This is a genomic window from Alteromonas sp. 38, from assembly GCF_902506055.1.
Taxonomy (GTDB): Bacteria; Pseudomonadota; Gammaproteobacteria; order Enterobacterales; family Alteromonadaceae; genus Alteromonas; species Alteromonas lipotrueae.
In genome coordinates this window covers 1,903,156-1,960,278 of the sequence record NZ_LR733300.1, presented here as the reverse complement: position 1 = coordinate 1,960,278, position 57,123 = coordinate 1,903,156, and the positions used below count along the sequence as shown (strand labels likewise).

57 protein-coding genes and 6 tRNA genes (2 of these 63 cut by a window edge) are annotated in these 57,123 nt (G+C 42.5%); 34 read left to right on the top strand and 29 right to left on the bottom strand.

All coding sequences use genetic code 11. The features are described 5' to 3' along the window. The 5 genes in view from FLAVO9R_RS08415 to serS are tightly spaced (at most 10 nt apart) and all read left to right on the top strand, a layout consistent with a single transcriptional unit that may run on beyond the window. A protein-coding gene (locus FLAVO9R_RS08415; protein ID WP_159530438.1) for a DNA translocase FtsK crosses the window boundary here: on the top strand, positions 1-2,549 show its 3' portion. The gene continues 139 nt to the left of window position 1, outside the view; 2,549 of the gene's 2,688 nt are visible here — the last part of the coding sequence; the start codon falls outside the window, past its left edge; its stop codon occupies positions 2,547-2,549. Between the two features lie 5 nt (positions 2,550-2,554). Continuing rightward, positions 2,555-3,310 (top strand): outer membrane lipoprotein chaperone LolA, encoded by a 756-nt coding sequence (lolA, locus tag FLAVO9R_RS08410; protein ID WP_159530428.1) that lies wholly within the window; start codon positions 2,555-2,557, stop codon positions 3,308-3,310. 10 nt (positions 3,311-3,320) lie between these two features. Continuing rightward, the gene (locus FLAVO9R_RS08405; protein WP_159530426.1) at positions 3,321-4,655 is read left to right on the top strand and encodes a replication-associated recombination protein A; all 1,335 of its coding nucleotides are present in this window, start codon (positions 3,321-3,323) and stop codon (positions 4,653-4,655) included. 5 nt (positions 4,656-4,660) lie between these two features. Continuing rightward, the gene (gene crcB / locus FLAVO9R_RS08400; RefSeq protein WP_159530424.1) at positions 4,661-5,044 is read left to right on the top strand and encodes a fluoride efflux transporter CrcB; all 384 of its coding nucleotides are present in this window, start codon (positions 4,661-4,663) and stop codon (positions 5,042-5,044) included. A gap of 10 nt (positions 5,045-5,054) precedes the next feature. Then, complete coding sequence (gene serS, locus FLAVO9R_RS08395) at positions 5,055-6,347, top strand: serine--tRNA ligase (protein ID WP_159530422.1); 1,293 nt, start codon at positions 5,055-5,057, stop codon at positions 6,345-6,347. 220 nt (positions 6,348-6,567) lie between these two features. Here the strand turns inward: serS and FLAVO9R_RS08390 are convergent, their stop codons facing one another. The 6 genes from FLAVO9R_RS08390 to FLAVO9R_RS08365 all read right to left on the bottom strand — a co-directional run bounded on the left by FLAVO9R_RS08390 (position 6,568) and on the right by FLAVO9R_RS08365 (position 9,873). Further along, positions 6,568-7,386, bottom strand: coding sequence for an HAD family hydrolase (locus FLAVO9R_RS08390; protein WP_159530420.1), 819 nt, complete (start codon positions 7,384-7,386; stop codon positions 6,568-6,570). Positions 7,387-7,445: 59 nt separating this feature from the next. Then, entirely contained in the window at positions 7,446-7,793 is a 348-nt protein-coding gene (locus tag FLAVO9R_RS08385; protein ID WP_159530418.1) for a TusE/DsrC/DsvC family sulfur relay protein, read from the bottom strand. A 159-nt stretch (positions 7,794-7,952) separates the two neighbouring features. After that, positions 7,953-8,330: a hypothetical protein gene (locus FLAVO9R_RS08380; protein WP_159530416.1), complete on the bottom strand. Its 378-nt coding sequence runs from the start codon at positions 8,328-8,330 to the stop codon at positions 7,953-7,955. Beyond that, entirely contained in the window at positions 8,330-8,692 is a 363-nt protein-coding gene (locus tag FLAVO9R_RS08375) for a DsrE family protein (RefSeq protein WP_159530414.1), read from the bottom strand. Before FLAVO9R_RS08375 ends, FLAVO9R_RS08380 begins: the two co-directional genes overlap by 1 nt. Beyond that, positions 8,692-9,081: a sulfurtransferase complex subunit TusD gene (gene tusD, locus FLAVO9R_RS08370; protein WP_159530412.1), complete on the bottom strand. Its 390-nt coding sequence runs from the start codon at positions 9,079-9,081 to the stop codon at positions 8,692-8,694. Before tusD ends, FLAVO9R_RS08375 begins: the two co-directional genes overlap by 1 nt. 126 nt (positions 9,082-9,207) lie before the next feature. Continuing rightward, on the bottom strand, positions 9,208-9,873 hold the full coding sequence (locus tag FLAVO9R_RS08365; RefSeq protein ID WP_159530410.1) for a Bax inhibitor-1/YccA family protein: 666 nt from the start codon (positions 9,871-9,873) through the stop codon (positions 9,208-9,210). A 237-nt stretch (positions 9,874-10,110) separates the two neighbouring features. Between FLAVO9R_RS08365 and FLAVO9R_RS08360 the strand changes: the two genes are divergently transcribed. Then, positions 10,111-10,202, top strand: a tRNA-Ser gene (locus FLAVO9R_RS08360). A 110-nt stretch (positions 10,203-10,312) separates the two neighbouring features. On the opposite strand, the gene FLAVO9R_RS08355 is transcribed toward FLAVO9R_RS08360, so the two are convergent. Continuing rightward, positions 10,313-11,482: a serine hydrolase domain-containing protein gene (locus FLAVO9R_RS08355; RefSeq protein WP_232370611.1), complete on the bottom strand. Its 1,170-nt coding sequence runs from the start codon at positions 11,480-11,482 to the stop codon at positions 10,313-10,315. A gap of 190 nt (positions 11,483-11,672) precedes the next feature. On the opposite strand from FLAVO9R_RS08355, the gene FLAVO9R_RS08350 reads away from it, so the two are divergent. Then, the gene (locus tag FLAVO9R_RS08350; RefSeq protein WP_159530408.1) at positions 11,673-12,254 is read left to right on the top strand and encodes a hypothetical protein; all 582 of its coding nucleotides are present in this window, start codon (positions 11,673-11,675) and stop codon (positions 12,252-12,254) included. Between the two features lie 485 nt (positions 12,255-12,739). Here FLAVO9R_RS08350 and FLAVO9R_RS08345 read toward each other — a convergent pair whose 3' ends face one another. Both FLAVO9R_RS08345 and FLAVO9R_RS08340 read right to left on the bottom strand, forming a co-directional pair. Beyond that, complete coding sequence (locus FLAVO9R_RS08345; RefSeq protein WP_159530406.1) at positions 12,740-13,804, bottom strand: type 1 glutamine amidotransferase domain-containing protein; 1,065 nt, start codon at positions 13,802-13,804, stop codon at positions 12,740-12,742. Positions 13,805-13,868: 64 nt separating this feature from the next. Then, the gene (locus FLAVO9R_RS08340) at positions 13,869-14,906 is read right to left on the bottom strand and encodes a S41 family peptidase (RefSeq protein WP_159530404.1); all 1,038 of its coding nucleotides are present in this window, start codon (positions 14,904-14,906) and stop codon (positions 13,869-13,871) included. 210 nt (positions 14,907-15,116) lie between these two features. Here FLAVO9R_RS08340 and FLAVO9R_RS08335 point away from each other — a divergent pair, with 210 nt between their 5' ends. The 3 genes from FLAVO9R_RS08335 to FLAVO9R_RS08325 all read left to right on the top strand — a co-directional run bounded on the left by FLAVO9R_RS08335 (position 15,117) and on the right by FLAVO9R_RS08325 (position 18,170). Continuing rightward, positions 15,117-15,806: a response regulator transcription factor gene (locus FLAVO9R_RS08335; protein ID WP_159530402.1), complete on the top strand. Its 690-nt coding sequence runs from the start codon at positions 15,117-15,119 to the stop codon at positions 15,804-15,806. A gap of 148 nt (positions 15,807-15,954) precedes the next feature. Continuing rightward, entirely contained in the window at positions 15,955-17,025 is a 1,071-nt protein-coding gene (locus tag FLAVO9R_RS08330) for a sensor histidine kinase (protein ID WP_159530400.1), read from the top strand. Between the two features lie 113 nt (positions 17,026-17,138). Continuing rightward, positions 17,139-18,170: an alpha/beta hydrolase gene (locus FLAVO9R_RS08325; RefSeq protein ID WP_159530398.1), complete on the top strand. Its 1,032-nt coding sequence runs from the start codon at positions 17,139-17,141 to the stop codon at positions 18,168-18,170. 5 nt (positions 18,171-18,175) lie between these two features. Here FLAVO9R_RS08325 and FLAVO9R_RS08320 read toward each other — a convergent pair whose 3' ends face one another. Next, the gene (locus tag FLAVO9R_RS08320) at positions 18,176-18,847 is read right to left on the bottom strand and encodes a hypothetical protein (RefSeq protein ID WP_159530396.1); all 672 of its coding nucleotides are present in this window, start codon (positions 18,845-18,847) and stop codon (positions 18,176-18,178) included. Between the two features lie 453 nt (positions 18,848-19,300). Here FLAVO9R_RS08320 and FLAVO9R_RS08315 point away from each other — a divergent pair, with 453 nt between their 5' ends. The 3 genes from FLAVO9R_RS08315 to FLAVO9R_RS08305 all read left to right on the top strand — a co-directional run bounded on the left by FLAVO9R_RS08315 (position 19,301) and on the right by FLAVO9R_RS08305 (position 21,774). After that, entirely contained in the window at positions 19,301-19,681 is a 381-nt protein-coding gene (locus FLAVO9R_RS08315; protein WP_159530394.1) for a hypothetical protein, read from the top strand. Between the two features lie 203 nt (positions 19,682-19,884). Continuing rightward, a tRNA-Ser gene (locus FLAVO9R_RS08310) sits at positions 19,885-19,976 on the top strand. Between the two features lie 331 nt (positions 19,977-20,307). Continuing rightward, positions 20,308-21,774: a DUF3360 family protein gene (locus FLAVO9R_RS08305; protein ID WP_159530392.1), complete on the top strand. Its 1,467-nt coding sequence runs from the start codon at positions 20,308-20,310 to the stop codon at positions 21,772-21,774. Positions 21,775-21,830: 56 nt separating this feature from the next. On the opposite strand, the gene FLAVO9R_RS08300 is transcribed toward FLAVO9R_RS08305, so the two are convergent. Further along, positions 21,831-22,763 carry a LysR family transcriptional regulator gene (locus FLAVO9R_RS08300; protein WP_159534502.1) on the bottom strand — a complete coding sequence of 311 codons (933 nt, stop codon included), beginning with the start codon at positions 22,761-22,763 and terminating at the stop codon, positions 21,831-21,833. Positions 22,764-22,955: 192 nt separating this feature from the next. Between FLAVO9R_RS08300 and FLAVO9R_RS08295 the strand changes: the two genes are divergently transcribed. From FLAVO9R_RS08295 to FLAVO9R_RS08240, 12 genes are all read left to right on the top strand, one after another. Then, complete coding sequence (locus FLAVO9R_RS08295) at positions 22,956-23,405, top strand: DoxX family protein (protein WP_159530390.1); 450 nt, start codon at positions 22,956-22,958, stop codon at positions 23,403-23,405. Positions 23,406-23,518: 113 nt separating this feature from the next. Then, complete coding sequence (locus FLAVO9R_RS08290; protein ID WP_159530388.1) at positions 23,519-24,355, top strand: DODA-type extradiol aromatic ring-opening family dioxygenase; 837 nt, start codon at positions 23,519-23,521, stop codon at positions 24,353-24,355. A 141-nt stretch (positions 24,356-24,496) separates the two neighbouring features. Next, positions 24,497-24,588 (top strand) — tRNA-Ser (locus FLAVO9R_RS08285). 646 nt (positions 24,589-25,234) lie between these two features. After that, entirely contained in the window at positions 25,235-27,334 is a 2,100-nt protein-coding gene (ovoA, locus tag FLAVO9R_RS08280) for a 5-histidylcysteine sulfoxide synthase (RefSeq protein ID WP_159530386.1), read from the top strand. 51 nt (positions 27,335-27,385) lie between these two features. Next, positions 27,386-28,768: an aminotransferase class I/II-fold pyridoxal phosphate-dependent enzyme gene (locus FLAVO9R_RS08275; protein ID WP_159530384.1), complete on the top strand. Its 1,383-nt coding sequence runs from the start codon at positions 27,386-27,388 to the stop codon at positions 28,766-28,768. A 348-nt stretch (positions 28,769-29,116) separates the two neighbouring features. Beyond that, a complete protein-coding gene (locus tag FLAVO9R_RS08270; protein ID WP_159530382.1) occupies positions 29,117-29,842 on the top strand; it encodes a pirin family protein in 726 nt (241 codons plus the stop codon). Positions 29,843-30,047: 205 nt separating this feature from the next. Further along, entirely contained in the window at positions 30,048-30,692 is a 645-nt protein-coding gene (gene uvrY, locus FLAVO9R_RS08265; protein ID WP_159530380.1) for a UvrY/SirA/GacA family response regulator transcription factor, read from the top strand. A 6-nt stretch (positions 30,693-30,698) separates the two neighbouring features. Beyond that, positions 30,699-32,516, top strand: a complete 1,818-nt coding sequence (gene uvrC / locus FLAVO9R_RS08260; protein ID WP_159530378.1) for an excinuclease ABC subunit UvrC — start codon at positions 30,699-30,701, stop codon at positions 32,514-32,516. Positions 32,517-32,630: 114 nt separating this feature from the next. Next, positions 32,631-33,209, top strand: coding sequence for a CDP-diacylglycerol--glycerol-3-phosphate 3-phosphatidyltransferase (gene pgsA / locus FLAVO9R_RS08255; RefSeq protein WP_159530376.1), 579 nt, complete (start codon positions 32,631-32,633; stop codon positions 33,207-33,209). Positions 33,210-33,360: 151 nt separating this feature from the next. Continuing rightward, positions 33,361-33,436 (top strand) — tRNA-Gly (locus tag FLAVO9R_RS08250). A 14-nt stretch (positions 33,437-33,450) separates the two neighbouring features. Continuing rightward, positions 33,451-33,524, top strand: a tRNA-Cys gene (locus FLAVO9R_RS08245). A 62-nt stretch (positions 33,525-33,586) separates the two neighbouring features. Then, positions 33,587-33,673, top strand: a tRNA-Leu gene (locus tag FLAVO9R_RS08240). 398 nt (positions 33,674-34,071) lie between these two features. On the opposite strand, the gene FLAVO9R_RS08235 is transcribed toward FLAVO9R_RS08240, so the two are convergent. From FLAVO9R_RS08235 to FLAVO9R_RS08225, 3 genes are all read right to left on the bottom strand, one after another. Continuing rightward, on the bottom strand, positions 34,072-35,022 hold the full coding sequence (locus FLAVO9R_RS08235; RefSeq protein WP_159530374.1) for a DUF2589 domain-containing protein: 951 nt from the start codon (positions 35,020-35,022) through the stop codon (positions 34,072-34,074). A 1-nt stretch (position 35,023) separates the two neighbouring features. Next, positions 35,024-35,701, bottom strand: coding sequence for a hypothetical protein (locus tag FLAVO9R_RS08230; RefSeq protein ID WP_159530372.1), 678 nt, complete (start codon positions 35,699-35,701; stop codon positions 35,024-35,026). A gap of 67 nt (positions 35,702-35,768) precedes the next feature. Next, on the bottom strand, positions 35,769-36,908 hold the full coding sequence (locus tag FLAVO9R_RS08225) for a DUF2589 domain-containing protein (RefSeq protein ID WP_159530370.1): 1,140 nt from the start codon (positions 36,906-36,908) through the stop codon (positions 35,769-35,771). Between the two features lie 309 nt (positions 36,909-37,217). Between FLAVO9R_RS08225 and FLAVO9R_RS08220 the strand changes: the two genes are divergently transcribed. From FLAVO9R_RS08220 to FLAVO9R_RS08185, 8 genes are all read left to right on the top strand, one after another. Then, the gene (locus tag FLAVO9R_RS08220) at positions 37,218-37,925 is read left to right on the top strand and encodes a tRNA-uridine aminocarboxypropyltransferase (protein WP_201299250.1); all 708 of its coding nucleotides are present in this window, start codon (positions 37,218-37,220) and stop codon (positions 37,923-37,925) included. Positions 37,926-37,990: 65 nt separating this feature from the next. Continuing rightward, positions 37,991-38,485: a thiol peroxidase gene (gene tpx, locus FLAVO9R_RS08215; protein WP_159530368.1), complete on the top strand. Its 495-nt coding sequence runs from the start codon at positions 37,991-37,993 to the stop codon at positions 38,483-38,485. Positions 38,486-38,563: 78 nt separating this feature from the next. After that, a complete protein-coding gene (locus tag FLAVO9R_RS08210; protein WP_159530366.1) occupies positions 38,564-39,388 on the top strand; it encodes a sulfurtransferase in 825 nt (274 codons plus the stop codon). A 58-nt stretch (positions 39,389-39,446) separates the two neighbouring features. Then, positions 39,447-40,163 carry a Sir2 family NAD+-dependent deacetylase gene (gene cobB / locus FLAVO9R_RS08205; RefSeq protein ID WP_159530364.1) on the top strand — a complete coding sequence of 239 codons (717 nt, stop codon included), beginning with the start codon at positions 39,447-39,449 and terminating at the stop codon, positions 40,161-40,163. Between the two features lie 100 nt (positions 40,164-40,263). Further along, a complete protein-coding gene (locus FLAVO9R_RS08200; protein ID WP_159530362.1) occupies positions 40,264-40,956 on the top strand; it encodes a LysE family translocator in 693 nt (230 codons plus the stop codon). Positions 40,957-41,094: 138 nt separating this feature from the next. After that, positions 41,095-41,856: a stress protein gene (locus tag FLAVO9R_RS08195; RefSeq protein ID WP_232370609.1), complete on the top strand. Its 762-nt coding sequence runs from the start codon at positions 41,095-41,097 to the stop codon at positions 41,854-41,856. Further along, on the top strand, positions 41,849-42,640 hold the full coding sequence (locus tag FLAVO9R_RS08190) for a glucosaminidase domain-containing protein (RefSeq protein ID WP_159534496.1): 792 nt from the start codon (positions 41,849-41,851) through the stop codon (positions 42,638-42,640). Before FLAVO9R_RS08195 ends, FLAVO9R_RS08190 begins: the two co-directional genes overlap by 8 nt. Continuing rightward, positions 42,637-43,272 (top strand): DUF2987 domain-containing protein, encoded by a 636-nt coding sequence (locus FLAVO9R_RS08185; protein ID WP_159530360.1) that lies wholly within the window; start codon positions 42,637-42,639, stop codon positions 43,270-43,272. Before FLAVO9R_RS08190 ends, FLAVO9R_RS08185 begins: the two co-directional genes overlap by 4 nt. Here FLAVO9R_RS08185 and FLAVO9R_RS08180 read toward each other — a convergent pair. The 12 genes from FLAVO9R_RS08180 to ccoN all read right to left on the bottom strand — a co-directional run bounded on the left by FLAVO9R_RS08180 (position 43,264) and on the right by ccoN (position 54,267). Continuing rightward, the gene (locus FLAVO9R_RS08180) at positions 43,264-44,265 is read right to left on the bottom strand and encodes a patatin-like phospholipase family protein (RefSeq protein WP_159530358.1); all 1,002 of its coding nucleotides are present in this window, start codon (positions 44,263-44,265) and stop codon (positions 43,264-43,266) included. The genes FLAVO9R_RS08185 and FLAVO9R_RS08180 overlap by 9 nt on opposite strands. Beyond that, entirely contained in the window at positions 44,266-45,207 is a 942-nt protein-coding gene (gene ttcA, locus FLAVO9R_RS08175) for a tRNA 2-thiocytidine(32) synthetase TtcA (RefSeq protein ID WP_159530356.1), read from the bottom strand. Between the two features lie 180 nt (positions 45,208-45,387). After that, the gene (gene uspE, locus FLAVO9R_RS08170; protein WP_159530354.1) at positions 45,388-46,311 is read right to left on the bottom strand and encodes a universal stress protein UspE; all 924 of its coding nucleotides are present in this window, start codon (positions 46,309-46,311) and stop codon (positions 45,388-45,390) included. A 97-nt stretch (positions 46,312-46,408) separates the two neighbouring features. Further along, the gene (fnr, locus tag FLAVO9R_RS08165; RefSeq protein ID WP_057791847.1) at positions 46,409-47,149 is read right to left on the bottom strand and encodes a fumarate/nitrate reduction transcriptional regulator Fnr; all 741 of its coding nucleotides are present in this window, start codon (positions 47,147-47,149) and stop codon (positions 46,409-46,411) included. 49 nt (positions 47,150-47,198) lie between these two features. Next, positions 47,199-47,858: a sulfite exporter TauE/SafE family protein gene (locus tag FLAVO9R_RS08160; protein WP_159530352.1), complete on the bottom strand. Its 660-nt coding sequence runs from the start codon at positions 47,856-47,858 to the stop codon at positions 47,199-47,201. Beyond that, positions 47,845-48,060 (bottom strand): cbb3-type cytochrome oxidase assembly protein CcoS, encoded by a 216-nt coding sequence (ccoS, locus tag FLAVO9R_RS08155; RefSeq protein ID WP_159530350.1) that lies wholly within the window; start codon positions 48,058-48,060, stop codon positions 47,845-47,847. Before ccoS ends, FLAVO9R_RS08160 begins: the two co-directional genes overlap by 14 nt. Before the next feature lies 1 nt (position 48,061). Continuing rightward, positions 48,062-50,464 carry a heavy metal translocating P-type ATPase gene (locus tag FLAVO9R_RS08150; protein WP_159530348.1) on the bottom strand — a complete coding sequence of 801 codons (2,403 nt, stop codon included), beginning with the start codon at positions 50,462-50,464 and terminating at the stop codon, positions 48,062-48,064. After that, the gene (locus FLAVO9R_RS08145; protein ID WP_159534494.1) at positions 50,464-50,943 is read right to left on the bottom strand and encodes a FixH family protein; all 480 of its coding nucleotides are present in this window, start codon (positions 50,941-50,943) and stop codon (positions 50,464-50,466) included. Before FLAVO9R_RS08145 ends, FLAVO9R_RS08150 begins: the two co-directional genes overlap by 1 nt. A 136-nt stretch (positions 50,944-51,079) precedes the next feature. Beyond that, positions 51,080-52,033, bottom strand: a complete 954-nt coding sequence (gene ccoP, locus FLAVO9R_RS08140) for a cytochrome-c oxidase, cbb3-type subunit III (RefSeq protein ID WP_159530346.1) — start codon at positions 52,031-52,033, stop codon at positions 51,080-51,082. A 16-nt stretch (positions 52,034-52,049) separates the two neighbouring features. Then, on the bottom strand, positions 52,050-52,211 hold the full coding sequence (locus FLAVO9R_RS08135) for a cbb3-type cytochrome oxidase subunit 3 (RefSeq protein ID WP_013784114.1): 162 nt from the start codon (positions 52,209-52,211) through the stop codon (positions 52,050-52,052). 1 nt (position 52,212) lies between these two features. Then, positions 52,213-52,818, bottom strand: a complete 606-nt coding sequence (ccoO, locus tag FLAVO9R_RS08130) for a cytochrome-c oxidase, cbb3-type subunit II (protein ID WP_013784113.1) — start codon at positions 52,816-52,818, stop codon at positions 52,213-52,215. 15 nt (positions 52,819-52,833) lie between these two features. After that, positions 52,834-54,267, bottom strand: coding sequence for a cytochrome-c oxidase, cbb3-type subunit I (gene ccoN, locus FLAVO9R_RS08125; protein WP_159530344.1), 1,434 nt, complete (start codon positions 54,265-54,267; stop codon positions 52,834-52,836). Positions 54,268-54,589: 322 nt separating this feature from the next. Here ccoN and FLAVO9R_RS08120 point away from each other — a divergent pair, with 322 nt between their 5' ends. Then, on the top strand, positions 54,590-54,976 hold the full coding sequence (locus FLAVO9R_RS08120) for a hypothetical protein (protein WP_232370608.1): 387 nt from the start codon (positions 54,590-54,592) through the stop codon (positions 54,974-54,976). 6 nt (positions 54,977-54,982) lie between these two features. On the opposite strand, the gene bfr (FLAVO9R_RS08115) is transcribed toward FLAVO9R_RS08120, so the two are convergent. The 3 genes from bfr (FLAVO9R_RS08115) to FLAVO9R_RS08105 all read right to left on the bottom strand — a co-directional run. Further along, positions 54,983-55,450 carry a bacterioferritin gene (gene bfr, locus FLAVO9R_RS08115; RefSeq protein WP_159530340.1) on the bottom strand — a complete coding sequence of 156 codons (468 nt, stop codon included), beginning with the start codon at positions 55,448-55,450 and terminating at the stop codon, positions 54,983-54,985. Beyond that, the gene (gene bfr, locus FLAVO9R_RS08110) at positions 55,447-55,926 is read right to left on the bottom strand and encodes a bacterioferritin (protein ID WP_159530338.1); all 480 of its coding nucleotides are present in this window, start codon (positions 55,924-55,926) and stop codon (positions 55,447-55,449) included. Before bfr (FLAVO9R_RS08110) ends, bfr (FLAVO9R_RS08115) begins: the two co-directional genes overlap by 4 nt. A gap of 136 nt (positions 55,927-56,062) precedes the next feature. Then, on the bottom strand, positions 56,063-57,123 hold the 3' portion of the coding sequence (locus FLAVO9R_RS08105) for a cation:proton antiporter family protein (RefSeq protein ID WP_062086274.1). Its footprint extends 514 nt past the window's final position; the window shows 1,061 of its 1,575 coding nt (coding positions 515-1,575); the start codon falls outside the window, past its right edge; the stop codon is at positions 56,063-56,065.

Sequence of the window (57,123 nt, the reverse complement as noted above, 5' to 3'; positions counted from 1 at the left end):
ACGTACATAACTGGGTAGGGTCTACCGGCGCGTGGAGTGCCGATTTATTACTTTTCTCTTTTGGCTTTTTAGCTTACCTACTGCCTTTTGGTGCCGCCTTTTTAGGTTGGTTCTTATTCCAGCACATAAAAGCCTTGGAAGAGTTCGATTACCTCACAATTGGTTTACGTATTATTGGTGGTTTATTGATGGCACTGGGTGCCACGGGAATTGCCAGTATAAATTTTGACGACATATACAACTTTTCTGCCGGCGGCTTTGTTGGCGATGTTATTAGTTCAGCCCTTGTGCCGTACTTTAATACCGCAGGCACTATTTTATTGCTTTTGTGTTTTTTCTGTACTGGCTTTACTTTACTCACGGGTATTAGCTGGTTAAGTATTGTAGACAGACTTGGTGAAATGACGCTTTGGTTTGGGCGCAAATGTGTCTCTTTACCCCAACAGGCACTTGCGCTCGATATGCCAAGGCTTGCGCTTCCTTCTCGTAGTGCAAAGTCTGAAAATGATGAATTAGACATAACCAGCATGCGTGCAGAGCCCGCAGAAACACCTGAACCTGTCTATACGCCGCCACCTCAGGCAGAGCGTAGTGAACCTTCATTTGGTGTTCCTGATGATGTGTTTGACGAAGATGATGTTCCGCCTTTTGAAAATCAGCGTCATGCTCCTTCAGATACCGAAAGCAAACCTAAGTCGAGTTTTTCTTTATCAGGAATGCGTGAAGCAGTGCGCAACAAAGTGAAAGAAACCAAGCCTTCTAGTAATGACGAAGCTGCAGTTAATCGCCAAGATACTCAGTCGCAGTCTGATGAAATGATTGAGCCAACCTTCGATATATCGCAAACCGATACGTTAGATGAAGCGCAAGCGACTGAGGCACAACACACTGCTGAGCCTGTTAATGCAGAGCCATTAGACGCGCAGCCTGCGCCTGCTCCCGAATCAGCACCAGCACCACAGCCAGCGCCTAAGCCAGTACATCAACCCTTTACACCAGTGGCGATGGGAGCAAAATCCATTACTCGTCATGAAGGGGAGGGGAGCGAACCTATTACGGCTATGCCTTCGTTCGACTTGCTTGAGCGTGCAGATAAACACGAAAACCCTCTCACTCAGGAAGAGATAGACGGTATTTCAAGGCTAGTTGAAGAGAAACTTGCTGACTTTAATATTGAAGCCACGGTAGTGGGTGTTTATCCCGGCCCTGTAATTACGCGTTTCGAGCTAGATTTAGCGCCTGGGGTGAAGGTAAGCAAAATTACGGGGCTATCTAAAGATTTGGCTCGCGCTATGTCTGCCATATCGGTGCGTGTAGTGGAAGTTATTCCGGGTAAATCTGTTATAGGCCTTGAGCTTCCAAACAAAAAGCGTGAAATGGTGCGTTTAAGTGAAGTGATTGGCGGCGATGCATTCCAGCGCAATAGTTCACCGCTTACCATGGTGTTAGGTGCAGATATTTCCGGTAAGCCTGTGATAGTAGATTTGGCTAAAATGCCTCATTTGTTGGTGGCAGGTACAACGGGGTCAGGTAAATCGGTTGGGGTTAACGTTATGATCTTAAGCTTGCTTTATAAGAGCACGCCAGAAGATGTACGTATGATCATGATAGACCCGAAAATGCTTGAGCTATCGGTATATGAAGGCATTCCGCATCTGCTTGCCGAAGTGGTAACCGACATGAAAGAAGCGGCCAACGCCCTTCGTTGGTGTGTAGGCGAGATGGAGCGTCGTTATCGCTTGATGAGTGCCTTAGGGGTAAGAAACCTAAAAGGCTACAACGCAAAAGTGGAAGAAGCGATTGCTGCTGGTACGCCTATTCAAGATCCGTTGTGGAAGAGTGAAGAAAGCATGGAGCCCCATGCGCCTGATTTAGAAAAGCTGCCTGCTATTGTGGTTGTGGTAGATGAATTCGCCGACATGATGATGATTGTAGGTAAAAAGGTGGAAGAGCTTATTGCTCGTATTGCGCAAAAAGCCCGAGCAGCTGGTATTCATTTAGTTTTGGCTACGCAGCGACCTTCGGTAGATGTTATTACCGGCCTGATTAAAGCGAATATTCCAACGCGTATTGCATTCCAAGTTTCCAGTAAAATTGATTCACGAACTATTTTAGACCAGCAAGGTGCTGAAGCACTGCTAGGTATGGGTGATATGTTGTACTTGCCACCAGGTAGCCCAGTACCTACACGTGTGCACGGCGCGTTTGTAGACGACCATGAAGTTCATGCTGTTGTGGCAGATTGGAAGCGTCGAGGTGCGCCTAAATATATTGATGAAATATTAAATGGTGAAGCGTCCGCCGAGGTACTTTTACCCGGTGAACAAGCCGAAGGTGAAGATCAAGAATTTGATGCATTTTATGATGAAGCCGTCGCCTTTGTTACCGAAACAAGAAGGGCAAGTGTCTCTAGTGTGCAACGCAAATTCAGAATTGGTTACAATCGCGCCGCACGATTAGTGGAACAAATGGAATCTAGTGGCGTCGTAAGTGCACAGGGTCACAACGGTAACCGCGAAGTATTAGCTCCGCCAGCGCCTAAGGATTAAAAAGAATGAACAAAGTAGTACCTATTATGATGGCAATGGCGCTAACGGCGCCGTTAAGCTTATCTGCAATGCCGGTAGAGGCAATTAATGATATCAGTGGTGAGGCCGCAGTGGTGGTTGAATCTGCAACAAAGCCTGAATTTACCTCTCACAGTGCTGAACAAATTTCAAAAGCCGATGATGCAAATGTACTCTTAAAAAAACGCTTACATGGATTACAGCAATACCAAGCTGCTTTTAACCAAACGGTAACGGATGCCCAAGGTAATATTGTGCATGAAGCCCAAGGTACCCTAACCATGATGCGCCCCAATAAACTTCGCTGGGAAACCACCTTTCCTGATGAAACCTTGCTGATTGCCGATGGTGAAGCGGTATGGAATATCGATACCTTTGTTGAACAGGTGACTATTATTTCGCAAGACCGAGCGATTAAAGACAATCCTATTGTTTTATTAACGGCTAACGACGATGAAACCTGGAATAGCTTTGTGATCAGTAAGCTTGATGACGCGAAGGCCAGTTCAACGTTAGAGCAATACCAAATTGTGCCTAAATCGACAGATGGCCAAATAAAGTCACTGACATTAGGGTTCAACAGCGACGGTATTCTGTCGACGCTAGATATGCTTGATGCACAAGACCAAACCAGTGCGTTAGTGTTTAGCAACCAAGACTTAGATTTTGCTATTGATACTGCTAAAGATAACCTATTCTCTGTAGACGTGCCGCAAAGCTATATTATTGATGATCAGCGATAGCAAAGAATAGATGATTAACGATAACAAAGAACCGCTTGAACCTTTTGCGCCACTAGCAGCTAAAATGCGGCCAGTTACCATAGATGAGTATGCCGGCCAGTCGCACCTATTAGGCACCAACAAACCGCTACGTAAAATGTTAGAAGCAGGCCATTGCCATTCTATGATTTTATGGGGCCCGCCAGGTACGGGTAAAACGACGTTAGCCGAGCTTATTGCCACCTATACCAATGCTTCGGTTATTCGCATTTCAGCGGTAACTTCTGGTGTTAAAGATATTCGTGCTGCAATGGATGCCGCAAAAGAAAACTCTCGCTATAACCAACGTACCTTGCTGTTTGTGGACGAGGTACATAGATTCAACAAAAGCCAGCAAGATGCGTTTTTACCCTTTGTAGAATCTGGCACCGTCACTTTTATTGGTGCCACCACTGAAAATCCCTCATTTGAATTAAACAATGCATTGCTTTCTCGTGTGCGGGTTTACGTACTTAAAGCGTTAGAACAAGAGGCGCTTGCTGAATTAATGCAACGCGCGTTAACTGATGAAGAGAAAGGGCTAGGTTCACGCCAATTAAGCATTGAGGAAGATGCCAGTAACGCCTTATTAGGGTTGTGCGGCGGCGATGGTCGAAGGTTACTTACGTATTTAGAGCTAGCAGCCGACTTTACCGAGAACAGTGTTATTTCTATTGCCGATATTGAACAAGCCGTAGGCGAAAAAATTGCCAGCTACGACAATAAAGGTGATACATTTTATGACTTAATATCGGCGTTTCATAAGTCGGTACGGGGTTCAGACCCTGATGCTGCATTATATTGGTACGCTCGTATATTAGACGGTGGTGGTGACGCGCTGTATGTCGCTAGGAGATTATTGGCCATTGCTTCGGAAGATATAGGCAATGCCGACCCTAGAGCCATGCAGTTAAGCATAAACGCCTGGGATACCTTTCATCGCGTAGGGCCTGCTGAAGGTGAACGTGCAATAGCGCAAGCTGCTGTTTATTGTGCCTTAGCGGCAAAGAGTAATGCTGTTTATATGGCCTTCAGTCAAGCCAAAGCATTAGCTCGAAAAACTTCAGATGCGCCGGTTCCCATGCATTTACGTAATGCGCCAACTGACTTAATGAAAGACTTAGGCTATGGCGACGGCTATCGGTATGCCCATAACGAACCTAATGCTTTTGCCGCAGGAGAGGTTTACTTGCCCGATAGCATTGCAGGCACTCGTTTATACGAACCTAACGAGCGCGGTTTAGAAAAAGCCCTTAAAGCAAAACGTGACTATTTAGACAAGCTTAACAAACACGCGCAACATGCGCGTAATAATCAAAAACGGTGAATATTGTGCCTCAAGGCGTTATTTTATACTGCTATATTGCAGCGGGCGGGGCATTTGGGGCTTGCTTGCGTTATTTTTGCACCACAACCATAGATTCTTGGTTTGGAAAAAGTATGCCCTTTGGTACACTAGCGGTGAACGTTGTAGGCTCATTTGCTTTAGTTACGCTATACGGCTTTATTGAGCGCAACGAATTAACCGACTCTCCCTTTCGTGCATTAATTGGGGTAGGGTTGTTGGGCGCGTTTACTACATTTTCAACATTCTCTGTGGAAACGCTCACATTATTAGAAAACGAGCTGTGGTTAAAAGCCATTGCTAACATATTTCTTAACGTTGGCGCTTGCTTATTAGCAGGTTGGCTAGCTATTGAACTCATGAAAGGATAAGTAGGAACACATGTTAGATCCAAAGTGTTTACGAGGCGATATAGAAGAAACTGCCAAGCGTTTGGCTGCCCGTGGTTATAACCTCGATGTAGCAACATTTAACTCGCTAGAAGAAAAAAGAAAAACACTTCAGTCCAAAACACAGGATCTGCAGAACGAACGTAATGTTCGAAGTAAGTCCATTGGTAAAGCGAAGTCACAAGGTGAAGATATTGCGCCTTTGTTGGCAGAAGTGGGCAAATTAGGCGATGACTTAGATGCGGCTAAAGCTGAACTAACGGTATTGCTTGATGAAATCACGGCGTTTACCCAAGGCATTCCTAACTTACCGCATGAGTCGGTACCTGAAGGTAAAGACGAAGACGACAACGTGGAGATTTCACGTTGGGGCGAGCCACGCGCTTTCGATTTTGACGTGAAAGATCACGTTGATATTGGTGAAGGGCTAAATAACAGCTTAGATTTTGCTACGGCAACTAAATTAACAGGCAGTCGCTTTGTAGTGATGCGCCGTGATATGGCTCGCTTAAACCGTGCTATTGCCCAGTTCATGTTGGATGTTCACACCACCGAACATGGTTACGATGAAATGTACGTGCCGTTTTTGGTAAACGCTGACAGCCTGTATGGAACAGGGCAATTACCTAAATTTGGTGAAGACTTATTTCATACGCAGCCAGCAACAGAAGAAGGCCAAGGGCTTTCACTTATTCCAACGGCAGAAGTGCCGTTGACGAATATTGCCCGTGATGAAATTCTAGACGAGAAATCGCTACCGATTAAAATGACTGCGCATACCCCTTGTTTTCGTTCAGAAGCAGGCTCGTATGGCCGTGATACCCGTGGTTTGATTCGTCAGCATCAGTTCGACAAAGTTGAGCTTGTACAGCTAGTGAAGCCTGAAGATAGTTTCGATGCATTAGAGGAACTTACTCAGCACGCAGAAACTATTTTACAGAAGCTTGAATTGCCATACCGTAAAGTGTTGCTTTGTACTGGTGACATGGGCTTCGGCGCATGTAAAACCTACGATTTAGAAGTATGGTTGCCAGCGCAAAATACGTATCGTGAAATTTCATCATGTTCAAACATGGTAGATTTTCAGGCCAGACGTATGCAAGCTCGCTTCAGAAATCCAGAAACGAACAAGCCTGAGTTGCTTCATACATTGAATGGTTCTGGTTTAGCGGTTGGCCGCACGTTGGTAGCTATTTTAGAAAACTACCAACAAGCTGACGGAAGTGTAACGGTACCTAAAGCCCTTGTTCCTTATATGAATGGTGTAGAAGTGATAAAAGCGTAAGCCTTTAAGGCATGCGCTTTGAGACATGCGCTTTGAGGCATGCACTTTGAGGCATAGCCTTTAAGGTCTAGAGCCGACACCTACATTTCATATTTAATGACTATTTTAAGCTCGTAGATGTTCTATCTGCGAGCTTATTTGTATGTGTGATATATGTGGGATATAAATAGCTAAAGGCAAATGGCTTCGTACATTGGAATTACCGTGTAGCACTTGTTAATTAAAGTGAAAATCGCTGCCTGAGAAAGCGCGCTACACCGTCTTCATTATGATGTCCAATTACTTCACTGGCTGCGTTTTTGATAACAGTCTTAGCGTTGTCGGGGGCGTAACATTCATTAGCCAATTCAAACATGCTTAAATCGTTGTCGCTGTCGCCAAAACAAATAACATTGGTAGCACCCAGTTGTTGTTTCAAATTCATGACCGCACTACCTTTACTTGCTGCACGGTGGTGAATATCCATCCAACTAAAAGAATTTCCCTCTATTGCGGGCCCTGAATACGCAATAAGGTTTTCAACGTCGTTAATGGTTTTCCACATATTCCTAACTGTTGTATTGTCGCCAATCATACTGATGTTGGTTATTTTAGCGGAAAGGGAAAGTTGGCTTATCGGGCGAAGTATTGCGTTTGTCTTTTTAAAATATTTGTCTAGTAAATTTTGTTCTATTGGGTGTTTTGCCGTGGGGTGATAAACAACATGAGATGTGCCATCAATAACGTTAACAAAAGGGGTGATATCATTTTGATGCGCAAGATGAATAATGAATTCAAGCTCATTAGTATTGACTAGGTTTTCGAGGGTTAATGCATTGGCTGTTGGGTCCCATATAGCCACACCGTTATTATAAATATGGGGCAGCAGAAAGTTATCTTCTGCAATAATGCTGTTAGCGGATAGCATGGTTCTGCCCGTCGCTACTGTATATGCAATACCGTTCTGTTTCAGCAGAGCTAAGGTCTCACGGGTATAGCTTGAAATTTGTGATTCGCTATTTAACAGCGTCCCGTCTAAATCGAAGAAAATAAGATCCATGTGTTGCTCCTCTTTAACCTTAATGAGTGCCTAATCGTTTGCGCTAGCTTAAACTGGTTTTACAAGCACTTTGCAGGCTTAGGTAACCCAGCAAGTTTGGTAGCTTGCTTGGCTGGCCCTTTAGGGAACAAACGTTGTAAATAACGGCTATTACCTTTTTCTGGCCCATATTTAGCTGCCATCGCTTTCACTAGCGCACGGATAGCAGGGCTAGTTTCAAACTCTTCATAAAAGTGACGTACAAAGCGAATAACTTCCCAATGAGGCTCACTGAGTGTAATGTTTTCGTTTTCTGCTAGGGTTGGCACCATATCTTCACTCCACAAGGTATGATCAAGCAGATAACCTGCTTTGTCAGTAGGGATGGCTGTGCCGTTAAATTCAAAATGAAACTGTTCTTGGGTCATTAATAACGCTCTGTAATTGACGCATTGGGCATTGTACGTGTCAGTGTTAGGTTTTACTGCTGCGCAAAGACGTGGATGCTTAAAGGTACAAATATGAATGATAAAGGTTTAAACGCCTTATTTAAGTTAAGTGCTTGAACAACGACCTTAAGAAGTAACTTATAAGTACACCACAGGATAAAAAGTATCTGTAAGGGATACTAACTCATCGGACGATATCGGCGTGACAGATACTTTATTATCACCTTCATTTACCCAACGACTTACCCCACGTAGCGCCATATCTTCTTGTAAGGCGAACATACTTGTTGTCTCCCTGCGCAAATCTTCACGGGCATTTATTGTGTTCGCTAAGCCTAAGCTCGCTGAAACTAAATTCGCAAATCCGCAAAACAAACCGTCATCAGAATATTGGGCGTAATACACACCGTCGTCTATTAGCACAAGGGCGTTGGCAGAATCAGCACTTTTAAGCGCCTGCTGAAGTGTTTTAATCGCTACAGCATTTAGCGGGTAAGATTTTACAATAAAGAGCATTAGAAGGTCACCACATGGTCTACACGCGCGCACAGTGCTAGCTTTTCATCAATTGATAACAGTGAAGCATCTAGTTGCGCTATTAACTCATGTTTTTGGTTAGCTAGAGGCGACTGCCTTAAACTTTCTTCGCAAACGTAACATTCTTCAATATCGAAAAAGGGCAGGGAGCCTAACCGTTTACTGTGGTTTTTTGTTCCGCGAACAGATTCAGTTTTAGTTAGCTGCAATACACCTTGTTGTTCGAACAGCACAATGATCTCATGGCCATAGTTGGTGGCAGCGAGTGCAAAGTCTAGCCCATCTTGGCTGGTGCTAGATTGATAAGGGGGTTGCGTAAATCGAATTAATAAAGTAGCCATTAAAATTGTACCACCTTATCGCAGTCGTGAAGCGCGGTAAAAAATTCACCTAAACCAGCCTGTTCAAAACCCTCTGCCACATTAGCACCTGATACCCCGGCGCTAGCAGCTTCCTGCTCGCCTAATACGCCGCGTTTAACAGCGGCAGTAATACAAAAGAGCAGCGTAATGTCATGATCGTTTTTAAGCGCTTTCCACGCGGCCAGTGGATAAAACTCATCACCTACTTCTACCATGAAGCCATTAGCATGATGCACACCTTGGCCATAGAAGAAGACGTTATTAACAGTATGCCCCTGTGCAATAGCACTATTGATAAAGGAAACCGCACGCTGTGCATGTTGACCTTCATAAGGAGAACTTGTTATTAAAATTGAATAGTGTGCCATGACTCTACAATATGGTTGGTGATTAATTTAGTGATAAATCTAAGGTTTATTCTAGTAATAAAAACTGCGCCGTAGAAACAAAAACACCCCAGTAACGGGGTGTTTATTTAAACGCTTACGTTGAACTTAGTCGTCGCCGCCAAATGCACCTAGAAGGTGAAGCATAGACGTGAACAAGTTATAAATGTTCAAGTATAAAGAAACCGTTGCGCGGATGTAGTTTGTCTCGCCACCGTTGATGATACGGCTTGTATCAAACAAGATGAAACCAGACATAATAAATACGATAGCTGCGCTAATGGCCAAGCTTACCGCAGGTACTGCGAAAAACATATTCGCAATCGCCGCTACAATCACAACAACTAAACCTACAACCAAGAAACCGCCCATAAACGAGAAATCTTTTTTGGTAGTAAGTGCATAACCAGAAAGAGCGAAGAATACTAACGCTGTAGCACCTAACGCTTCCATGATTAAGCCTGGGCCTGCTACACCTAAATAAAAGTTAAGCGTGTAACCTAATGAAGCACCCATTAAACCGGTGAACAAAAATACCCAATAAATACCTGAAGCTGATTCAGCTTTCTTTTGTACAACAAATAAAGTGACGAATGCACCAATGGTCATGCCTAGTGACATCATAGGAGAAATACCTACAGCCATGGCAACACCGGCACAAACCGCACTAAACGCTAGTGTCATCGCAAGCAGCATATAGGTGTTGCGCAAAACCTTGTTCGTTTGCAACACTGATGGTTGAGATGCACTTGAATACATCGAACGTTGATCCATTGTTTCCTCCAAAAGGACTTTGTCTTTAACCAAAATGGTAAACTAACTATTAGTGTATGTTGTATGGGTTTTAGTTCCCATTTTCAAGTAGTTTCAAATGAAAATAGTGTTAGTAAGTATGAATTACGTGTCAACCGCGCAATTAGCGCACTAATTGTTTGAAATGCCATCACTTAACTTATTTTTTTTAATTTTTACTTTACAGTCATAAAAATATCATTAAGATACGCAGCACTTGGAGAGGTGGCAGAGCTCGGTTTAATGCACCTGACTTGAAATCAGGCGAAGGGTCAAACCTTCCGGGGGTTCGAATCCCTCCCTCTCCGCCAAGTTCTAGAAACCCGCACACTGTTGCGGGTTTTTTTATGGTTAAAAGAAAGACTGATGTGATAACGCGGGGAGGAGCCCCCGCTTTCGACGAAAAGGCTAGCTAGCCTTTCTAGTTAACCTCGAAAATAGTTACAAGTACACTATTCATAAAGTTTGCCGCCGGAGCTTGGCAATCTTCATAGCCACTGCAGTTAAAAAATACGGTTAACGTGAGATCGCTGTCTGCCACATAATAGTTTTCAGTAATATAACCGGGGTCGCCGCCACCATGGTGATATACGTCTTTACCATTTATGTTTTGATAAAATATCCCCAAGCCGTATTGCGTTTCACTGTTAACCTGAACAAGACGGTTACTGGCAAATAAGTGTTCAGTTATTGCGGAATCTAGGGTTGAGTTTTCACTCACGATGGCACGCAATAAAAGTGACATATCTTCTACTGTAGACACTAATGGCGCATCGGCAACACCGATGTTTTCGTAAATGAACTTCGTGTTTTCAATTTCATCATCAAATTCTGCGTACCCAGAAATAATGCTGCCCATGTCCTTTTCAAGGCCATTATAATAAGTATTGTTCATTCCCAAACCTATAAATAAACGCTCGCGCATGGCGGTATGGTGATGCTCGCCTAGTACCTCATCAAGAATTAGACCTGCTAATAAATAGCCAGTATTGGAATAGTTAAAGGCCTCGCCAGGCGCAAAGTATGCGGGCTGATCAAGTGCAAACTGCAAAGCAAAAATATCAGTTTTCACTGATGTCGGATCATCAATAATAGCTTCAAACCATTCGTCAGAACTACCGTCACCTAAGTAATCCCAAACACCAGCAGTGTGGTTTAACAACTGACGGAGGGTCATGCTCTCGCTATTTTCAATACGAGACAAAATAGTCGTGGGCAACCATGTTGATATTGGATCGTCCATATCCAGCATGCCTTCTTCGTGCAGCATAGCAACTAATAAGGCCGTGGCTTTTTTGCCTGAACTGCCTGTTGGCATTTGATGATACGTTTGCATAGGTGCTTGAGTGTCAATATCGGCAACCCCAGCTGCCCCAATAAAGTCTATTTCGGGGCTTTCAATTGCCATTACTACCCCGGGCACACCAGAATTTACTGCCGCTTGTAGCATTTCCTGATAATCAACGTTTGGCGCAGGTTGTGGGCTTGGGATAATTGGCGCAGTTGAATTGCTACTTGATCCGCAAGCAGCTAAACCTAAACACACAACACTTGCGATCAACGTTTTTTGTAACATTTTTCTGCCTGTCATATTTTATATCCTCATAAGTAATGTACCGTTTCGTAGTAAGCGAATACTAAGATATGCAAAGTGAAATAAGGGTGAACGAATATGGATAATAAAGTTTGACTTGGTTTTTTTGTCGATAGTGCCTTCACCTTCAATTCACCATCGAGTTGCTAGCCTTTAGGTCGTTTAGATAAACTTATAAAGGACAAACATGTATAAACTTATTCTCCCTACCTTGTGCTTATCGTTTTGCGGTTTCGCACATGCGGCTCAACCTTCTTATAGTTTCCTGCAGGCTGGCTTTGTAAAAACAGAAATAGCCGATCTTGAATCATTTAATCTAAATGGATATGAACTCAGAGTAAGTGGTGAGCTGGGGTATGGCTTTTTTGTTGAATACAAGCATACCGATTCTTCAGATTCTCATGATGGGTTCAAGCTTGATGTAGTGCAACGGCAGTTCTCGGGGGGATACATCCATAATTTTTCACCCAAACTGACACTTGATTACAGACTGGGCTTGGGTAATTTTGATATGACGGGCACCCGTAATAATGATTCTGCAAGCGCTGAAACAGACTTTTTTAGTGCCGCTACAAACGTTCGCTACCAATTAACCGAAAACTTAGAGATCTTTGGTGGTTTCGAAGTACAAAATTGGGATGGTGACGCCGACCAAAAAGCATATAGGTTTGGTGCTCTATACGACCTTTTGGGGGGGGTAGGGGGCATTGAATATACGAAGTACTCTGACCAAGAAATCGTAAACATGAGTATAAGATACGAATTCTAATCAAGTAATTACGCCCAAATTAATATACTGAAGCCCGACTTCGCAATAAAAGCGAAGTTGGGCTTTTTTTGATCTAAAAAATAGTTGTAGATTCTCGGTATGGTCGCGGTTGTGAGCAATTAATTACGGCAACGAGTATCCTTTTATCTCTTCCTTTGGAAAATTTTTACACATGCCGTTTGTAAAACATAATACAAAGTCACTAGGCGCGCTTGCCATTAAAAGCCAATCCTCCTCTGAAATTGAGTCTGTACGCTTGTTATTATTTGAACTCACAACATCACCAGCTTATAAAGCAGCAATTTGCCCTCGACGCTTTGGATACACGCAACGAACTATAAGGTTGCCTCCTCGCAACTTTCTAAGGTCAAGACCCGCTGAGTTATAGTGCGTTTAAAATCTTATACCGGAGTAGGGGCGTATAGTGAATTGTCTATTTGGATAATCGATTAACGTAATAAATAGGTTTGATTTCATTATTCGCGTTACTCAACTGCGTTTAAAAGCGTCAGCAATTGAGACGACTTATAAAGCTCCCCTTTAATACCAGCGACAAGAGCGTGGGTAGCAATGGTAAGCCTACTTATGTTTGCGCTCGGGTTTTGGTTAATCTCGCTTATGCGTCTAAGAGCGTCCTCTTGGCCTTGATTAACAAAAATTGTCAAAATCTGAATACTATTTTCTTCCGCCGTTTTTACTCTAGGCAATGGCTTGTAACCCAATGCCTTAACCGTCTCTTCAGCGACTTCCCAAACAGACCAAGGGTTTTGTCCAGTAATTAAGTTGTCGTGAACACTGACTTGATTAAGATAATTTTCACCGGCGATAAAAGTGGCACCTTGTTCACTCAATTTTGTTTCTAATAAAAAGGGGAAAATATTTTTAGCATTGGGTATTAAAAACAGCTCTTCGGAATTTGTAAAAGCGGAAACTCTTTTGTTTTCAAGAAAATATTGACCCGTGTCGGAAACAACATCAACGAACGCTGCTGGTCCATGACATACGGCAACAATAACTTTTTTCGTTTGCCAAAAATGAGACACGGCAGCCTTGATACCTGCGTTATTTGAGAAGTCGAACATTGCACCCTTACCGCCAACGAAGTATATACCGTCGTAGTTTGCTAAGTTTGCGCTTTCAATAGCAAAAGAATTTTTTACTTTATGCATTGCTTCATCATCATTCAAAAAAGCATAGTCAAACTTGCCCATATCATCGGTGTCTATCACCATTGGGGGTTCGCCACCCTGAACACTGGCTATATCAACGCTGAACCCATTAGCTTGGAAAACGTAGAACGCCCGCGCAAGTTCAGTAAGTTCATAACCTGTAGTTTTCCCCGTCGCACCTAATGTCTCTTCACTAGTCAGCACTGCTAGAATACGTCCGCGACTATCGTTAACGCCCTCGGATATATAGCGAATATCTTGCGGTTGTTGTTGGCTAAAGTCAGCTTTTAGCTCGTTTCCAAGAAGACTAAAAAACCACACAATAAAGCCAGATATGCCAATAACCAGAGTAAGGATTATAAGACCAATCTTTTTAAACATACTGATTCCTTTAAAAAGTGTTATTTTGTTGAAAGAGAAGTCAATTTGAGGTCAATTATTGTGATTAGTAACCTTTCTTTTTACCGTGCAACTTCGTGACTAATAGCGCAGTGGCTTTCTGTTCTGCATCTTCAGGCTCTGTATATAGATGTGGCTCTACACCAATACCTTCCCAATTTGTTTGGGTAATAGGGTTGATGGCTTTTGCCGTTGGTATGGCAATTCGCAGTCCATACTTGAGCTCAAAGTAATGCCAAGGATTGGCGCCTCCTTTACTGGGTTTTCCAATGACCAACGCACGAGACATATGTTTGAAGTTATAAGCAAACTCTTCGGCAGCTGAAAACGTATTTGGCCCAATAATTATGACTATTGGGATTTGACTTAAATGAGGGAAATCAATGGCAGGATCTGTATAAAATTCTTCGAAGCTATCAGAAGCTCTCGAGTAAAAGGTATTTAGGTGCTGTCGAGCCTCCAAAAAAAAGCTTGATATGTACTGAACAGTTTGCGCGCTGCCACCACCATTCTCTCGTAAATCAATGATAAGGCCATCTACATTTTCAATTGCTTGCATGTGATTTGAAATCACTTCTTTGGAAGTCTCGTTGAGGTCAGCAAACCCCCAAAAACTTAGGAAACCTATATTTTCTTCAGAGACTTCAACACGTTCAAAACCGAAATCGAGCCTCGCTAGCTTTTCAAACCATGTTTCTTTTTTTTGTAACCCACTAATTTCAGGGTTGCTTGAGACAGAAAAATGCTGGTCATTTTTTTGAAGGACTTTATTTATAAACGTTGTAAAATCCTGCCGGTATTTTACGTTCGCGAACGCTTTATCATGTTTAACACTTTCTAACTCATTGATAATAATTTCAATTTTATCAATTTCTACGTAGTTATGACTAATTTTATCTATCAATTCATCAACTAATTCAAGTTTTATCTGGTTGTTAAACTGAACCTGTTCAACAGGTTCATATTGTGCAAAGGATTGAGTTGTACTCAGAAGAAACAGTGAAAAAAGCAAAATAATGTCGTGCTTTCTACTTTTAAGGCAGATGCTAATATCTCTCAGCCAGAATAAATTTTTTCGATTCATGTTTCTTTCCATTTGATGCACGTTATTACCTCGTTTATTGAATGAACTAACAATCATCAGTACTCTTAAGTAAATTTGGAGTGAAATGTTGTATAAGAATAAATTTCACCTTCACATCACTTTCAATAAGTAAGCTATTCAGTACGATTTCAGGTGAATAAAGTTGATTTAATCAGCTTTGCCACAGTTTTTATGCAAAGGGAGAGTTGTATGAAGCGCAAATTACGCGTGCTTCTTGTTGAAGACAACCAAGCAATAGCAAATCAAATTATCACTTTTCTTCAAGGACACGAGTGGGACGTAGATTATGCGTCAACCGGTAAGTTAGGAGTAAAACTAGCATTAGAGCATACGTTTGACGTTGTTATTTTAGACTTAAATTTACCTGATATTGACGGCTTACGAGTATGTGAAGAAGTTAAGCGTCACGCTAACGCCAACATACCAATATTGATGCTTACTGCTAGGGATGCTTTTGAGGATAAGGTCAAAGGCTTTGGTAAAGGCGCTGATGATTATCTTACTAAGCCTTTTGATTTAAGAGAGCTGGTTTTGCGATGCGAGGCGATGTCAAGAAGGTCTGAGTTGCATCAAAATACCGTTGTCTCCCATGGGGCGTTATCTCTGGACACTAGGTCGTTTGAGGTGGTATGGAGTAGTGAAAATATAAAAGTAACAAAGGTGGGTTTTAAGCTATTACATAAGCTATTGAGTGAAATGCCTTACCCTGTCAGCCGCTCAGAATTGATTGAGCACGTTTGGGGTGATGAACCCCCTGAAAGCAATGCGCTGAAATCACACATTTATGCACTAAGAAAAGCAACTGAACAAGTAACGGGAAAACCTATCCTCCACACAATCAGCAATATTGGCTATCAGTTAAAGGGTATAGATGATTAGGTTTACAAGCTTACAAAATAGACTAATGGTTGCTTTTACTTGTTTATCATTAGTCATCTGTATTTTTTTTATACGCTTCTCAACTATATTAATAGAAATCGCCGAAGCTAACGCCTATCAATCTGTGCTCGCACAAGAGGAGCATCGCTTGACAGCAATCACCAACCCGTTATTAATACCGACAATACTAAACTCCGTTTTATATACCAATATGGAGTCGGTTCCCAATGAGATAATTACAGCAGTTGGCAATGCGCGTAGCGGGAGTTTTGAAACAAAAGACAATCAACAGTTTGTTTTCAGAATATTTGTGATTGAGCAAAGCCCCCAACTGCTACTGATGAACATAAATTCTTTTTCTGCGAATCAACATCTAAGCCAATATAAATCTTTGTTTCTTTATAGTATTTCTGGAAGTGCATTTATTCTATGTTTATTGAGCGCCTGGTACCTGTCTAAATGGCTGTCGCGCCCTATAGAGCAATTGACCAAAAGTGTTGAAAAAAGAGGCAGTAATGCTGACTTTAAATCTGAAAGAAATGTCGCTGTAGCATCTATGTTTGGTTTAGATAGATCAGATGAAATTGGAAAACTTGCCAAAGCGCTTGCAGAGTCTTATGACGAAATTCAAATATTATTGGAACGGGAACGAAATTTTACTCGCGACGTTAGTCATGAGTTACGTACTCCCATTACTTTAATTAAAAATACATTAACACTTAATAATGCAAAGGTGGGTAGCCACGCTGAGCACAATCTATTAAAACAATCTGCCAATGAACTTGAACAGACCGTTGAAATACTTTTGGCACTAGCCAGGCAAGAAAATTTGGAGTTTACAGAATTTAGCGTTTTACCGATTATCGAGAAAACTGTACTGAAGGTTTATCATCTATACCCCGACTTTCCTTTTGATGCTCTCATTACAGTTTGTCCTACAATGCGGGCCATTGGTAATGAGCTATTGTTGGGTTTGCTCTGCCAAAATCTTGTAAACAACGGGGTTTACCATGGAAATGGTAAAGCTATGACAATCCGTTCTTCTGGGCACGAACTCATTTTTGAAAATTCACTGGAAGCCACACAAGAACGCCCCTATTATCAAGGTTTAGGGCACGGACAATACCTTGTGAAACGTATCGTTGAAGAAATGGGGTGGAGCGTCATGATTGAGCAAGAAAACCGTATCTACAGAGTCACTATATCAACCATTACTTAGCCCTTTCGGTTTAAAGTTTTACCTTTGCTTCACCTATTTCTACTTAAACTCCTAATGAATATTTTGATCTAGGCCTCTTTGCGTAATCAACATTCATTCAAATAGGAGCAGTCATGACGGTAAACAACACATCAACACTGTCGAAAAAAATTGTAAAAAGTAGCATTATTTTTAGCTGTATCTTACTTAGTTATTTGACCATCAGTTTTAGCTTGATATTTTGGCCAACTAAGTTTCCGTTCAGCCTGATTCACCATGATGTAAATAATTCAAATCATAATGGACCATTGAATATTAATGGGCAACATATGACAGTAACCGCAAGAGATGGTAAGTCACTCTATGTACGTAAGATTGGGCCTGATTCTCAGCGCGTTATCGTGTTTATACATGGAATAGCAACCACACATCAAACATTAATTAATACTGCAACGCAATTGCATGAGGCAACAGGGGCTCAAATATTATTACCCGACCTGAGGGGACACGGATTTTCTCAAGGAGACAATTTCGATGTTGCTTACATTGGTCAATATGAGGATGATTTAGAAGATATTCTTCTGCACTTAACGTCAAAAACTAACGTGTCCTCAAAAGGTCTATATCGTCATATTATTATTGGTGGTCACTCAATGGGGGGCGGTATTACTATGCGTTACGCGTTGAAAGATAATAAACCAGACGTTGACGGATACTTATTGTTTGCTCCCAATTTTGGCGAAGGTCCTACACAGCGTAAAGCGAGTGGAGATATGGCGGGCAATTCGCCAATTTTATTCAATACGACGAGAATGATAGGGCTATTGATGTTAAACACTATAGGAATTAATCATTTAGACTCATTAGCTATTATGTATTTTAATTTTCCACCACAGATGATGGCCTATAGTTATTCTTCAATCATGTCTGCTCAACCTATTAGGCCGGACACTACCGATAAAGCATTGCTCAATATACCTCAGCCATTAATAGCGATTATAGGACAAGAAGATGAAGTGTTTTTGGCCAGCGCGTACCCGAGTTTTATTCGTGAAAATAGTGCTTTAGGCTCTGTTGAATTAATAAACCATGCTGATCACATGAGCATATTATCTAATCCTCAAGCCATTGAGAAAGCGACTGCCTGGCTTAGAGCTAATTTCTAAACATGTTAAATGTCGATGGTTACATGTTGTTGTAACTCGCGCCTCTCATGCAGCAACATCGAACCTACAAGTATGAACCAAATTATCTGCAATAACCCAAATACTGCGCCAATTTCCTTAAGACTTGGTATAAGCGTCGAAAAACCGAAAAAACTTATAATATAACCAAAGAGAACAAGATTTTTACTTAATCTTTCCTCTTTCAGTAAACAAGTATTAATCAACATGACCCAGGTTGCTCCTACCCATTCAGAGCCTTCTCCTAAGCCCATTTGTATCGCATATATCTCTCGCCACAAATCAACTACAGCCGTTCCCAGCTTATAATTTTCACTAAATAGAAACTCGATCGATAGAATAGCGATAAGTCCGCTGGCGAATATGTAACATGACCAAAGATAGCTCATTAGCATCGTAATTTGCTGAAGTACACTGTGCTCTCGCGTTTGATTTTCTAATAATGAAACGCTAAGCACTAAAACGCTTATCCCAAATACGACATAAACTAAGAAATACCAAACCTGCATTAATTCACTAAAGTTATTAAGGGTACGCAAGCGTTGATCGGGGCCATCATTAAAGTCGGGCGCAATGATAAATATGAGGCACAAGCCAAGAATAAAGCTTGTAGCGCAAATAAAAGAAGCGATAGCGCCATGAAATTGTTTTTTTCTCATTTTTCTTTTGCCATCAATAAAACCTCACCAGTTGATGAGGTTGTTTTCAACGATGCAATATTAGCAAAACATCCTTTAATATAAGGAGTTTTTTTAATCAGAACTTTTTATAGTAGTGCTTGTATGGTCAATGTAAGGTGAAAAAATTGCTATTTCTGGTGCCAGTGAATATTTAGGAGAAAGCTTAATTCGCGCGAGGGGTCAAACCACCGTTGTTCGACAAAATGGCAGGATAGCCATTTTGCACAGCCGCAGGGTGAGCGCCATGGACGGCGCGAATGAATCCCTCCCTCTGTGCCAAGTTCTAGAAACCCGCACACTGTTGCGGTTTTTTTTATGCTTGAAATAAATCACATGATTTTATCATTTATTCGATGTATGTTTTGTATTCAGTCTTTGATTTACATACAGAAAATACTTTCGAAAGCCTAATACTTGTTTAAGGATGAATTTATGAAGCGCTTTTTAGCTATGTTACCCATTATCTTGTTGGCAGGGTGTAATTCAGATAACGACGATGGCGTTGTTTGTACCACTGAAGTTATTCCAGGCATCGCTATAACCGTTATTGATGATGTAACCGAAGCACCTATTTCTTGTGGCGCCACTGCCATACTACAAGAGTCAAGCTACGAGGAAGAGCTAACCAATCCAGAATCCTCTGATTGCGATTCTACTGCGATGTTGTTAGGCGCACTTGAGCGACAAGGCTATTATAACATTACCGTGCAAAAAGAGGGCTATGAGTACTGGTATGCTTATGATGTTGAAGTTGCCGAGGGGCTTTGCCATGTTGAACAAGTTGAAGTGGAAGCAAGGTTAATCCCTTTATAAGGTGCTGAAAATAACTGCCTACAAAAATGTGAAGCTTTGCAGATTCACTTAGCGTGGTTATTAGCTAAATGGCGCAAAACAAGTGCATTTTGTACGAAATAAGGCCTTTGCTTTTCATTTTGTTTATCTATTCGCCACTTGGCACACTTTATTTAGATTTGCACTTTACACGCAGAAAAATATCATTAAGATACGCAGCACTTGGAGAGGTGGCAGAGCTCGGTTTAATGCACCTGACTTGAAATCAGGCGAAGGGTCAAACCTTCCGGGGGTTCGAATCCCTCCCTCTCCGCCAAGTTTTGAAATCCCGCACACTGTTGCGGGTTTTTTTATGGTTAAAAGAAAAGTTAAAGCTTACATGAGAGGGAGGGTGAGACCCCCCGTTTTTCGACAAAATGGCAGGATAGCCATTTTGCACAGCCGAAGGCTGCCCGTAGGGTGAGCGCCATGGACGGCGCGAATGAATCCCTCCCTCTACGCCAAGTTCTGAGAACCCGCACATTGTTGCGGGTTTTTTATACATAAAATAAATGCGAAATCAGTTTACGTGTAAGACCACAGTCGCATTGTTACAGGCTATTAACAGGTATAGCCTTGCGATTCTTCCAGCAATCGTAAGGTGTAAAGTGTCTCAAGAAAGCGATTCTTATCAAAAACTTCACAAGCCAAGTAATACATTTAAATCAAGAGAAGATTACCTCAACCACGAATTACAAATCATTGCGCCAAAGCGCTGGCGATTCAACCTACCAGGTAGAGACTATCGTATAGAGTGGGAAGACTGTGTGCCTGGCATGGCGGCAACGATAGGTAAAATTGTAATGGTTGCCGCCGTTGTAGGAGCGTTTGCTGCGCCATTAGGGTTATCACCTGAATTCGTTGTAGAAAACGTCCGGTTTGAACTTCTCATTGCTGCAGTGCTTTTTGTTGTGTTGATATCCGGTTTTTTCAACCCTTCAGCGAACTTAGCGGGTACTCATGGCCCTTTACTGCCTTTGGTACCACTGATTGTTGCGTCGGGCGGTCATCCTATGGCGTTAGGGCTGTTAATTGGCTTTTTTGGCTTTTTGTTGGGGATAACCAAAGGCGGCAGTGTACTAGCAAAGCTAACCAGTAATGGGGTTTGTGGCGGCCTTTTACTGTATTTAGGATTTATTGGTATTACTGGGCAAGTTAAAAAGCTGTTTGCGTGGGCAGAGAGTTTCGACATGGCCTATTTAGCCTTTGTGGTTATTGTTGCCACCATTTTAATGTATGCATGGTTGGAGCATATTCAAAAGCGTTGGTTGGCTATTCCTTTAGGTGCAGTCATGGCAGCGGTTATTGCTTTTGCTCTAGGCGCGCCATTTGAATTTACTACCTCACCGGGTATGCCAAACTTAATCCCAGCCTATTGGTGGGGTGAAAGTACAGGTTGGCAACTGGGGTTACCTGATTGGTCTCATTTTATTGCGGTACTGCCATTTGCTGTATTAGCGGTGTCTATGTGGTCTCCAGATTTTCTTGGGCATCAGGTTTTCCAGAAGCTGAGCTATCCGAAGCACAGTGAGAAAGCGCACATGAATATCGACGATACCATGATTGCAGCATCTAGCCGTCAAGCTGTAGGTAGTTTACTTGGTGGGGGGAATATTGCTTCATCGTGGGGAACCTACATAATACCAGCTTCAATTGCTCGTAGACCTATTCCAGGCGGAGCGATAGTAACTGGCATATTGTGTGTAGTTGCTGCCATTTGGGGTTATCCAATGGACCTTGCTATTTGGCCTCCGGTGTTATGTGTTGCACTCATAGTCGGTGTGTTTTTACCGCTGATGGAAGCCGGTATGCAAATGACACGAGAAGGTAAAACAACACAATCTGCGGCCCTAGTGGTAATTTCATCAGTACTGGTTAACCCTGTGTTTGGTTGGTCGTTCACTATGCTTCTCGATAACTTAGGGTTAGTTGGTTGTAAAGAACGGGCTGGTGAACTTGGCAAAGCGGGTAGGTGGTTAATACCGGGCATTACCTTTATTGTGCTATGTACGGTTATGGCTCTGATTGGTATGTTCCCAGGGGTGCCTGCCATCATTGAGACCTTCAGGGTGTAAGTACAAAACGTTTTTATAATATTAAGGAAGGGGCTGTGTTTATAGCGGCCCCTGTATTAATTTTTTGGTATGGGCTCATTTAAGAGCTTGTCCCAGTAAGGAGTATCTTCAAAGTACGCACACAAAAAGTCGATAAAAACGCGGAGCTTATTGGAAACCAGTTTACGGTGTGGGTATACCGCATATAACGAAATAGCTTGTGGGACATAGTCTTCTAATATTGATAACAATTCACCCCGTCTGAGCGCGTCACCGGTAATAAAAGTAGGTTGTAGTACATAACCATCACCGTGTATTGCCACATTAGTCAGTACCTCTCCATTGTTCGCAATAAGTTTTGGTGTTACTTTTTGCGCATTAGTTTTAAGCGCCTTCATTAACTCAGACCCGTCACTATCATAATTTACATACGAATATTCTAGGTAATGCTCTGGATTCAACTCTGATGGATGTGCAGGCGTTCCATATTTTTCTAAATAGGCCGGTGCTGCACAAAGGGCTAAGTTAAGTGTGGTGATCTTTTTTGCAACGAGGGCAGAGTTAGCTAAATAGCCAGCCCGAATCGCAACATCCAGACCTTCATCTACCACATCTACTTTGCGATCATTCAGTTGTAAGTTTACAGAAACGCTGGGATGAGCATGTTGGAACGCCGCGAGTGCTGAAGAAAGATGTAAGGTAGAAAAGGATACAGGGGCACTTACGCGTAGTACACCTTTGGCTTGCGTGTTAAGTAGGCCCAGCTGTCCCTCCATATCGTTAACACTTTCCAATATGTTATTGGCATGCAGTAAACACTGTTGTCCTGCTTCTGTCAGGTGAATCTTTCGGGTAGTGCGGTTGAATAAACGTACGTCTAAGTGCTTTTCAAGTTGAGCCACATATTTACTTATAAGCTGGTTTGAAGTGTTTAGCCTATCCGCAGCGCGAGTAAAACTGCCTTCATTAGCAACCACCACAAACGTTTTAAGCAGTGCGATCCTATCCATTTCTCTATTATCAACCATATTGTCAACAAAACGTTGTTAATTATTCAATACTATGCCGCTTTATTCAATTTATGTTGACAACTATTCTAGACCCATGCAGTTAGTTCTTCGTCACAGACAAAGGACTAACAACTAACTAAAGGCTTTCTGCACGGCAGTGTGGTTGCCGTGACTAAATATTAAGGTGTAACTATGAATAAGCATTTTTTAACAACCGTATTTTCTAGCAACAATAGTGTAGCGAATTTAGTGCTACGTGTGCCCCTCGGAATTATTTTAGCTGCACATGGTGGGCAAAAGCTATTTGCATGGTTTGGCGGATACGGTCTTGAGGGGACTGGACAATGGATGGAGAGTATAGGGTTAGCTCCTGGGCTTATCATGGCATTACTCGCTGGTAGTGCAGAGTTTTTTGGGGGAATAGCGCTAATACTTGGGTTTCTTACACGTCCCGCTGCCGCACTAAGTGCGTTCACCATGTTAGTCGCTATTTTTAGTGTGCATGCGGGTAACGGATTATTCATGAGCAACAACGGTTACGAATTTGCCTTAGCCCTACTTGCTGCCACGGTTGCACTGTCTATTCAGGGCGCCGGAAAGTTTTCATTTGATGCTGTTATCAGCAATAAATTACTTGGTTAATACGGTGGCTTTATAAAAGGCTGATTTTGTGAAAGACAGGCACGAATGAAGGCTGCCTATAGCTTTAATGAGTCTGCGTCATCGATTTAACAGTTATATCGGGAAAAACACTGATGAGTATTACAACGGCTTACATTTCACATGGTGGTGGACCGCTGCCACTTCTAGAACGCGGTACATATGAAGACGGCAAAGGGGGCGCAAACCATAAAGAAATGATTGAGGTACTTAAAACCTTATCGCGAGATATGCGAAGGCCTGATGTCATTGTGGTGGTTAGTGCGCATTGGGAGGAAAATAACACCCAAGTGACTGCCGGTAACAAACCAAGCTTGATTTATGATTACTACGGCTTTCCTGAGCGGGCTTATACATTGCAATATCCAGCCCTTGGTATCCCCGATTTATCTGCATCTATTGTGGCGGGTTTGCAAGCACAGGGAGTTGATGCAACGGCTAACCAAAATCGCGGGTTTGATCATGGGATGTTTGTTCCTCTCACTATCATGTACCCAGAAGCAGACATTCCATGTATTCAAGTATCCTTAACATCAGACTTGGATGCGGCAAAGCATATAGCGTTAGGAAGGGCATTGAGACACATTTTACAGGCTAATTGTAACGACAAGCATGTTTTACTGTTGGGCTCGGGTTCGTCTTTTCATAACATGCGTGGCTTTTTTGATAGTTCAGCGTCGGCAAATAAAAAAGCACAAGAATTCAATCAATGGCTACAAGAAACAATGAAGTTTGAAGCAATGAATGAATTAGAACGGAGTCAAAAACTCATTGAGTGGAAAAGTTCACCCCACGGAATATTTGCTCACCCTAGAGAAGAACATTTACTCCCTCTTCATGTTTGTTACGGTGCAAATGAAAGGACGGTAGACAAAGCAATATCATTAACGTTACTGACGAAGCCAGCAAGTATGTTTGTTTGGAAAAACTAAGCGAAACATCCACGGACATGCACTTAACTTAAACAAATTAACCAAAATACAAGCACTTTGTTTATCAATTAATCGGTTGAACATAAAAGTTTAAGTTAGTGCTTTACACTTTCAGCTAAATCATTAAGATACACAGCACTTGGAGAGGTGGCAGAGCTCGGTTTAATGCACCTGACTTGAAATCAGGCGAAGGGTCAAACCTTCCGGGGGTTCGAATCCCTCCCTCTCCGCCAAGTTTTGAAAACCCGCCATTGTTGCGGGTTTTTTTATGCCTGAAATAAAGTGTATTAGCACCACAGCAAACGGGAATAAGCAGCGTATATTTTCGGGCAGGTTTAATTAAATAAAATTCACAATTCTAAAACTTTTATTAAGGCTAGAAGTTGTTCTAGCCACTAAGTAGCAATGCCGCAATGATAAACGGACAAACAAACGAAAGATAGCGGTGAAAAAGTACTGCAACTCATTGAAAGTTTTTCTGATCTTCCTCTGTCTATAATTTGTAATAAGCTCTTATAAAATGATTACATTCATAATAACTAATATGTTCGACTAAGCGGCGTTAGTAAAAATGAGTGAGAGATAGAAGAAAGGCACTCGCGACAGTCGCATGTTGGTCATAAATTTTTGCTAAAAACGATTAACCATTAGTTTTCTATATTATCGCTATTGTACATAGGTACACTTGTTTAAAGACACTAGTTCACAGATGTGTGATTAGGGCTTCACTCTAATGTCCAATTGCAATTAAGGTGTATAGTAAGTGATATAGAGGTTATTACTCATTACAGTGCTAATGCTTAAAACGAAAGTGTAAGTGAAACGCAACGACAGCTCGTTACACCCACTGACGAAAAAGAATAAATATAGAGGATTGATATGCAGGCTATGAGTACGCTCAATTTGAGTCAGGGCAGTGTTGAGCAAAAACGTCAGGAAATAAAAGCGTATTTTACGGATTCGTTTGATACCTATGAAAGCCTATTTACTTGCCTAGCAAGCGATGAAGCCTATTTCCAGCGTGCTGAAAAGCTTCGCCATCCACTTATCTTTTATTTTGGCCATACCGCGACTTTTTTTATCAATAAGCTTATTTTGGCTAAAATCATTTCTGAGCGTATCAACCCGAGATTCGAGTCGTTATTTGCTATCGGTGTAGACGAAATGAGTTGGGATGATCTTAACGACGAGAACTACGTATGGCCGTCTGTTGATGAAGTGCGTCAGTATCGCCGCCAAGTGCGCGATCTCGTGTTATCGGTAATTGAAACCCTCGATTTTAGTATGCCTATCAATTGGGAAAGCCCAATGTGGCCGCTGGTGATGGGAATTGAACATGAACGCATTCATTTAGAAACGTCCTCAGTCCTTATTCGTCAACTGCCCATTAGCCAGGTTAAGACCGATAACAAAAATTGGCCCAGATGTAACGTTTCATCTAGTGCTCCTATCAATACATTAATTGACGTGCCAAGTGGCGATGTTATATGTAACAAACAATGGAACGATGCCTTGTATGGGTGGGATAACGAATATGGCCACCATCAAGCTAGTGTAGCCGAATTCAAAGCCAGTCAATTCGCTGTGAGTAATGGTGAGTTTTTAACGTTTATAGAAGCAGGCGGATATGAGAGCTCAGATTACTGGGAAGAGGAAGGCAATAAGTGGCGCGAGTACACAAAAGCAGCTCACCCGACTTTTTGGGTAAAGGCTGATAGCGGTTATTTGTATCGCAGTATGTTGGAAGCATTTCCATTACCACTGAGTTGGCCTGTAGATGTGAATTACCACGAAGCGAAAGCCTTCTGTAATTATAAAAGTGAGCAATCCGGCACGCTAATTCGACTACCTACTGAAGATGAGTGGCTACGTTTACGTGAGTTCGCGGGCGTTACCGATAATATTTATTCAAGCGGCTACAATGTTGCGTTGAACAAGTACGCGTCTAGTGAACCGGTAGATGTTAACCAAGCCGGTGATTTTTACGATGTAGTAGGTAACGTATGGCAATGGACGGAAACGCCAATTTACCCCTTTGATGGGTTTAAAGTGCACCCGCTGTACGATGATTTCACCACGCCTACCTTTGACAACAAGCATAATCTTATTAAAGGTGGAAGCTGGATATCTACGGGGAACGAGGCTATGGCACAAAGCCGTTATGCGTTTCGCCGTCACTTTTTTCAACACGCAGGCTTTCGCTATGTAGAAGCTGCACTACCTATACAGGTAAATGATTTGGATTACGAAAGCGATACACAGGTATCACAATACAGTGAGTTCCATTACGGTGACACTTACTTTAATGTTGAAAACTTCGCTAAAGCAAGTGCTCATTTTTGTTTAAGCCACATGCCTCAAAACAAAGGCGGAAAAGCGTTAGACTTAGGCTGTGCAGTAGGGCGCTCATCGTTTGAATTAGCCACCTATTTTGACCAGGTTGATGGCATCGATTTCTCTGCACGGTTTATTAAAACCGCTGTTGCTATGCAGGAACGAGGTGAAATTCGTTATAACCTTATTGAAGAGGGCGAATTAACGTCGTTTAAAGCCCGTAAGCTAAGCAACATGGGCTTAGCGGAATGTGCAGATAAAGTCCATTTTGCCCAAGGTGACGCCTGTAACTTGAAGCCGCAATTTACAGGCTACGATTTGATCTTTATGGGTAACTTGCTTGATAGAGTGTACAGCCCTAAGAAAGTGTTGAACGATGTTACTGCAAGGCTTAATGCAGGCGGCATACTGGTAATAGCCTCACCGTTTACGTGGTTGGAAGAATATACAGAGCGTAGCGAATGGTTAGGGGGTTTCAAAGACGAGAACGGTGAAACGTTAACGTCGACAGAAGCGCTGGAAGCCACGCTTAAAGAAAATTTCGAGCGAGTAGGGGCGCCAACTGAAATTCCTTTTGTTATTCGTGAAACAAAGCGTAAATTCCAGCATACGCTGTCTGAATTTAACGTGTTTAAGAAGCGATAGTATTGTGTATACAGTGTTTACGCGTTGTGTTCTTTGCCAAAAAGGAAATGAATGAAAGCGGCTAAGCAAAGCGCTTTAGCAGGCGCCGATCAAATAGCGGGCTGCAGCGTAGATATAAACGCTGCTTTGAGAAAACAGGTTGCCGATATCGACAATTTATTTTCTGAGCAATGTAGTGAATTTTCATCGCTTTGGTATACACCCTTGTCTTTAGGTGACACTGATGACAATGACAACGCCGACTATGGCGAGGCTCACGCAAGAAACCGCCTGAAGTTTTCGTCGCTTTCTACTCGCTTCCCGCATGCACCAGAACACGCAGTAAGTATGTGGATAGCCGACATGGACACTGCGCCATCTAAGCACATTGCCCATGCTATATCGGCATTTGTGTCTTCGCATTATGGGTATCAGTCATGTGATATTGGTGATGTTGTGGCAGCCCGTTACGCTAAACAAGGTGCGGTCATTGCTTCCAATTCGGTAGTGAGTACGGCAAGTGTGATGGCTGCAGTAGATACTGCGTTGAAGGTGTGCACCACAAAAGGCGATAAGGTCATGGTGCTTTCACCTACCTATGGCCCTCTTCGAGAAAGAATGGCGGCGCAAGGCCTAAACCTCGTTGATGTGAGTATTGACGATATTAGTTATAAGGGAACCGGTGTTGAAACAGGTTTAGAAAAAAATACAACCGCGTTATTAGATGCAGATTGTACTGCCTTTGTGCTTTGCCACCCGAATAACCCCACAGGCACAGTGTTAAGCGAGTCATACCAACTTGATATTGCCCGTTTTTGTGAAACCCACAATATCACCCTTATCCTTGATGAAGTGCACAGTGAATTTGGTTTTATTGATGCCGATGCTACTGTGAATGCTTCGAGCAACACCAAAACTAACACCAAGCATAATGCTCCAAGCGCTATAAAACCTTTTGCGATAGATATCCCATTTGTGCAAGACACAATTATACGAATAAACAGTGCCGCAAAAGCATTTAATTTATCGGCTATACCCGCTGCATCGTATGCCATTATTGTAAATGATGAACTACGCACTAAGTTTGCAATGGAAATAGACAGCTGCCATCTTGAGGCATCCCCCGTAGCTAAAGTTGCACTGATTGCGGCCTACGAAAAAGCAGATGACTGGTTGGCGTTAGTGTTGAAGGCTATTGCGTTTAACAGGCAATACGCCAAAGCGCTTATGAACGTACTGAGCCCAACCACATCTTTTACTTTGGGTGAGGCTGGTTACTTTTTATGGTTGAATTTGAATCAACGCTTTCCACAAAACATGTTCGTTGAAACCTGCAAGCGTGGGGTTATTGGTGTTGATGGGTCAAGTTTTAACGCCCCAGGTTATTTGCGCCTTAATTTGGCATGTCACCCTAGTGCGATAAAAACGGCGTTACTGAGATTATTTTCCGATTAAGTTATAGCCTTTAGCTTAGTGCTAGTCTTCCGCTAATTGTCACTCATGCTGTGTTTACTAAATCCAGTTCGTTCACCCTTTGTTGGGTGCTTCCTATTTCTACCGTTAGATCTGACTAATTTTCACCTCGGGCTCCTGTATCGTGCTCTGCATCGGGAAAGCCAATTTAGTACCTAGCCTAGACCTAGCCCAACATCCATTCATTCTCAAAAAACGAATGAATGGTGCTAAATTCGCTAATTTTATCCCGCTGTTTAGGTACTACAATATTGAGTATTGAAAATTGATTATCGATAACAAGCGCTCTAGTGGTGCTTGGCGCAAAAGAGTCGATGTAAGGAATTAAAGATGCAATACATCCGAAAAGGTAGCGAACGAGGCAACGTAAATCTTGGTTGGCTAAACAGCAAACATAGTTTTTCATTTGGCCAGTATTATGACGCCAATCATATGGGGTTTTCTGCCCTAAGGGTCATTAACGATGATATCGTACAGGCGGGTAGAGGCTTTGAAACCCATGGACACCGAGACATGGAAATCATTTCTTTTGTCGTAAGCGGTGCGCTAAAACACAAAGACAGCACAGGTAACGACTACGTTATTCCTGCTGGTGATATTCAAGTGATGAGTGCAGGAAAGGGCATTAGGCATTCTGAAATGAATGCGTCTGATCACGAGGAAGTTAATTTTATTCAAATTTGGATTGAGCCTAACGTAACGGGTGTTCAGCCTGCTTATTTACAGAAGTCGGTTAGTGATAAAAACGGATTAGAGTTGCTTGTCAGTGAGTCGGGGCAAAACGGCGCATTAAAAATTAATCAAGAAGCACGTATTAGTAAACTGGCTCTTAGCCAAGGCGAAACTTTCGACTTAGCGGTTGAATCTACAACAACCTTGGGAGCTGGCTATTTGCATATTGTGAAAGGTGAATTAATAGTTAACGACGTGAAGTCAGATAAGATGACTACCTTAACTAAAGGCGATGCGATAGGGTTAGGTACGAAGCAGAAGATAGTGGTTTTAGCCAATGATGATGTGCTTGCGCTTTGGTTTGATTTGCCTCCTATTGGTTAATGAGTCGGTGCAGTATCTTTATTGACCAGCTTGTCCTGTTAACGATTGTTTTTACACATTTACTTACTACAAATTGACACTGAAAAGTTTACCTAGTCGGTAGTCGTGGTATGATATAGACGCATGATTGGTAAGTAACTGGTGGAAACCACCACGGTTACGGATCTTTTTTGTTCGAAAGTAAACCGTAGTCAGTGAGATACTTGTGATAAAAATTATCCTAGCAGATGACCATGATTTGGTCAGAAGAGGGATCCGCCGAATTCTGGAAGATGTCGTAGATTTTTCAATCATAGCTGAAGCTAAAAATGGCGAAGATGCCGTACAGTTATGTCGAAAAAATGCCCCAGATGTGGTACTCATGGACGTAAATATGCCCGGTATTGGCGGGCTAGAAGCAACTAAACGCATTGTGCGAATGTCTGAGAACACTCGCGTGATTTGTTTGTCTATGCACAAAGAAAGCCCCATTCCGATGCAGGTTATGAATGCTGGCGCGTTTGGTTTCTTAACGAAAGATGCTGAACCTGAAGAAGTTATTCGAGCCATTCATAAAGTCGTTGCTGGGCAAAAGTATATCGATAGTGAAGTAGCGAACAGTATCGCCATCGATAAGCTTTCCCCGAATTCAGACAACCCGTTTAATGATTTATCAGATAGAGAGTTAAGTATTGCGCTTCGCCTCACCAAGGGCAAACGCGTACCTGACATTGCCAATGAGTTAAGCATTAACGCGAAAACTGTCAATACATACCGTTATCGTATGTTTGAAAAGTTAGGCGTAACCACTGATGTGGAATTAACCCACTTAGCGCTTCGCCACAAACTCATCGATTCGAATTTGCTTTAGCCCAGCATGTCTGCATTTGATTCCGCAGCGTTTCTCAAAAATTTAACTTCTCAACCGGGCGTATACAGAATGTATAACGCCCAGGAAGACGTCATTTATGTAGGTAAAGCAAAAAACCTTAAAAAGCGTGTTTCTAGCTATTTTCGGATGAATGTCGATAACGCAAAAACACGCTCATTGGTAATGCAAATTGCCAATATGGATGTCACCGTTGTAAATAGTGAAACAGAAGCGTTTTTGCTAGAAAATAACTTCATCAAGAAGTACAAGCCACGTTACAACGTGGTCATGCGTGACGATAAATCCTACCCTTTTATATTCCTATCTGACCACCAGCACCCACGTTTATCGTTTCACCGTGGCCCGCAAAAGAAAAAGGGCGAATATTTTGGCCCTTATCCTAGTGCGGGTGCCGTTCGTGAAAGTTTGCGTTCTATGCAGCGTATTTTTCCTGTACGCCAGTGTGAAGACAGTTACTATCGCGCAAGAAGTCGCCCTTGTTTGCAGTACCAAATGCAGCGTTGCAGTGCGCCTTGTGTTGAAGGTTATGTAAGCGACGAAGAATATAACGAGCAAATAGACCTTGCTAGGCTATTCCTAAAAGGTAAAAACCAACAAGTCATTGGTACCTTGGTCGATAAAATGGAAAAAGCCAGCGAAGCGCTAAACTTTGAAGCTGCCGCGCGTTATCGCGACCAAATTAATACACTTCGCAAAGTACAAGAGCGCCAATGGGTAGCCGGTACCCAAGATGAAATGGACATATTTGGCTTTGCGGTGAAAGGCAATATGGCGTGTATTCAGGTGATGTTTATTCGTGACAGCCAACTTTTAGGCAGCAAAGCGTTTTTTCCAAAGGTGCCGAACACGGCTGATGAACAAGAAATATTTGAATCCTTTTTTTTGCAGTTTTATTTAGCGGGTAACAAACTTATTCCTAAGCAAATGGTATTTGCTAGTGCGCTGTCTGATGAGCAAGCGATTGCCGATTTGCTTAGCAGTGAAGCCGGATACCGTGTGAATTTCTTTAAAGGTGCACGTGAAGAGAAACGTCGCTACCTAGAATTGGCACAAGCCAATGCTGAAACCGCACTAGAGGCCCAGTACGGCGAACAAAAGTCTGTATTTGCCCGTTATCTCGATTTAGAAACAGCGCTTGAATTAGAGGCGCCATTGCAGCGTATGGAATGTTTCGACATAAGCCACACCTCAGGCGAACAAACCGTAGCATCTTGCGTGGTGTTTAATCGTGAAGGCCCACTTAAAAGCGATTACCGCCGCTATAACATTGAAGGCATTACGCCTGGTGATGATTACGCCGCCATGGCTCAAGCCCTCAAGCGACGGTATAAATCAGTTAAAGAAGTACAAAAGATCCCTGATTTGCTGCTTATCGATGGCGGTAAAGGGCAGTTGTCTCAGGCTGAATCTTTCTTTAAAGATTGGCCTCATGATAAAAAGCCAATGTTATTGGGTGTAGCGAAAGGCACAACCCGCAAACCGGGTTTAGAAACTATTATATTGGCCGATAGCCACGACACCGTGCCTATGGACAGCCACTCACCCGCATTGCATCTTATTCAGCATATTAGAGATGAATCTCACCGCTTTGCAATTACTGGGCACAGAAACCGCCGTCAAAAGGTTAAAACCACATCAAGTTTAGAAACCATACCTGGAGTAGGGGCTAAACGTCGCCAAACACTGTTGAAATATATGGGTGGGCTGCAAGGGCTTAAAAAGGCCAGTAAGGATGAAATTGCTAGCGTACCAGGTATTAGCAAAGAGTTAGCTGACACCATATACGATCATCTTCATCTTTAATCTCATCCAATACGCGCATTAATACGTAAATTGCGGTAATCTGTTAAAAATTGAAGGCTTAAAAAAAGCTGCGCTAAACCTGCCTATAATAGGCGAAAATTTTGAGATGTATTTATGTGGACGGTTCCAAATTTAATTACTCTATTCAGAGTGATCCTTATTCCTGTGTTTGTTGGTGTTTATTTTCTTGATTGGCGTTGGGCCCACGAAGCCGGTGCATTTATTTTTTGGCTTGCAGCTATTACCGATTGGTTCGATGGTTACCTAGCCCGAAAACTTGAACAATCTACACCTTTTGGTGCTTTCCTAGATCCTGTTGCCGATAAGCTCATTGTTGGGGCGGCACTGCTAATGATTACTCACAGCTATGCTAGTTTATGGATAACCATTCCAGCCATTGCACTACTAGTGCGAGAAATTTACGTTTCAGCGCTTAGAGAGTGGATGGGACAAAATGGTGTGAGGGAAGCGGTAAAAGTATCATTTATTGGCAAAGCAAAAACGACTGCGCAAATGTTAGCCATTATTGGATTATTATCTGGCCTTGAATCGTTTATGGGCATTCCACTTTATTGGGTAACCCTAGGACATATTTTACTTTATATCGCCGCAGTGCTGTCAATTTGGTCAATGATTATTTACTCACGTGCTGCATGGCCACACCTAAGTGCGGGCTTAAAAGATAAGATTTGATCGTCTATTGAGCAATGTGAATAAAAATGTAGCAAACGATCACAAAAATGCATATTTCCTTGTTTTTCGTATTGACACTTTCAGCGTTACAGGTAGAATTCACCGCACATTTCGAGACGGCAACAACGAAACGAAATGTAAGACTTTAAATGCGGGAATAGCTCAGTTGGTAGAGCACGACCTTGCCAAGGTCGGGGTCGCGAGTTCGAATCTCGTTTCCCGCTCCAAAGTCTAGTATTACGGCGGAATGGCAGAATGGCTATGCAGCGGATTGCAAATCCGTGGATCTCGGTTCGACTCCGGGTTCCGCCTCCATAATGCTTTAATGCGATAACAGGTTTCTACGCCTGACACCCCAACCGAAAGGTTACCCCGATGCCCGGGTGGTGAAATTGGTAGACACAAGGGATTTAAAATCCCTCGTCAGTAATGACGTGCCGGTTCAAGTCCGGCCCCGGGCACCATTTCTTTAAGAGTTTAATCCCAAAGAATTTTCAGCTTTGTCTCTAAATCATTTTTCGGTATTACCTAACTCGACAAATTATTACACACTGACATTAATGCACGGTTCTTGCGTCTAAAATAGTGTTTTCAGAAAAACCCGAAAATGACTCATTTAATCTAAGGGTAGCGTACTGAATTACCCGTAAATGTTTTGGCCGATTCAGCATTTTCCAACGCATTGTGTAGCTCTGCCATGGCAGATATCGTTTCTTTAGACGCTTCCCTATTCATCGTTAGCTCCACTAGGCAGTGGGGGCATTTTACTACTTTCTGAAAAAGTAGGTCTTGCAATGAAACCTTTATTTTATGGTCACAGGATTCTGTGGGACAGGGTATGCCGGGTGCTGTATTTTGAGTATTAATCATGATTTATTATCCTAAAGTAAATTTTAATAGTAGATGTTAAAGGGCTCGATACATTTATAAATCCGTTCGCTGCTTCGTTTAGGGTAGGGTGAAACGTAACTTTTATTTCTCCACTCGTGTTTGTGAGAACTTGCACTTGTTCTATAGAACTACTTCCAACGATGTCTCCGCTGTCAACGGTGATATACTTGCCGAAAGCTTTTTCTAATTCCACTTTATCATTTGGAATTAACGTTACCGTTAGTGGCACTAAATCAATGTCATCACTTTCAGCTAAGCTGTCATTAAACTCATCGTTATTTTTCATTAATGTTAACGTCAGTTGTACTGCCTCCTTATCCATTAGTAGCCTGGAAGTGTTCGGGCTGATTTTTAAGTCATAAGCAACATGTCCTTCGACGCCTTGGCTAGAAACATTCAGTAGTTGTAATATTCCTGACGGCAAATCTGACGAAACGACGTCCATTTTCACCTTCATGTTTGTATTAACTTTACTGTACTGCGCTGTTTCAGCAGACCGAGGGGGTCCTTTAGGTGACGAAGATTCATATGGACCTAACATAGCTAACAATTTTTTATCGCTTGTACCTTCATCCGTTTGCTCCCAAGTCTCGCTCGATACATCGACCCAACTTAGAATGTTAATACCCATTTCGAATTGGGCTGAGTTAATGGTGTAATACGGCATCGTGATCAAGGATATGATGGGTATTTCAACCCTCATAGTTTGAGCTGCTCCACCTTTTACATAATCGTAGTAAAAGATAAATTTAACCGCTTCGCGTTTTCCATTTTTGTTTGTGAAACAATATTCATTCAAGAAATTTAGCGTTGTATTGTTTCCGTTTGCACTCGACTCAATAATCGATGTTAATGGAAATTCAACTAATTTCTCAAAAGTGAAAAGATTCGACATAACCGTCTTTTCGGTAGAATTATTCATACTAGGTTCCTGCTAAGAATATTTTTCGTTTTAAATTTTCGTCAGCGCCCTCAGCTCCTTTTTTATCTGCATATCCTGCTTTCATACCGACGACTTCTGCTTTCACGTTAATAGAGCAGAGAATGTCATTGTTATACGAATTAAGGTCATTGATAGTAAGCAACGCTTTAAGACCTGAATTAGATTCATTTTCTTCTATTAGCGGTTTCGACTCGCCAAAATCATGAACTAATTGTTTTAGCGACTTAATAAACTGTTGAATATCGTCAATTAACTTTTTGTTACTTTGAAATTTTAAAGAAGTAGGGGGGACTGTCTTATCACGCTTCCAAATTGATGAAATGAATGCTTTTAATGCATCGGCGTCTTCATTTGGAAGTTGGTGATGTTGTAATGACGATTGAATAAACGCCTGTAACTCAGAATGAATTAAGTCACTCAGTGCTTTGCTCATACCTTCACCAATGACTGCGTCTGTTTGTTCAAGCGCAAATTTGAGCTCGAAGTCAAAAGATTTTATATTCGCTGTGGGTACATCAAAGTACTGTAGTAGTTCATGTTTACGATTCAATCCAACATAGCTTTCGGCAATATCTGCCGAACGAATATTAGCTTGGTTTTGGGCGTTGATCATATCTATCAATATAGACGATAGAACTGACTCCAAAATGTCCGACATAATTGCTCCCCCCTAGTAAGTAGGAAATTGAACTTAATTAACTTTTTAATATTTCACCGTAGCTCAATCATTTAGCTTTTCCCTTCGGACTATTTTTTACCGCTTGAGGTGAGTCATCTTTTACCTCAACGTCAGGATCAACGACAGGATCAGTGTTTGTGACCACAGTGTATGTGTAATCAATTATCTCTTGCTCTGTCTTGTCAGAATTTGCGATAGGTACCATGGCTTCTATTTTCATTTTTCCCTGGGAATCAACCGCGTTTTCGGCCAAGGTAACAAGGAACTGAACCACGCCTTTCCTGTTGGTGTAACCTGTGACCGCAGCAGCATCATTAATCTCAGGCCCTGTATCTCTGCGTCTGTATGCTTTTATCAAATCCTTGGTTACATTCAGTCTTTTACCACTTACCAAATTATTTACTTCGGTTTGTAAATCCTCTTCTTCATTACCTTTGATTAATGTAATGGACGCGAAAGGATTTTCACCCACAGGAGTAATGGTAACTTTACCTGATTTGACATTACGACCTTGGGTATCGGTCATAGTGACTTGGATAGTGCCACTTTGCGTTCTGTCGATATTTAAATTTGCAGGGGATATTAATACCTGCTCATCTACTCCAACCGTTGTTGCACTGCCTTGTAGGATATTAAGCACTGTTTGTAGACCCGTAGGCATACCAGATTGGCCACCTTTTACATTTACATTCATCGTATACTCAACGGAGTATTTTGATTCTTGTGCGGCTTTAGAATGCTGTTTAGATGAGTAGTTGGCTTCTGCTTTGACTTTAATACTAAACGGACCTATACCCAGTGATGCTTCTGCTGATGCATCAACACCCAGTTCAGTGTCTGAGCTAGTTTCTTCAGTAGATGACGAACCAGCAGATATGTTTGCGATGAAATCAATCGTAAACTCTGAAACTTCAATGCTAGGAATTGTTAAAATAACAAGTAAAGGAACCGTTAATGTGGCTTCCTGGCCGTTATTGTTATAGGTAAATACAACGTTCACTGGCTTTTTTTCGTTCGTATCGGGGTCAATAGTTAAACAGACTTCATTTATAAACTCATAGGTAGTTTTTGCTGCCAGAGCTTGAGCTTTGATTATTGCGTCCATTGGTCCACCTATCAACGAACTAAAATCCAGCGCTTGAAGCGCGTTAGTCGCAACGGTGTTGGGGGTGACATCTATAGCCATTTCAATTCTCCAAAATTTTATTTAGGTTATGGAAAACTTGTACACAGCATTCGTTAAAATATTACAAATTCACAATAACCATAGGCTCATCACAATTTACCAACCTTCTGTTAACCTTCTGGCAGCATAATGTGCTGTTTTGTGAATTGTTTTAGGAGAAATTATTTATTCCAAAATATTAGGAATTTTGTTTAGAGGCTTAGATAATGATGAAGTGGCAATATGAGTTATAGGCTTTTCGCGTTATAAGAGGAATAAGCAAGATAGCTCTGTGCTACCATATCGCTCTAATCTGATTGAGTTTACCGCGTGCTTCCACATATTAATTCCATTCTGGCGCTTAGAACGTCTGAGCTCAAACGAGCAAAGCGAGCATTCAACGCGCGGGGTAGTAAAGTTATCCGTTGCGACATTTGTTTGCTGCCTGTAAACGCGTGTATTTGTGCCGATAAGCCAGAACCACAAGCATCCTGTGCGGTGTTATTCATCATGTACAAGGGCGAATACTACAAGCCCACCAACACAGGCCGATTAATTGCGGATGTGGTAGCTGAAAATTACGCGTTTGTGTGGCACAGAACAGAGCCCGATCCGGATTTACTGGCGTTACTAAGCAACCCTAAATACCAACCCATTATCATATTTCCTCACGAGTATGCTGAGCCAGCGCGCTGCATAGCCAAGCCTGAAGATAAAACAGATAAAATTCCGTTGTTTATTTTTTTAGACGGCACGTGGCGTGAAGCGCGAAAGATGTTTGGTAAAAGCCCTTACCTTGATAACTTTCCGGTGCTGGGTGTATCCCCTGAAATATCATCGAATTACTTGTTGCGTGAATCTACACGAGAATTCCAGCATTGCACTGCAGAGGTGGGAATAAACGTGTTAGATTTGGCCGGTGAGGTTGAAGCGGCTACGGCGCTTGCTAAATATTTCAGTATTTTTCGACATCAATACTTGAAAGGGAAGCCCCATTTAAGTCACAAAATTGAATTTGCAAAGGCGCAAGTTAAGTAACCCTTGTCTTGCGTGCATTCGCGCTTAACTATAAGGTTAAGCAATCAAAACCCAAGGAGAAAAACATGGCAACAGTTACGTTTCAAGGTAATTCAGTTTCAACTGTAGGTTCGCTTCCAGAAGTTGGGCAGCAAGCCCCAGACTTCACATTAGTAAAAGCGGATTTAGGTGAAGTAACCCTCGCTGATCTTAAGGGTAAACGCGTTATTCTTAACATTTTCCCTTCTATCGATACGGGTACGTGTGCAACGTCAGTGCGTAAATTCAATGAACAAGCCGCTGGTTTAGACAATACACAAGTAATTTGTGTATCTGCTGACTTACCGTTTGCAGCTGGCCGCTTTTGTGGGGCTGAAGGCATTGAAAATGTTGTTACCGGTTCTACTTTCCGTACAAGCTTTGGCGACGACTACGGTGTAGCGTTCACCTCTATGCCGCTAACTGGTCTGCTATCACGAACAGTCGTTGTGATTGATACCGACGGTAAGGTAATTTATACCGAGCAAGTGGCTGAAACCACGGAAGAACCAAACTACGATTCAGCAATGGCTGCTTTGTAAATTAAGAGTGTAAAGCGTAAATAAATCAAACCAGTAATGCCCACAGCGTTACGTGGGCATTTCAATGGAGAGGGTGGTATGTCGATGTTAGTTAATGTTCAATCGCTTGCCACGCAACTGCAAGATGAACCCATCATTTTAGTGCGTGCAGTTATGGACGATCCAGTTACCAAAACGCCTGATTCTCGCGATGCCATGGTGTTGCCAAACTCTGTGGATATAGACTTAGACGGCGAGGGCAGTGATCACACCACGGGTTTTCCTCATAGTATGCCAACCGAATCTGATTTTGCTTTGTACTTAGGGCGACAGGGTTTGACCGAACGTTCGTCTTTAGTGGTTTACGACACTCGAGGAATGTACAGCGCCCCCCGTGTTTGGTGGATGCTTAAGGCCATAGGGCATAAGAACGTAAAATTGTTAAATGGCGGCCAAGTAGCGTGGGAAGAAAAAAACTTACCATTATCAGAACAACGCATTCCCTCACACTTTAAGTATGAGAGTAATGCCCAGAGCAAATGGTTCGTGAATAGTTCAGCGGTTATTCAAGCGATTAAAACCGATGCTCAACTTGTCGACGCCAGAAGTGAAGCGCGGTTTTACGGGCAAGTAGAAGAGCCTCGTGCTGGGGTTCGTTCGGGGCACATGCCCGGCGCTTACAATCTTCCATTCACAGCGCTGTTAGATAATGGCTTTTTCTTAGGCATTGAAAAATTAAAAGATGTTTTTGCAAAAGCCAACATTGATTTGTCGAAGCCCATTATTTGTACCTGCGGTTCAGGAGTTACGGCGTGTATTATTGGCGTTGCTGCACTCATGTGCGGTGCAAATGATGTTGCTATTTACGATGGTTCTTGGTCTGAGTGGGGAGCAAACGCCACTTTTCCAGTAGTGAAAGATTAACCTTCGTTTAATTTAGGGTAGTCGTGTTACGTGTATATATTTCAAAGGAATTGAGCTTATGAATACACCGCCTCGCGTTGTCGTGTTAACTGGTGCAGGAATTTCAGCCGAGTCTGGATTAAAAACATTTCGAGATAACAACGGATTATGGGAAGAACACAGTGTGGAAGACGTGGCTACGCCCGAAGCTTTTGCGCGTAACCCTGAGCTTGTATATCGATTTTACAATGAACGAAGATTACAACTCACCAACGCCTGTGTTATGCCTAATGCAGCTCATGAAGCGCTAGCGCAACTTGAACGGGTATTAAAAGGCCAACTTACGTTAATTACCCAAAATGTAGACGACTTGCATGAGCGGGCAGGTAGCGAACAGATTTTGCACATGCATGGAAAGTTACTGTCCAGCCGGTGTGTAACGACCAATAAAACGTTTGAATGCAACACGGCGTTCGACGGCCAAACTACTTGTGCGTGTTGCAATACCACAACCTTACGACCAGACATTTTATGGTTTGGTGAAATGCCCCTTTATATGGAAGAAATTTCGCAAGATATTGCGAACGCCGATATTTTCGTAGCCATCGGTACCTCAGGCAATGTTTATCCTGCCGCTGGGTTTGTGATTAATGCAAAAGATTCTGGCGCAAAATGTGTAGAATTGAATTTAGAACCTAGTGCGAACAATTGGTTGTTCGATGAATCTATTAGCGGCAATGCCACCGACATAGTCCCAGCGTTTGTAACACGGTTAATTAAAGAATATGATCTTTAACTAAAGTCATGACTTGAAGATTTCATGGCTAAAAACGCTTTACTACCATGTAAGCCCACTGACACTGAACACTTAAAATACAGAGTAATATTAAAAATATATGCCTTACCTTAATGAATTTTTAACTATCGCCCTAGTACACCTTGTTGCAGTAGCTAGCCCAGGCCCTGATTTTGCGGTAGTGGTTCGAAATAGCCTCGCTTACGGTCGCCGCATTGCTATTTATACCAGCATTGGAATTGGACTAGCGATTTTGCTGCACGTTGGGTATTCATTAGTGGGATTGAGCGTAGTTATTGCCACCACGCCATGGCTGTTTCAAACCTTTAGTTATCTTGCGGCGGGTTATCTTTTGTATCTTGCGTATGGTGCATTAAAAAGCGGGCCTAGCCAACCACGAGTAGACGGCGAGTCTGGGGTAAGCAACAGCGTAGATAATCTGGATGAAACTAAGCTAGCTGATAACAAGGCGGCCAATAATAAAAAAGCTAGCTCGCAAATATCTGCGCAAAAAGCGCTTTGGATTGGTTTTTTAACAAATGGCTTAAACCCCAAAGCGACCTTATTCTTCTTATCGTTGTTCACCGCTATTATAGATATCGACACGCCTTTTTCAATCAAGCTTGGTTACGGTATTTACTTAGCCATAGCAACAGGGCTTTGGTTCTGCTTCTTATCCTACCTACTTAGTACCAGTAAAATTGCTCAACTTATTGGAAAAAAAGGGTACTGGCTCGACCGTGCAATGGGCGTTTTACTGGTTGGCTTGGCCGCAAAATTAGTCTTGGGCTAGCATTTCGCACAGATATTTATTCTTAGAAGCAAATCGAGAGTCATTACATTTAATCAACTAACACGTGGTTATTGGGGTTAATCGCCATATTTATGTATAATACGGCGGTTAAATTCGATAGCAGCAGTAGAGGAACGTGTGGCAGATAATAAAATGCCTTTTAAAGATAACCAGCCATTGAGCAAGCTAGAAAGAACACTTTCAAAGCAATATGATTTCGATATTAAATCGTTGTTTTCTCGCGCTAATGGTTTGGCTAAAGCAAATTTTTTAAGCTTATTCCAAGCATCATTGGTTCTATTTCTTACGTTTGTCGTACTCGGTTTTGTTGCTCAGAAGTTCATCACTTTTAATGAAGACGGCACCTTCATTTTTGAACACCAATCGTTAATTGAAATTGTCGCTATTTTCATAGTTGCACCACTAATCAGCGGGTTGTATATGATGGGGGTAAGCCATGCCAGAGGTCAAAAAACCACGGTATTTTCTATTTTCAGCTATGTCTCTTTAATATTCGCATTAGCCCTTACTCAATTGGTGAATGGCATTGTGGTGCAAATCGGCTTGGTATTGTTAGTGGTCCCTGGTGTGTACTTTTGGATGGCGACCTCTTTTTCACTGATGCTAGTTGCCGATAAATCGCTAACACCGCTTCGCGCTATAATTTTATCTTGCCGTGTATTTAATGCTTATTGGGCACAGTTAGCGGGTGTGTTTGCCATTTTCATTATATTGTTTATTTCCGTTCCCTTTACATTAGGTTTGTCCCTTGTTTGGGTTCTACCCCTGTATTTCAGTATGCTAGGCTTGTTGTATGAAGAGATGATTGGTGAAGAGGGCGAACCTACCCAATCTGAATCTGTTCAAAGTAAAACGAATGAGTCGAGCTTCGATGCATAAACGGGAAACCCTAAAAATTGTTTTAATTACTATCGCTGTATTGGCAGTAATAGTCATTAACGCGCTAATATTAACTAAGCGTGAGCCCGATATTTTAGATATTCCAGAAACACCTGAAGCGACAAAACCTGTTCCTGATTTTTCTGCTTATACTGATATAAAAGAAAAGAAGAGCGCGTTTTTTGATTACTTACGCCCTGAAGTTGAAAAACAAAATGCGTATTTACTTACCCTTAGACACTACATACAAACTTTGTATCGTAAGGCTTTGAACGAAGAGTCCCTAACTGACGATGACATTAGCCGCCTTGAGTGGCTACAAACTGAGTACCGCGTAAAGGCGGAACAACCGCTAACGTCTCGTCTGCTTGCATTGCTTCACAAAATTGATATTTTGCCTGCTGAACTCGTGCTCGTTCAAGCGGCAAACGAGTCGGCATGGGGCACCAGTCGTTTTGCTAGAAAAGGTTATAACTTTTTTGGTATTTGGTGCTTTGTAAAAGGTTGCGGTTTTGTACCTGGTAAACGAAATGCGGGCGCAACGCACGAGGTCGCGAAATTTTCCAGCCTTTCTCGCGCTACTTATACTTATATGCGTAACCTGAATAGACACGATGCCTATACCGATTTGCGAGAAATCAGAGAGCGGTTAAGAGCAAATCAAATCCCCATTACTGGTGTAGCCTTGGCAGAGGGATTAATGAATTACTCTGAGCGTGGCGCGGCCTATGTAGACGAATTACAAACCATGATCCGGTTTAACCAGGAGTTCTTAACTGAATGAAACGTATAGCATGCGCGCTTATTGGCGCATTACTCACCTCAAGTGTTGCCGCCGAAATGGTAAATGTGGAATATAGCCGTTTTTATAGCCACGTAAAAAAACTTGATAATGAAGACACTCAAGCTCTGCAATTCGCTTTTGGTTTTCTGAGGGTTGGTGAAGGGCGGTTATGTGAAATTAATAACGCTGAAATTGTCACTGACAAACAAACTATGCCATTGGAGGTTAGTGATGAGTATAGATTCACGGTACCTACGGAAAAAGCGCTAAAATTAGCGAATGCATTTATACGCATAGATTTAACGGAAGCGGCAAATGTGTGCGATATGTCAGTTCAGCTTGAAACAAAAAGTGAATACTTAACCGCCAGTTATACAAAAGAAGAGCTGAATTTTATCTATGGTCAATATGAAGCGTTCTTCAATGAAATGGGCAGCTTTTTATCGTTCTTAATGCCAACCGTTAAAGGGTTGATGTTGCAATTCGATGATAGAAACTTAGATTATATTACCCCAGAAGGGCTGCATATCAACAACGGTATACTTCACCTAGAACAAAGCGAAATCAACGAAATCAAAGGGCTTACCTTACCGAAAGCCCCACTTCGTGTTACCGCTATGGCATCAAGCTAACAGTTGATACTTAATTTGCTCAGCAATTCGGGTGATGGTTTCTTCACCCTTTTCGCATAGCTCTTGTGCACGATGAAATTCCATAATACCCACATCCGTTAATTGGGGCTCTATAAGAATATCCGGCGGATCGCCCGCTAAACGTGAACGTGTCACCCTCGCTTGAAGTATCTCCAGCGAACTACTCATTACACTTAAAATCCCTGGTGGGTTACCTCTGGGGACTTTATTAGGTGGTGGAGAAATCGTTTCTTCTATGGCCTCAATAGCGTCGCTAGCAACCCCTTCTTTTTGTTCGGTGTGCTTGCTGTCGGTTTCCGTTTCTTCTTTTTCTTTACTGTCAGGTGAAAACCATTGCTTAAGCACATTTTGGCTTTTAGTGAAAAAGTCTTCGGTTTTTCTTTGGTTCTCTTCGTGATCTAGTCGTAATTTTTCAAGCCTAAGTGGCCTGAAGTCAGCATTAAGGTTCACGGCAATCACAAAATCGGCACCAAGCTGTCGACATAGATTAACAGGCACTGGATTAACTACCGCACCATCAACTAACCAACGGTCGCCATGAGCCACTGGGGCAAATAGTGCAGGAATAGCGCACGAAGCTTGAATGGTGTTACCAATTTCGCCTGAACTGAAAACCACTTCACGGCCCGTGTACAAATCGGTAGCCACCGAGGCGAACGGTTTTTCCATTGCTTCGTAGGTTGGGGCACAAAATTCACTGGCAAGTTTATCAAACACTTTTTGCCCACTAGCAATGCCGCCTCTGCGTAAGCCAACACCCATCAAGGCGAGTACCTGCCAATCTGACAAAGAACAAGACCATTCTTTAAGGCCTTCTAACTTGCCACTAGCGTAGGCTGCACCGACATAGGCACCAATAGAGCAACCTGCAACGACGTCAATTTTAATACCCAGCTTTTCTAACGCTTGAATAATACCAATGTGGGTCCAACCTCTTGCGGCACCCGCACCTAATGCTAGACCAATTTTCATTTAGTTTGATTCCATCAAATTGATAACGTGAACCGTGTCGTCAGAAGGCTCACTTGGCGACGCGAAGGTGGGAGGATCGAAACCAATATCACCGTCTTCAACTGGGCCGTTCTGCGTAGATATACCTTTAAAGTCGTGCAAATTCTGATCGACCAAATGCGATGGTGCTACATTTTGAAGCGCACTAAACATAGACTCAATACGTCCAGGAAAACGACGATCCCAATCTTGTAGCATGGCCTTAACGTTCTGACGCTGTAAATTCTCTTGAGAACCGCACAAGTTGCAAGGAATAATAGGAAATTCTACGGCATCAGAATAACGCTGAATGTCTTTCTCGGTACAATAGGCAAGGGGCCTGATCACAATGTGTTCACCATTGTCGCTAACCAGCTTTGGCGGCATTGATTTAAGCTTACCGCCATGGAACATGTTCAAAAAGAAGGTTTCTAGCATGTCGTCACGGTGGTGGCCAAGCGCAATTTTAGTGGCGCCTAATTTTTTGGCCGTGTTGTATAAAATGCCCCGACGTAATCGTGAACAAAGCGAACACGTGGTTTTACCTTCAGGCACTTTGTCCATAACAATAGAGTAAGTATCTTCTTCTACAATTTTGTATTCAACACCTACACTCTCAAGGTATTCAGGAAGTACATGTTCTGGAAATCCTGGCTGCTTTTGATCTAGATTAACCGCAATAATGTCAAAATGAATTGGCGCGATGCGTTTTAAAAACATAAGAATATCAAGCATGGTGTAACTGTCTTTTCCTCCGGACAAACACACCATCACTTTATCGTTATGTTCAATCATGCCGAAATCAGCAATCGCTTTACCTACATTTCGACGAAGTCGCTTTTGTAGCTTGTTAAAGCTGTATTTTTGTTTGTTTTGAGACGCGGTTAACGGGGCGTCTGCACGGTTTGTGCCTGCACTGGTCATATCAATAGCTTGGTTACTGCGAAAAAAACCATTATACAGTAATCAGGTAAAATTGAATGTGCGAGGTTAAGATTTTTTGTATCTTGTCGGCACTAGCCGCTAGCAAAAAACAATAGCGCAAAAGACTATAGAGCGGTGCTAGCAAACAGTGCCGACAGGCTGTGTACAAACACGTTTGCATTACCGTGAAAGGGGCGAAATAAAGCCGTCTGGTTTTATTGCCAGTACATCACACACAAGTTCATCAATAACATGTTCAGCCGTGTTACCTATAAGGGCCGCGGAAATACCTACTCTGCCAACGGTACCAATGATCACAAGTTCGGCATCGATATCTTTGGCTATTCTTGGAATGACTTTTTCAGGAAGCCCCTCTTTCACATAACAGCGCTCGCTATCGATAGCATACTTTTCGCTGTGTGTGTTCATCTCGAGTTCGTGATGATGCTTTACCGCGTTGTTGTATGTGTCTGGGTCGAACTCAGGAACTTCAATAGCAATATTAAGCGGTGTAGCAGGGTAGCTGTTAACCAAATTTACGTTGCCGCTGAGTAATGCGGCATAATCGTTAGCAATAACTGTGATTTTGTCGTTGAGTAGCGCATGTTCGTCGTCTTCACTGCCTACATTTACCGCCGCAATAATTTCGCCGTTTTCAGGCCATTCATGTTCTTTAACCAACAATACGGGGGAGGGGCATTTTCTAAGGAGATGCCAGTCTGTAGGAGTAAAAATAACGGAGGCTAAATCGTCATGGCGCTTGGTTGCTTTTACAACCAAGTCTATATTGTTATCTATTACGTACTGCACAACAGCTTCAAAGGCACGGTTATTCCACTCAACAACAATATCGGTTTTTTCAAACCCTAAATCGCTAAGGATTTTCCGTAACCAACCCGCATGTTCCTTAGTGACCGCATCGCGCATAGCTTCACGATCATCAGGGCTAAGCATGGTTGTCATATCGTAAGATAAGTCGTAAACCACCAGCATGGCGGTGACAGAGGCACCTGTCTTTTTGGCAAGTTCATATGCACGGCTAAGCGCAGGTTGGGTATCTCTATCGGCTTCAATGACCGCTAAAATACGTTCATACTTAATCATAACCCCTCCAAACATTTTTAGATTTTTGGTTGCTACAATTTAAGTGTAATACCTATTTGCTATTACGTAACTTGTTTTAGATCAAAAGCTTTGATGATTAGCTATTACAGGCGATATTAGGTGCAACCACAGACGTTAAACGTTGTGACATCTCATCAAAATCTAAAATAGTGATGAGTTTACCGTCCACTTGGATAATATTTTCTTTTTGAAAACGGCTTAATAAGCGGCTAATGGTTTCAATAGTTAGACCCAGGTAGTTCCCAATTTCATTTCGGGTCATGGTTAGGTGAAATTCTTTATTTGAAAATCCACGTTCTTCGAAACGTTGAGAAAGCTGAGAGAGGAAATACAATAGACGTTCTTCCGCTGAGCGCTTATTAAGCAACATCATGAGGTCATGATCTTGTTTAATTTCCGCACTCATGAAACTCATTATTTGATGTCTTAACTTCGGAAATTGAACCGACATCTCATCAAGCGTCTCATACGGTAATTCGCACACCATGGCGGTTTCTAATGCCTGGGCATAGCTTTGGTGCTTGTTTTCCCGTAATGCATCGAAGCCGATAATATCGCCAGGGAAGTGAAAACCTGTAATCTGCTCTTCACCATCTGAATTGGTGACGAAAGACTTAAAAGAGCCCGTGCGTACTGCGTAAAGAGAGTTAAATGTATCTCCCGACTTTACCAGCAAATCACTCTTGTGAAGGGGTTTCTTTCGCTCAATAATATCATCTAAAGATTCAATCTCAGTCTTGTTTAGCGCAACGGGTAAACACAAGTGGCTGAAACTGCAATTTTGACAATGAATTGAGAATTGGCTTCCTTTGCTCATAAGTTCAAACTATAAATAGGGTCGACTTAATATAATCTTACTCTTTTGTTTATGAAATTGCTGCATAAATTAAAAAGAGAGCGTAAATAGCCAATATTCCAGAAAAGCATTGTCTTACCACGGGGTGCCTGAAACCGGCTATTAGGTACTGACTACCTGCGCTTGCCGCCAGCAAAGTGGGCAGAGTACCTAACCCAAAAAATAGCATAATGGCAGCGCCGTCAACGGCCGAGCCTGATGCTAATGACCACGTTAACGTGGAATAGACCAACCCGCAGGGAAGCCAGCCCCATATAAAACCATAGGGTAGTGCATAAACCGGGCTTTTGAATGGAAGAAATCGTTTAGATAAGGGCTGAATAGCTTTAAATAACCCGCGCCCCATAGCTTCAATATAATTCAATCCTTGCCACCACTTTCCCAAATAACACGCTAAAAGCACCAGCATAACGCCACTAATCAAAGATAAAACGGGTTTAGCGATAGGCACAAATTCGGTTGCCATTTGGCCGACAGCGCCTGTAATAGCACCGGCTAATGTGTAGCTGAGGATACGGCCAAAATTATAGGCAAGGGTGTAGGGTAAAGCAGGTTCATTACTTGGCGTTACCGTGCGTAGTGCCGCAACAATACCGCCACACATGCCAACACAATGCACTCCACCAGCAATTCCAATGAAAAAGGCAGAGAATATATTAACCTCTGTCATCAGTTTCTTTACGTTGTTGTAACTGCTTTCGCTGCTCGGCTAGCTTCTTTTCATCACCTGATAAATCATCATCAAACAAAATGCTATAGCCCTGTCTATCAAGGTCTTCAAACTGATTGGTTTTAACCGCCCAGAAAAAGATAACCAGCGCCAACGCAACAATGATGATAGCGATGGGAATTAAGACGTAAATGATACTCATGTTATTTACTTAATAACCTCGTTGAATTGGTGACCACAATAATACTACTCAGTGACATGCCAACCACGGCCATCCAGGGAGAGAGTAAACCCGACACCGCAAAAGGAAGAATGATTATATTGTAACCTACTGACCATGCGATGTTTTGCTGAATTTTACGCTTTGCCTGTTTAGCCACTGAAAATAAGGTTGGTACCGACAGCAAGCTGTCTCCCAGCAAAATAACATCTGCCGCTGTTTTGGCTACATCGGTGGCGTTTCCTACCGCAACCGCCACATCTGCACTTGCAAGAACAGGGGCATCGTTTATACCGTCGCCCATCATCATGACTTTGCGGCCTTGCTTTTGTAACGTATGCACCTGAGAATACTTTTGCTCAGGCGATAGGCCACCTTTCGCTAAATTGATAGGTAAGCTGGCAGTAAGTGCATTAACATTATTTTGTGTATCACCACTTAACACCACCAATTGATGTGCATTCAGTGCGTTGAGTGTCGCTAAGGCATCTTGACGCAAGCTATCATTGACGCAGAACGCCGCCATTAATACACCGTCGGCACACAAAAACACATTTGCCGGTATGTCTACCTTAGAGGTGGTTGGTAAGTTACAAAATACGGCTGAGCCCATAGTAAAAACTACGTTGTTTATCTCACCACTAATGCCACCACCTGGTGTAACGGTAAATCCGTTCATGCTATTAGGTGGGGTTTTATTTTGTGACTTAACATTATCGCTGTCGAAGGCACGCGCAATAGGGTGCTCAGAACGAGACTCTAACAATGCGGTGAGCGCCATTACCTGCACCGGATCTACCCCTTTAGCAAACCAGCGCTGTTGCAACGAGAACTTGCCTTCGGTTAGTGTGCCGGTTTTATCAAGGGCAATAGTATCAATATCGTTGAGTTGCTCTAACGCATCAGCACGCTTTAACAAAATGCCCTGACGATTTAGCTTTGCCATGGCACAGGTTAACGCTGACGGTGTGGCTAAGCCAAGGGCACAAGGGCAGGTTGCCACTAATACCGAGATGGTGATCCAAAACGCTTCTTCACTGCCCACAAACGACCAATAACTGTATGTTAAAGCCGATATCAACAACACCGAGAACACAAAATAACGGGAAAAGTTATCGGCAATTTGCGCGGCTTTTGGTTTACTTGCCATGGCGCTAGCCTGCAAACGTACTATTTGGTTGACTAAGGCATGCTTTAAGCTTTGGGTTACTTTAACCGTTAGTGTACCATCTTGATTTACTGTACCACCATAAACTACATGGCTGGTCGATTTACTTACGGGGTTAAATTCTCCCGTTAACATAGACTCATCAACCGCAGCAGTGCCGTCTAGCACGATACCGTCTACAGGGATGGTCTCACCAGGCTTTATTAATACAACATCATCGGGCACTAGCAGCTTTGCTAGGCATTGAATCATACTGCCATCATCTTGAATTTTAGTGGCAGATACAGGAATATACTGCATCATGTTGGCTGAAATTTGCGCCGCACGGTGCCTGCTTCTATGTTCGAGGAATCGGCTTAACAGCAGTAGAAAGATAAACATGCATATGGATTCAAAATACACTTCACCTTGCTCTAGCAAAGTGGAACGTAAACCCGCAAAGTAGGTGCCAAATACCGCGAGGGTGACAGGCACATCCATATTCACGGTTTTTGCGCTTATTGCCTTCAAAGCACCTAAATAGAACGCGCTTCCTGAATAAAGTACTACTGGGGTGGTAAGGGTGAGTGCAACCCAATAAAAGTATTGACGGGTTTCTTGTTCAATGGCACCAAACCAATCGAAGTAAAGCCCAGCCATTAGCATCATCACCTGCATGGTCATGATGCCTGCCAAGCCTAACTTTTTAATAAACGATTTTTGCTCGCGCTTATAGCTCGCTTCATGTTCATCAGGGTGAAACGGTGAGCCAACATAACCTATGCGTTTTAGTGTGGTGAGTATCTGGCTAAGCTTAATAACATCGGGTTCCCAGGTTATTAGTGCGCGGCGCTCCTGAACGTTTACGGCGACTTGCGCAATGCCGGATACTTTTGAAAGCTGCTTTTCAATCAGCCAACCGCACGCTGCACACGTTATGCCTTCAAGGGTTAGCTGTATTTGCTTGTGCTGTCCTTCGTCAAAAACAAACTCTTCTTGAAGGGCTGGGTCGTCATAAACATTAAGCGCAGAAAGGCTTTCTAATATACCATCGTCTGACTTTTGGGCAGGCTCAGTACGAAACTGATAATAATCTTCTAAGCCATTATCAACGATGGCCTGAGCAACCGCTTGGCAACCAGGGCAGCAGAGCTGCCTAGTTTCACCTAATATTACTGCTTCGTATTTGTGTGTTGCATCGTTAGGTAACGCGCAATGGAAACAAAGGTTCTCGCTCATTACGGGTTAAACTTGATAGCGCCAGAATAGGGGAGTTGAAGCGTATTTTGTACTTTCCAGCTGTCATCTATAGGAGAAAGCGAAACTTGCCACTTACCGGTTAAGTCTTTTTCAACAAAACCCCGGTAAATACCATTAGCATCACGACTTAATAATACACTTGTATCACGCTCTTCTATGGTGACATGATAAAAATTCAATTTAAGCGCGTTTCCTTCTGCAGGAATACCTGAATGGAATTTTACTGCAATACTGCCATCAGTAATGGTTAACTCAGTGGTAATATTTTTTCGTTTTGCAATGGCTTCTTTATCTAGCCGGGCATTAATGGCTTTACCTTCTTTGTAATAGTCGTCTACCACTAAGCTATCTTCGGTTGAAATAGCTAGCTTTAACAATACGCCTCCCATTATCAAAGTGATAAGAGGAACTGCGATAAGAAACCACGGCCAAAATTGTTTATACCAAGGTGTATTCATTAATGACATCAACTCGTTTACTACGGGAAAACCGGCGCGATAAAAAGCTAAAGCACACAGTCGGATAGGGCTATTTTCTCATAAAAAAAGCCTCGTGATAACGAGGCTTTTTAGCATTATTGTTAGTTATACGAATTTAGTCGTTAGAAAGACTATATACGTATGACGCAACAACATGGATTTTGTCATCACCCAAGGTTTTCTTGAATGAAGGCATAACACCATTTCGGCCGTAGGTTAGTGTTTCAGTAACCGCACGATGACTTCCACCATACAACCAAATGTTGTCAGTCAGGTTAGGCGCACCAAGTGCTTGGTTACCTTTACCGTCCATGCCGTGACAGGCAGCGCATGCAGCAAAGCGAACTTTACCTGCGTCAGCAAGTTGCTGGTCAACATCACGTCCGCTAAGACTTAATGCATATTCAACCACTTCTTCGATGCCTTTCTCACCCATAACATCTATCCATGCTGGCATAGCGGCTTTGCGGCCTAATGTTAAGGTTTCAACAATTTTGGCACCCGAACCACCGTATAACCAATCGTTATCAGTAAGGTTAGGGAAACCACCGTTTTGACCGCGAGCATCAGAACCGTGACACTGAGAACAGTTTTGCATAAACAAACGCTGACCTACTTTATTCGCTTCAGGGTCCTTTGCTAGCTCCTCAACAGGAATTTGCGCATACGCTTCGAAAATTGGGTCGAACTTTTCAGCTGCATAATCCAACTCACGATCGTACTCTACAAACTTGCCTTGCTCTTTTGCATCGATACGCGCTTGCGCCGATTCTTCAAGCGTCAATATGCCTTGGTTTGAACTCTTCCAGCCAAATAAGCCTTCGTAAGAACCCAATCCAGGATATAGGGCAAGGTAGATAAAACCCCAAATGATTGTCATGTAGAACATGATTGTCCACCAACGAGGTAGCTGGTTGTTCAACTCCTCGATGCCGTCGAATTCATGCCCCATTGATTCTCCTTCTGGCACGCCTGTTTGGTTAGACAAACACCAGCGCAGAAGGAAATAGCAACCAATGATTAACCCTAGGGTTATCACTGAAATCCATATTGTCCAAAACATACTCATAAGTTCGAGACTCCTGCTAATCTTCTTTTGATTTTTCTTTGTCTTCGTCTGCGAAAGGCAAATTCGCCGCTTCATCAAACTTTTGCTTGTTGCGGCTACTAAAAGCCCACCAAACTATGCCAATGAAACTAACAAAGACGATGACAGTAAAAATGCTACCTACTATTCCTTGATCCATATTATTTCAAATGTGTGCCAAGAGATTGTAGGTATGCAATAAGGGCTTCCATTTCAGATTTACCCTGTACTGCCGCTTGTGCTCCCGCGACATCTTCGTCGGTATACGGTACGCCAAAGCCTTGGAAAACTTCCATCTTCTTGGCGGTTAACTTACCGTCAAGTTTGTTTTCTGCAAGCCATGGGAACCCAGGCATGTTCGACTCAGGTACCACGTTACGCGGATTAAGCAGGTGAACACGATGCCATTCATCACTGTAACGCCCACCAACACGTGCTAGGTCAGGACCAGTACGCTTAGAACCCCAAAGGAAAGGGTGTTCCCATACTGACTCACCAGCAACACTGTAGTGACCGTAACGTTCTGTTTCGGCACGGAACGGACGAATCATTTGACTGTGACAACCAACACATCCTTCACGGATATAGATGTCACGGCCTTCTAATTCTAATGCTGTGTAAGGACGTAAGCCTGTTACCGGTTCCATTGTTTGCTGCTGAAACATCAGCGGCGTAATTTGAACCATGGCACCGAAGCTAATCGCAACAAGGATTAGCACGGTTAACAGGCCGACATTTTTTTCAATTAACTCATGTGGATTTTTCATTAGGTCGTCTCCTTATTACGCTGGCTGAGTTGTAACATCAGCAGCGATACTACCTTTAGGGGCACGAACGGTTTTCCATGTGTTGTAGGCCATGATAAGCATGCCAGTAACCACGAAACAACCACCAATGAAACGAACCACATAGAAAGGTTTAGACGCTTCAAGCGATTCTACAAAGCTATACGTTAATGTACCGTCAGCATTTACTGCACGCCACATTAGCCCTTGAAGAACACCTGACATCCACATTGCTACGATATAAAGCACTACACCAATGGTTGCTAACCAGAAATGAACATTAACAAGACGTGTGCTGTACATCGACGGCTGACCAAACAGGATAGGTATTAAGTGGTAGATAGAACCAATTGATACCATGGCTACCCAACCTAGTGCACCAGAGTGTACGTGGCCGATAGTCCAGTCTGTGTAGTGAGACAATGCGTTAACTGTTTTAATTGCCATCATTGGGCCTTCGAAGGTAGACATACCATAGAAAGACAATGAAACAATTAAGAAACGTAATACAGGGTCAGTACGCAATTTATGCCATGCACCAGATAGCGTCATTATACCGTTAATCATTCCGCCCCAAGAAGGAACGAATAGAATGATAGACATAACCATACCTAGCGACTGTGTCCAATCGGGTAGAGCAGTATAATGTAAGTGGTGAGGACCAGCCCAAATGTACAATGAAATCAATGCCCAAAAGTGAACAATAGATAATCTGTACGAGTAAACTGGGCGACCTGCTTGCTTAGGAACGAAGTAATACATCATGCCCAAGAAGCCAGCAGTTAGGAAGAAACCTACTGCGTTATGGCCGTACCACCACTGCATCATGGCGTCTACTGCGCCTGCATACAATGAGTAAGACTTAGTGAAAGACACCGGAATGGCCATGCTATTACCAATATGCAATACAGCAACGGTAAGCATGAACGCCCCTAAGAACCAGTTCGCAACATAAATATGCGACACTTTTCGGATAACTAGGGTTCCGAAGAAGTTAATGATATAAGCGAGCCAGACCAGCGTAATCAGTATATCGATTGGCCATTCTAGTTCAGCGTATTCTTTCGAGCTGGTTAAACCTAAAGGTAGAGAAACTACCGCCAATACGATAACGGCTTGCCAGCCCCAAAACGTAAATGCAGCAAGTTTATCACTGAACAGTCTAACCTGAGAGGTACGCTGAACGATGTAGTATGACGTTGCGAACAACGCACAGCCGCCGAAGGCAAAAATAACGGCATTGGTGTGCAAAGGACGCAGACGCGAAAACGTTAGCCATGGTGTGTCAAAGTTAAGCATAGGTGCAAATAATTGCGCGGCAATAAATACCCCTAGGCCCATACCAATGATACCCCAGACTATGGTCATAATGGTAAATTGCCTAACTACTTTATAATTGTAGTCAGGTTGTGCTTGGCTTATTTCACTCATTTTAATGAATCTTCCACTTCAAATGAACTATGGTCTCCAACAGCCGTTCAAGTACGGTCTAGACATGCGAAAGCAACGGAATAACGCTTCACACCGAGCTCGGAAAGAGTAATAATTATAGTCTCCAAGCCAGTTGGTACGCGGATGATAAGGTTTTTAATTACAAAAAGATACCATAAACTACCTGAGCTTGATCTCCATCAATGAAGAAATATACAAAATTTAAGAAATGCTAAATAACAGTAACAAAAAGAGATCATTTTATTCACAAAAGTGGCTTACCCCACTTTGTATTTTTGTCGTTGCAGCATGTGTATTTACCGTGCATCAATACCAAATGTCCGCCACGCCTTCTTCGGGCCCCTTAAAGGAAATAGGAGAGAGCTGTACATTTGTCAACGAGCACTGTGAATTTTTAATACATGGCCGGCATGCCTATGCGGAATTTTCAGAGAAAGTAGAACCTGAAACCTCTATCACCTTAGTACTCGATTTACCTGTAGGTACAAACATAGAAAGCGCGTGGATTGAAGGCGTAAATATGTACATGGGAAAAGTGCCCGTGTTGCTAGAAAATAAACACAATGGGGAATGGTCAGGCTGGTTTATGTTGGGAAGTTGTAGTGAATCGACTATGAAGTGGCAATTGCGGCTAAATATAGAAGGGCAGGCAGCACCAAGCTACCTGAACTTCGAAACTAAAATTTAGTATTACTTACATTTGAGACTGTAAGTAATTAGCCAAGCCAAGGCGTTTCACTAGGCCAAGTTGTTGCTCTAACCAATGCGCGTGATCACGCTCGGTATCGTCAAGTAGTACGACTAAGATATCACGTGTTACGTAGTCTTTTTCAGACTCACATAGCGCGATAACTTCTTTAAGTTTTGCATCTACTTCATATTCAACACGAAGGTCGCTTTCAAGCATTTCAGGTACATCTGAACCTACTTTAAAGCCAGTCCGCGTGACCATGTCTGGAACGCCTTCTAAAAACAGCATACGCTCGATAAGTTTAGTGGCGTGGCCACGCTCATCGTCAAATTCGTGGTCGATTCGCTCATATAGCTTGGTAAGACCCCAATCTAAATACATTTGAGAATGAATGAAGTATTGATCCATAGCGGCCAGTTCATAAGAAAGTAGCTCGTTTAGACCTTTAATGATGGTCTGATTACCTTTCATTCGTCATCTCCCATTACTTGCGCCTGAAGGTAGTTTTCAATACCCATAGCGCCAATTTGATATTCTTGAGTTTCAATCCAATCTAAATGATCTTCTTCGTACTCTAAAATTGATTCTAGGATGTCGCGTGTAACGTAGTCCTGCTTCTCTTCGCACAGCGCGATGGCTTCGCGTAATAATGGTAACTGTTCTTTTTGGAATCTGGCATCGCAGCTCAGCATTTCCTCAGTATCTTCACCGATATAAAGTTTGCCCAACGCCTGAAGGTTAGGTAAACCTTCTAAAAATAGAATGCGCTCAATTAACTCATCTGCTTGCTTCATGTCTTTAATCGACTTTTTGTAGTTCTTTTCATTGAGCTCTTGTAAGCCCCAATTTTTGAACATACGTGCATGCAGAAAGTACTGATTTATAGACGTTAACTCACTGATGAGTACATCATTCAGCTTCGCGACGACTTGTTTGTCACCTTGCATAGTAAAAACCTTAATTATCAATATGACGCTAGTGTAGACCGAAAACGTAAAAATGTCAAAAAATTACTTTAAAAACAACGGCATACAAATAGAAATGGTTATCACTTCATCCTTTGTTTGCATTAAGAATAGCGAGCTATTCCTGTTGCGTATTTGCATAAGCTAAACTTTCTTCCGCAAAACCTAAACCCGCTTCAGTGAAAAAGTTAAATACTTTATCAACACCTTGTTCTAGTAAGTAATTCACTTCATCCTCATACCGCGCGATTGCCGCTACTTTACCGGTATAACCTGCATTTCTAAGTTGACGGGTAATATTAATGGCATCTTGAATAGAAGGGAGTGCCAAAAGAATTAAGTGAACGTTTTTAATTTCTAGGTTGTCCCATAAGTCTACATCTTCACCGTCACCGCAAATAACGTTTAACCCTTCACTGGCAAGTTGTTTTACTTTCACTCTATCGGCGTCCATACCCCATACACTCACGTCAGCAAGTTTAGAAAGCGCATTAAATGCACCTTGCCCAACGCGTCCCATTCCCAACACTAAAAACTCTGCTTTGTGCAACGTAGGATAAATGTCTTCTTTAAGCCGGCGGTTCTTTTCGTAACGTTTAATCGTGTCTTTATATTTGTGATATTGAGAATGCGAGGTGCGATACAGCACACTAGTAATAACGAAAGAGACGGACAATGAAAGTGCAATCACTACTAACCAGCTTTCGGCCAATAAACCTAGCGATACCGCAAGCGCGCCTACAATAAGCCCAAATTCACTGAAGTTAGACAGCACAAGGCTACTTAAATAAGACGTTCGGCCTCGTAATCGAAGTGACGTAAATAAGCCAAAGAATAGGGCAGCCTTTATAGGGATAAACAAACAGAATACCAACGCGATAATAATCATGTTGAAATCTGGAAGTGCGGTTAAGCCGATGGTAAGGAAAAAGCCTATCAGGAATAAGTCTTTGAAGCTAAGTAACGATTTAGCAAGCTCACTGGCCTTTTCATGTTGCGCTAACATAATGCCAAATATCAGTGCACCTAAATCGCCTTTTATATTCACAAGCTCGAATAGGTGATAGCCGCCTAAGGCAAGAATGAACCCAGTAAGAGGGAGTAACTCTCCGTGACCTGACTTATTGATAACACGGTTAATAAGCGGCATCGCGGGAATAAGTGCCAACAACCCAAGTG

Excerpts from the sequence above, each read along its gene's own strand:
- lolA (WP_159530428.1), top strand. The coding sequence starts at position 2,555 with ATGAACAAAGTAGTACCTATTATGATGGCAATGGCGCTAACGGCGCCG.
- FLAVO9R_RS08405 (WP_159530426.1), top strand. The coding sequence starts at position 3,321 with ATGATTAACGATAACAAAGAACCGCTTGAACCTTTTGCGCCACTAGCA.
- serS (WP_159530422.1), top strand. The coding sequence starts at position 5,055 with ATGTTAGATCCAAAGTGTTTACGAGGCGATATAGAAGAAACTGCCAAG.
- FLAVO9R_RS08390 (WP_159530420.1), bottom strand. The coding sequence starts at position 7,386 with ATGGATCTTATTTTCTTCGATTTAGACGGGACGCTGTTAAATAGCGAA.
- FLAVO9R_RS08385 (WP_159530418.1), bottom strand. The coding sequence starts at position 7,793 with ATGACCCAAGAACAGTTTCATTTTGAATTTAACGGCACAGCCATCCCT.
- FLAVO9R_RS08380 (WP_159530416.1), bottom strand. The coding sequence starts at position 8,330 with ATGCTCTTTATTGTAAAATCTTACCCGCTAAATGCTGTAGCGATTAAA.
- FLAVO9R_RS08375 (WP_159530414.1), bottom strand. The coding sequence starts at position 8,692 with ATGGCTACTTTATTAATTCGATTTACGCAACCCCCTTATCAATCTAGC.
- tusD (WP_159530412.1), bottom strand. The coding sequence starts at position 9,081 with ATGGCACACTATTCAATTTTAATAACAAGTTCTCCTTATGAAGGTCAA.
- FLAVO9R_RS08365 (WP_159530410.1), bottom strand. The coding sequence starts at position 9,873 with ATGGATCAACGTTCGATGTATTCAAGTGCATCTCAACCATCAGTGTTG.
- FLAVO9R_RS08355 (WP_232370611.1), bottom strand. The coding sequence starts at position 11,482 with ATGACAGGCAGAAAAATGTTACAAAAAACGTTGATCGCAAGTGTTGTG.
- FLAVO9R_RS08350 (WP_159530408.1), top strand. The coding sequence starts at position 11,673 with ATGTATAAACTTATTCTCCCTACCTTGTGCTTATCGTTTTGCGGTTTC.
- FLAVO9R_RS08345 (WP_159530406.1), bottom strand. The coding sequence starts at position 13,804 with ATGTTTAAAAAGATTGGTCTTATAATCCTTACTCTGGTTATTGGCATA.
- FLAVO9R_RS08340 (WP_159530404.1), bottom strand. The coding sequence starts at position 14,906 with ATGAATCGAAAAAATTTATTCTGGCTGAGAGATATTAGCATCTGCCTT.
- FLAVO9R_RS08335 (WP_159530402.1), top strand. The coding sequence starts at position 15,117 with ATGAAGCGCAAATTACGCGTGCTTCTTGTTGAAGACAACCAAGCAATA.
- FLAVO9R_RS08325 (WP_159530398.1), top strand. The coding sequence starts at position 17,139 with ATGACGGTAAACAACACATCAACACTGTCGAAAAAAATTGTAAAAAGT.
- FLAVO9R_RS08320 (WP_159530396.1), bottom strand. The coding sequence starts at position 18,847 with ATGAGAAAAAAACAATTTCATGGCGCTATCGCTTCTTTTATTTGCGCT.
- FLAVO9R_RS08315 (WP_159530394.1), top strand. The coding sequence starts at position 19,301 with ATGAAGCGCTTTTTAGCTATGTTACCCATTATCTTGTTGGCAGGGTGT.
- FLAVO9R_RS08300 (WP_159534502.1), bottom strand. The coding sequence starts at position 22,763 with ATGGATAGGATCGCACTGCTTAAAACGTTTGTGGTGGTTGCTAATGAA.
- FLAVO9R_RS08295 (WP_159530390.1), top strand. The coding sequence starts at position 22,956 with ATGAATAAGCATTTTTTAACAACCGTATTTTCTAGCAACAATAGTGTA.
- FLAVO9R_RS08290 (WP_159530388.1), top strand. The coding sequence starts at position 23,519 with ATGAGTATTACAACGGCTTACATTTCACATGGTGGTGGACCGCTGCCA.
- ovoA (WP_159530386.1), top strand. The coding sequence starts at position 25,235 with ATGCAGGCTATGAGTACGCTCAATTTGAGTCAGGGCAGTGTTGAGCAA.
- FLAVO9R_RS08275 (WP_159530384.1), top strand. The coding sequence starts at position 27,386 with ATGAAAGCGGCTAAGCAAAGCGCTTTAGCAGGCGCCGATCAAATAGCG.
- FLAVO9R_RS08270 (WP_159530382.1), top strand. The coding sequence starts at position 29,117 with ATGCAATACATCCGAAAAGGTAGCGAACGAGGCAACGTAAATCTTGGT.
- uvrC (WP_159530378.1), top strand. The coding sequence starts at position 30,699 with ATGTCTGCATTTGATTCCGCAGCGTTTCTCAAAAATTTAACTTCTCAA.
- pgsA (WP_159530376.1), top strand. The coding sequence starts at position 32,631 with ATGTGGACGGTTCCAAATTTAATTACTCTATTCAGAGTGATCCTTATT.
- FLAVO9R_RS08235 (WP_159530374.1), bottom strand. The coding sequence starts at position 35,022 with ATGAATAATTCTACCGAAAAGACGGTTATGTCGAATCTTTTCACTTTT.
- FLAVO9R_RS08230 (WP_159530372.1), bottom strand. The coding sequence starts at position 35,701 with ATGTCGGACATTTTGGAGTCAGTTCTATCGTCTATATTGATAGATATG.
- FLAVO9R_RS08225 (WP_159530370.1), bottom strand. The coding sequence starts at position 36,908 with ATGGCTATAGATGTCACCCCCAACACCGTTGCGACTAACGCGCTTCAA.
- tpx (WP_159530368.1), top strand. The coding sequence starts at position 37,991 with ATGGCAACAGTTACGTTTCAAGGTAATTCAGTTTCAACTGTAGGTTCG.
- FLAVO9R_RS08210 (WP_159530366.1), top strand. The coding sequence starts at position 38,564 with ATGTCGATGTTAGTTAATGTTCAATCGCTTGCCACGCAACTGCAAGAT.
- cobB (WP_159530364.1), top strand. The coding sequence starts at position 39,447 with ATGAATACACCGCCTCGCGTTGTCGTGTTAACTGGTGCAGGAATTTCA.
- FLAVO9R_RS08200 (WP_159530362.1), top strand. The coding sequence starts at position 40,264 with ATGCCTTACCTTAATGAATTTTTAACTATCGCCCTAGTACACCTTGTT.
- FLAVO9R_RS08190 (WP_159534496.1), top strand. The coding sequence starts at position 41,849 with ATGCATAAACGGGAAACCCTAAAAATTGTTTTAATTACTATCGCTGTA.
- FLAVO9R_RS08185 (WP_159530360.1), top strand. The coding sequence starts at position 42,637 with ATGAAACGTATAGCATGCGCGCTTATTGGCGCATTACTCACCTCAAGT.
- FLAVO9R_RS08180 (WP_159530358.1), bottom strand. The coding sequence starts at position 44,265 with ATGAAAATTGGTCTAGCATTAGGTGCGGGTGCCGCAAGAGGTTGGACC.
- ttcA (WP_159530356.1), bottom strand. The coding sequence starts at position 45,207 with ATGACCAGTGCAGGCACAAACCGTGCAGACGCCCCGTTAACCGCGTCT.
- uspE (WP_159530354.1), bottom strand. The coding sequence starts at position 46,311 with ATGATTAAGTATGAACGTATTTTAGCGGTCATTGAAGCCGATAGAGAT.
- fnr (WP_057791847.1), bottom strand. The coding sequence starts at position 47,149 with ATGAGCAAAGGAAGCCAATTCTCAATTCATTGTCAAAATTGCAGTTTC.
- FLAVO9R_RS08160 (WP_159530352.1), bottom strand. The coding sequence starts at position 47,858 with ATGACAGAGGTTAATATATTCTCTGCCTTTTTCATTGGAATTGCTGGT.
- ccoS (WP_159530350.1), bottom strand. The coding sequence starts at position 48,060 with ATGAGTATCATTTACGTCTTAATTCCCATCGCTATCATCATTGTTGCG.
- FLAVO9R_RS08150 (WP_159530348.1), bottom strand. The coding sequence starts at position 50,464 with ATGAGCGAGAACCTTTGTTTCCATTGCGCGTTACCTAACGATGCAACA.
- FLAVO9R_RS08145 (WP_159534494.1), bottom strand. The coding sequence starts at position 50,943 with ATGAATACACCTTGGTATAAACAATTTTGGCCGTGGTTTCTTATCGCA.
- ccoP (WP_159530346.1), bottom strand. The coding sequence starts at position 52,033 with ATGAGTATGTTTTGGACAATATGGATTTCAGTGATAACCCTAGGGTTA.
- FLAVO9R_RS08135 (WP_013784114.1), bottom strand. The coding sequence starts at position 52,211 with ATGGATCAAGGAATAGTAGGTAGCATTTTTACTGTCATCGTCTTTGTT.
- ccoO (WP_013784113.1), bottom strand. The coding sequence starts at position 52,818 with ATGAAAAATCCACATGAGTTAATTGAAAAAAATGTCGGCCTGTTAACC.
- ccoN (WP_159530344.1), bottom strand. The coding sequence starts at position 54,267 with ATGAGTGAAATAAGCCAAGCACAACCTGACTACAATTATAAAGTAGTT.
- bfr (WP_159530340.1), bottom strand. The coding sequence starts at position 55,450 with ATGAAAGGTAATCAGACCATCATTAAAGGTCTAAACGAGCTACTTTCT.
- bfr (WP_159530338.1), bottom strand. The coding sequence starts at position 55,926 with ATGCAAGGTGACAAACAAGTCGTCGCGAAGCTGAATGATGTACTCATC.